Source organism: Paludibaculum fermentans, from assembly GCF_015277775.1.
Lineage (GTDB): Bacteria > Acidobacteriota > Terriglobia > Bryobacterales > Bryobacteraceae > Paludibaculum > Paludibaculum fermentans.
Map to the genome: position 1 here is coordinate 2766600 of NZ_CP063849.1, position 57671 is coordinate 2824270.

General features: G+C 62.4%; 48 protein-coding genes and 2 tRNA genes (1 of these 50 only partly in view). 23 read left to right on the top strand and 27 right to left on the bottom strand.

Features of this window, described 5'->3' with window-relative positions:
• The 3 genes from IRI77_RS10785 to IRI77_RS10795 all read left to right on the top strand — a co-directional run.
• A protein-coding gene (locus IRI77_RS10785; RefSeq protein ID WP_194452077.1) for a phosphatase PAP2 family protein crosses the window boundary here: on the top strand, positions 1–198 show its end. Its footprint begins 354 nt before the window's first position; 198 of the gene's 552 nt are visible here — the last part of the coding sequence; its start codon lies off the left edge, out of view; it ends in the stop codon at positions 196–198.
• A 397-nt stretch (positions 199–595) separates the two neighbouring features.
• On the top strand, positions 596–2137 hold the full coding sequence (locus IRI77_RS10790) for a transglycosylase SLT domain-containing protein (RefSeq protein ID WP_194452078.1): 1542 nt from the start codon (positions 596–598) through the stop codon (positions 2135–2137).
• Between the two features lie 110 nt (positions 2138–2247).
• Positions 2248–2985 (top strand): hypothetical protein, encoded by a 738-nt coding sequence (locus tag IRI77_RS10795; RefSeq protein ID WP_194452079.1) that lies wholly within the window; start codon positions 2248–2250, stop codon positions 2983–2985.
• A 137-nt stretch (positions 2986–3122) separates the two neighbouring features.
• Here IRI77_RS10795 and IRI77_RS10800 read toward each other — a convergent pair whose 3' ends face one another.
• Positions 3123–3341: a hypothetical protein gene (locus IRI77_RS10800; RefSeq protein WP_194452080.1), complete on the bottom strand. Its 219-nt coding sequence runs from the start codon at positions 3339–3341 to the stop codon at positions 3123–3125.
• Positions 3342–3426: 85 nt separating this feature from the next.
• Here IRI77_RS10800 and IRI77_RS10805 point away from each other — a divergent pair, with 85 nt between their 5' ends.
• From IRI77_RS10805 to IRI77_RS10820, 4 genes are all read left to right on the top strand, one after another.
• Complete coding sequence (locus tag IRI77_RS10805; protein ID WP_194452081.1) at positions 3427–4260, top strand: HipA family kinase; 834 nt, start codon at positions 3427–3429, stop codon at positions 4258–4260.
• 35 nt (positions 4261–4295) lie between these two features.
• On the top strand, positions 4296–5171 hold the full coding sequence (locus IRI77_RS10810) for an aminotransferase class IV (RefSeq protein ID WP_194452082.1): 876 nt from the start codon (positions 4296–4298) through the stop codon (positions 5169–5171).
• 136 nt (positions 5172–5307) lie between these two features.
• Positions 5308–5670, top strand: a complete 363-nt coding sequence (locus IRI77_RS10815) for a hypothetical protein (RefSeq protein ID WP_194452083.1) — start codon at positions 5308–5310, stop codon at positions 5668–5670.
• Between the two features lie 962 nt (positions 5671–6632).
• Positions 6633–6845 carry a DUF2905 domain-containing protein gene (locus IRI77_RS10820; RefSeq protein ID WP_228486679.1) on the top strand — a complete coding sequence of 71 codons (213 nt, stop codon included), beginning with the start codon at positions 6633–6635 and terminating at the stop codon, positions 6843–6845.
• A 14-nt stretch (positions 6846–6859) separates the two neighbouring features.
• Here the strand turns inward: IRI77_RS10820 and IRI77_RS10825 are convergent, their stop codons facing one another.
• The 4 genes from IRI77_RS10825 to IRI77_RS10840 all read right to left on the bottom strand — a co-directional run bounded on the left by IRI77_RS10825 (position 6860) and on the right by IRI77_RS10840 (position 11116).
• A complete protein-coding gene (locus IRI77_RS10825; RefSeq protein WP_194452084.1) occupies positions 6860–7090 on the bottom strand; it encodes a hypothetical protein in 231 nt (76 codons plus the stop codon).
• 125 nt (positions 7091–7215) lie between these two features.
• A complete protein-coding gene (locus tag IRI77_RS10830) occupies positions 7216–8589 on the bottom strand; it encodes a sensor histidine kinase (protein WP_194452085.1) in 1374 nt (457 codons plus the stop codon).
• A 40-nt stretch (positions 8590–8629) separates the two neighbouring features.
• The gene (lepB, locus tag IRI77_RS10835; RefSeq protein ID WP_194452086.1) at positions 8630–9148 is read right to left on the bottom strand and encodes a signal peptidase I; all 519 of its coding nucleotides are present in this window, start codon (positions 9146–9148) and stop codon (positions 8630–8632) included.
• Between the two features lie 171 nt (positions 9149–9319).
• Complete coding sequence (locus tag IRI77_RS10840; protein WP_194452087.1) at positions 9320–11116, bottom strand: DUF885 domain-containing protein; 1797 nt, start codon at positions 11114–11116, stop codon at positions 9320–9322.
• Positions 11117–11169: 53 nt separating this feature from the next.
• Between IRI77_RS10840 and IRI77_RS10845 the strand changes: the two genes are divergently transcribed.
• Positions 11170–13014: a M14 family metallopeptidase gene (locus IRI77_RS10845; protein WP_194452088.1), complete on the top strand. Its 1845-nt coding sequence runs from the start codon at positions 11170–11172 to the stop codon at positions 13012–13014.
• Here IRI77_RS10845 and IRI77_RS10850 read toward each other — a convergent pair.
• Together IRI77_RS10850 and IRI77_RS10855 are read right to left on the bottom strand one after the other, a co-directional pair.
• Positions 13011–13877, bottom strand: a complete 867-nt coding sequence (locus IRI77_RS10850; protein ID WP_194452089.1) for an alpha/beta hydrolase — start codon at positions 13875–13877, stop codon at positions 13011–13013. The two genes, IRI77_RS10845 and IRI77_RS10850, sit on opposite strands and share 4 nt — an antisense overlap.
• A complete protein-coding gene (locus IRI77_RS10855) occupies positions 13874–14758 on the bottom strand; it encodes a LysR family transcriptional regulator (RefSeq protein WP_194452090.1) in 885 nt (294 codons plus the stop codon). Before IRI77_RS10855 ends, IRI77_RS10850 begins: the two co-directional genes overlap by 4 nt.
• Positions 14759–14954: 196 nt before the next feature.
• Between IRI77_RS10855 and IRI77_RS10860 the strand changes: the two genes are divergently transcribed.
• The 10 genes from IRI77_RS10860 to IRI77_RS10905 all read left to right on the top strand — a co-directional run bounded on the left by IRI77_RS10860 (position 14955) and on the right by IRI77_RS10905 (position 28162).
• Positions 14955–16154, top strand: a complete 1200-nt coding sequence (locus tag IRI77_RS10860; protein WP_194452091.1) for a 2-isopropylmalate synthase — start codon at positions 14955–14957, stop codon at positions 16152–16154.
• A gap of 51 nt (positions 16155–16205) precedes the next feature.
• Complete coding sequence (gene leuB, locus IRI77_RS10865) at positions 16206–17288, top strand: 3-isopropylmalate dehydrogenase (RefSeq protein ID WP_194452092.1); 1083 nt, start codon at positions 16206–16208, stop codon at positions 17286–17288.
• A gap of 81 nt (positions 17289–17369) precedes the next feature.
• On the top strand, positions 17370–18773 hold the full coding sequence (gene leuC / locus IRI77_RS10870) for a 3-isopropylmalate dehydratase large subunit (RefSeq protein WP_194452093.1): 1404 nt from the start codon (positions 17370–17372) through the stop codon (positions 18771–18773).
• Between the two features lie 12 nt (positions 18774–18785).
• Complete coding sequence (gene leuD, locus IRI77_RS10875) at positions 18786–19403, top strand: 3-isopropylmalate dehydratase small subunit (RefSeq protein ID WP_194452094.1); 618 nt, start codon at positions 18786–18788, stop codon at positions 19401–19403.
• Between the two features lie 210 nt (positions 19404–19613).
• The gene (locus IRI77_RS10880) at positions 19614–20786 is read left to right on the top strand and encodes a GNAT family N-acetyltransferase (RefSeq protein ID WP_194452095.1); all 1173 of its coding nucleotides are present in this window, start codon (positions 19614–19616) and stop codon (positions 20784–20786) included.
• Between the two features lie 49 nt (positions 20787–20835).
• A complete protein-coding gene (locus IRI77_RS10885) occupies positions 20836–22452 on the top strand; it encodes a PP2C family protein-serine/threonine phosphatase (protein ID WP_194452096.1) in 1617 nt (538 codons plus the stop codon).
• Positions 22453–22457: 5 nt separating this feature from the next.
• Complete coding sequence (locus IRI77_RS10890) at positions 22458–24929, top strand: PP2C family protein-serine/threonine phosphatase (protein ID WP_194452097.1); 2472 nt, start codon at positions 22458–22460, stop codon at positions 24927–24929.
• On the top strand, positions 24926–27334 hold the full coding sequence (locus tag IRI77_RS10895) for a PP2C family protein-serine/threonine phosphatase (RefSeq protein WP_194452098.1): 2409 nt from the start codon (positions 24926–24928) through the stop codon (positions 27332–27334). The genes IRI77_RS10890 and IRI77_RS10895 overlap by 4 nt, the downstream gene beginning before the upstream one ends.
• 21 nt (positions 27335–27355) lie before the next feature.
• The gene (locus tag IRI77_RS10900) at positions 27356–27724 is read left to right on the top strand and encodes an STAS domain-containing protein (protein WP_228486680.1); all 369 of its coding nucleotides are present in this window, start codon (positions 27356–27358) and stop codon (positions 27722–27724) included.
• 3 nt (positions 27725–27727) lie between these two features.
• On the top strand, positions 27728–28162 hold the full coding sequence (locus tag IRI77_RS10905) for an ATP-binding protein (RefSeq protein WP_194452099.1): 435 nt from the start codon (positions 27728–27730) through the stop codon (positions 28160–28162).
• Positions 28163–28529: 367 nt separating this feature from the next.
• Here IRI77_RS10905 and IRI77_RS10910 read toward each other — a convergent pair whose 3' ends face one another.
• The 6 genes from IRI77_RS10910 to IRI77_RS10935 form a co-directional block, all read right to left on the bottom strand.
• Positions 28530–29843: a 3-keto-disaccharide hydrolase gene (locus IRI77_RS10910; protein ID WP_194452100.1), complete on the bottom strand. Its 1314-nt coding sequence runs from the start codon at positions 29841–29843 to the stop codon at positions 28530–28532.
• Between the two features lie 29 nt (positions 29844–29872).
• Positions 29873–31111, bottom strand: coding sequence for a glycosyltransferase family 9 protein (locus tag IRI77_RS10915; RefSeq protein WP_194452101.1), 1239 nt, complete (start codon positions 31109–31111; stop codon positions 29873–29875).
• Between the two features lie 106 nt (positions 31112–31217).
• Complete coding sequence (gene mtnP, locus IRI77_RS10920; RefSeq protein WP_194452102.1) at positions 31218–32096, bottom strand: S-methyl-5'-thioadenosine phosphorylase; 879 nt, start codon at positions 32094–32096, stop codon at positions 31218–31220.
• The gene (gene meaB, locus IRI77_RS10925; protein ID WP_194452103.1) at positions 32081–32965 is read right to left on the bottom strand and encodes a methylmalonyl Co-A mutase-associated GTPase MeaB; all 885 of its coding nucleotides are present in this window, start codon (positions 32963–32965) and stop codon (positions 32081–32083) included. Before meaB ends, mtnP begins: the two co-directional genes overlap by 16 nt.
• A 9-nt stretch (positions 32966–32974) precedes the next feature.
• Positions 32975–34120, bottom strand: coding sequence for an acyl-CoA dehydrogenase family protein (locus IRI77_RS10930; RefSeq protein ID WP_194452104.1), 1146 nt, complete (start codon positions 34118–34120; stop codon positions 32975–32977).
• A gap of 100 nt (positions 34121–34220) precedes the next feature.
• The gene (locus IRI77_RS10935; RefSeq protein WP_194452105.1) at positions 34221–35423 is read right to left on the bottom strand and encodes a Gfo/Idh/MocA family protein; all 1203 of its coding nucleotides are present in this window, start codon (positions 35421–35423) and stop codon (positions 34221–34223) included.
• Positions 35424–35466: 43 nt separating this feature from the next.
• Between IRI77_RS10935 and IRI77_RS10940 the strand changes: the two genes are divergently transcribed.
• Both IRI77_RS10940 and IRI77_RS10945 read left to right on the top strand, forming a co-directional pair.
• Positions 35467–36594, top strand: a complete 1128-nt coding sequence (locus tag IRI77_RS10940; RefSeq protein WP_194453623.1) for an FAD-binding oxidoreductase — start codon at positions 35467–35469, stop codon at positions 36592–36594.
• On the top strand, positions 36581–37912 hold the full coding sequence (locus IRI77_RS10945) for a (Fe-S)-binding protein (RefSeq protein ID WP_194452106.1): 1332 nt from the start codon (positions 36581–36583) through the stop codon (positions 37910–37912). The genes IRI77_RS10940 and IRI77_RS10945 overlap by 14 nt, the downstream gene beginning before the upstream one ends.
• Here the strand turns inward: IRI77_RS10945 and IRI77_RS10950 are convergent.
• Together IRI77_RS10950 and IRI77_RS10955 are read right to left on the bottom strand one after the other, a co-directional pair.
• Positions 37907–38674 (bottom strand): hypothetical protein, encoded by a 768-nt coding sequence (locus IRI77_RS10950; protein WP_194452107.1) that lies wholly within the window; start codon positions 38672–38674, stop codon positions 37907–37909. The two genes, IRI77_RS10945 and IRI77_RS10950, sit on opposite strands and share 6 nt — an antisense overlap.
• Positions 38671–39741, bottom strand: coding sequence for a serine hydrolase domain-containing protein (locus tag IRI77_RS10955; protein ID WP_194452108.1), 1071 nt, complete (start codon positions 39739–39741; stop codon positions 38671–38673). The genes IRI77_RS10950 and IRI77_RS10955 overlap by 4 nt, the downstream gene beginning before the upstream one ends.
• A gap of 93 nt (positions 39742–39834) precedes the next feature.
• On the opposite strand from IRI77_RS10955, the gene IRI77_RS10960 reads away from it, so the two are divergent.
• The 3 genes from IRI77_RS10960 to IRI77_RS10970 all read left to right on the top strand — a co-directional run bounded on the left by IRI77_RS10960 (position 39835) and on the right by IRI77_RS10970 (position 41264).
• Positions 39835–40038 (top strand): hypothetical protein, encoded by a 204-nt coding sequence (locus tag IRI77_RS10960; protein WP_194452109.1) that lies wholly within the window; start codon positions 39835–39837, stop codon positions 40036–40038.
• 175 nt (positions 40039–40213) lie between these two features.
• Positions 40214–40693: an aminoacyl-tRNA deacylase gene (locus IRI77_RS10965; RefSeq protein WP_194452110.1), complete on the top strand. Its 480-nt coding sequence runs from the start codon at positions 40214–40216 to the stop codon at positions 40691–40693.
• A gap of 34 nt (positions 40694–40727) precedes the next feature.
• Positions 40728–41264: a DinB family protein gene (locus IRI77_RS10970; protein ID WP_194452111.1), complete on the top strand. Its 537-nt coding sequence runs from the start codon at positions 40728–40730 to the stop codon at positions 41262–41264.
• 54 nt (positions 41265–41318) lie between these two features.
• Here IRI77_RS10970 and IRI77_RS10975 read toward each other — a convergent pair whose 3' ends face one another.
• The 12 genes from IRI77_RS10975 to IRI77_RS11030 form a co-directional block, all read right to left on the bottom strand.
• Positions 41319–43280: a CocE/NonD family hydrolase gene (locus IRI77_RS10975; protein WP_194452112.1), complete on the bottom strand. Its 1962-nt coding sequence runs from the start codon at positions 43278–43280 to the stop codon at positions 41319–41321.
• A gap of 117 nt (positions 43281–43397) precedes the next feature.
• Positions 43398–47630, bottom strand: a complete 4233-nt coding sequence (gene rpoC, locus IRI77_RS10980; protein WP_194452113.1) for a DNA-directed RNA polymerase subunit beta' — start codon at positions 47628–47630, stop codon at positions 43398–43400.
• A 24-nt stretch (positions 47631–47654) separates the two neighbouring features.
• Positions 47655–51977 (bottom strand): DNA-directed RNA polymerase subunit beta, encoded by a 4323-nt coding sequence (gene rpoB, locus IRI77_RS10985; RefSeq protein WP_194452114.1) that lies wholly within the window; start codon positions 51975–51977, stop codon positions 47655–47657.
• Between the two features lie 475 nt (positions 51978–52452).
• Positions 52453–52833, bottom strand: coding sequence for a 50S ribosomal protein L7/L12 (gene rplL, locus IRI77_RS10990; RefSeq protein WP_194452115.1), 381 nt, complete (start codon positions 52831–52833; stop codon positions 52453–52455).
• A gap of 96 nt (positions 52834–52929) precedes the next feature.
• The gene (gene rplJ / locus IRI77_RS10995) at positions 52930–53457 is read right to left on the bottom strand and encodes a 50S ribosomal protein L10 (RefSeq protein ID WP_194452116.1); all 528 of its coding nucleotides are present in this window, start codon (positions 53455–53457) and stop codon (positions 52930–52932) included.
• A 30-nt stretch (positions 53458–53487) separates the two neighbouring features.
• Positions 53488–54195, bottom strand: a complete 708-nt coding sequence (gene rplA / locus IRI77_RS11000; RefSeq protein WP_194452117.1) for a 50S ribosomal protein L1 — start codon at positions 54193–54195, stop codon at positions 53488–53490.
• Between the two features lie 181 nt (positions 54196–54376).
• Entirely contained in the window at positions 54377–54808 is a 432-nt protein-coding gene (gene rplK, locus IRI77_RS11005) for a 50S ribosomal protein L11 (protein WP_194452118.1), read from the bottom strand.
• A gap of 77 nt (positions 54809–54885) precedes the next feature.
• Complete coding sequence (gene nusG, locus IRI77_RS11010; protein ID WP_194452119.1) at positions 54886–55566, bottom strand: transcription termination/antitermination protein NusG; 681 nt, start codon at positions 55564–55566, stop codon at positions 54886–54888.
• A gap of 29 nt (positions 55567–55595) precedes the next feature.
• The gene (secE, locus tag IRI77_RS11015; protein WP_194452120.1) at positions 55596–55856 is read right to left on the bottom strand and encodes a preprotein translocase subunit SecE; all 261 of its coding nucleotides are present in this window, start codon (positions 55854–55856) and stop codon (positions 55596–55598) included.
• Positions 55857–55980: 124 nt separating this feature from the next.
• Positions 55981–56054: transfer RNA gene (locus IRI77_RS11020), tRNA-Trp, on the bottom strand.
• Between the two features lie 132 nt (positions 56055–56186).
• Complete coding sequence (gene tuf, locus IRI77_RS11025) at positions 56187–57377, bottom strand: elongation factor Tu (RefSeq protein ID WP_194447947.1); 1191 nt, start codon at positions 57375–57377, stop codon at positions 56187–56189.
• A 108-nt stretch (positions 57378–57485) separates the two neighbouring features.
• Positions 57486–57561: transfer RNA gene (locus tag IRI77_RS11030), tRNA-Thr, on the bottom strand.
• Positions 57562–57671: the final 110 nt, after the last annotated feature.

Below are 57671 nucleotides of genomic sequence, written 5' to 3' on the forward strand. Positions count from 1 at the left end.
ACGGCGTTCGCAGTGATCCTGCCCATCATCGGCCACTTCCCGGAGGCTCGCTTCGCGCTGCAGTTCTGCGCTGTGTCGATCGCGGTGTCGCGGATTGTGCTGGGTATGCACTTCCTCAGCGACGTGATCGCCGGGGCGCTGATTGGCACGGCTTTGGGCCTGGGCTTCCACGCGGCCGGACTCGCCCTGGGCGCCTGAAGGTCACTTTTCTTCCACCTGCCCCCATCTTCCGGCCCGGCATCCTGAGTTTCGGACGTCAATCTCAGGTTTGAGCCCGCGCCGTCCACCCCGCCTCTTCCCCCCATCACAAGCTGGATCAAGGAGTTGCCCTCAAACTGGTATACTGGAGGACAAGTGCCGTTTCCAGATTACACACCTGGTGTTTCCAGTTGACCCAAATTGCCCTAATGAGATAGAGTCAATTGTTCGATAGTCATGTAAGCGCAATATTCCAGTTCGTGACCAGGTCGGAATGAAACTAAGCAATCATCTCCTTCGAACCTCGCTGGCCTGCCTGGCCACACTGATCCCCGCCTCTGGGCAAACACCTGCACGATTAGGACCACATACCAACGGCTTGTGGCCCGCCGGCTTCATGGCAGCCGCCAAGGCGGAGGAACCCGCTGAACCTGCGTCCAATCCCTATGTGAATCTCAAGCAGCCGGCGTTACTGCTGCCCAAGGAGATTTCCGCGGATAGCCTGACGCCGTCCCAGAAGGCCGTGCGCGACTCCGACAAGCACTTCCAATACGGTAAGTTCTACATCCAGGAAGGCAAGCTCGACGAAGCCCGCAAGGAATTCAACCTGGCTATCGACACGCTGCTGGATGTGCCCGAGTCCGCGCCGGATCGCTCGGTCGCCGAAAAGAAGTCCGAGGAGCTGATCCGGCTGATCCACCGCTACGACATCGAGTCGCTGGGCAGTGGAGAGTCGCCGGAAAGCCCGGTATTTGTGCAGTCCAACCTGCCGGAGATCCTCGACCGCACCTTCCCCATCGACCCCCGCCTGAAAGACCGCACTCTCGCCCAGGTCGCCGCCGCCTCTTCCGAACTCCCCCTTACGGTAAATGACGCCGTCCTCAGCTACATCAACTACTTCACAAGCGAGCGTGGGCGCCGGGTGATGATCTACGGCTGGAAGCACGCGGGCCGGTACAAGCCGATGATCTCGCGGATCCTGGACGAAGAAGGCGTGCCGCAGGAATTGATCAGCCTGGCGCAAGCGGAATCCGGGTTTGTGCCGCGCGCGGTCAGCCGCGCCGCCGCCGCCGGGATGTGGCAGTTTGTGCGCAGCCGGGGCATGGAATACGGCCTGAATGCCTCCGCGCTTCACGACGACCGCCTGGATCCTGAAAAAGCGACGCGCGCCGCCGCCAAGCATCTGCGTGACCTGTACTCCCAGTTGGGGGATTGGTATCTGGCGATGGCCGCCTACAACTGCGGTCCCTTCTGTGTGGAGCGCGCGGTGCAGCGCACCGGGTTTGCCGATTTCTGGGAACTGCGTTCACGCAGCGCCCTGCCCCGCGAGACGATGAATTACGTGCCGGCCATTCTGGCCATGGCCATCATCAGCAAGAATCCCGAGGCGTACGGCATCACGCCCGAGACACCTGAGCGTGCGATGGAATACGACACGGTGCAGACCACCTGCCCGACCAGCCTGGCGCTCGTCGCCGATGCGGCTGACTTGCCCGTGGCCGAGATCCGCGATCTCAACCCTTCCCTGCTCCGCAACCTCGCCCCAGCCAACTACGAAGTGCGCGTGCCCAAGGCCAAAGGCAGCGTGGTTCTGGCTGCTCTCGAGTCGGTTCCGGAACCGAAAAGAGACTCGTGGCGGCTGCACCGCGTGGCAGAAGGCGAGACGCTGACCGCGATTGCCCGCCGTTATTCGACTGCCGCGGGTTCGATCATTGCGGCGAATGCGCGGCTGGATTCTTCTTTCTTTGATGCCCCGGAAAGCGGCGAAATGCTGCTGATCCCGGCCTCCGTGCAAGTGCAGCCCGTGAAGCGCGCCGTGCCCTCAAAGGCCCGTGCGACAGCCCATCGGGGCTATGCGACCACCGCGACACGCATTCATCCGGCGTCCACAAAACGCGTCGCTGTCGTGTCGAAGACGCACAAGCCCATTAGCCGCTAAGCCTTGCGGCGGGACACCTGATCCGGCTCTTCAGACACCCCCCCTGTTGCGAAAGCTAAAAAACAAGTTATCCTAATTATGATTCGGCCAAGCAGGAGGCTTGATCGACCATGCCGCAAAGGGATACTCGTCTCTTCGACTCGTTCGACGAGGATGACACAGATTTCGACACCGCATTCCACGACGATGCGGTAGGCGAAGTGCGCAGCAATACCGCTTTCGACGATAACGATTTAGAAGAGGAAAAGCCTGCACTGAGGCGTGCGCCTGCTGCACCAGTCCGGCCGGCCGCGATCGTGCCGGCAGTGCCAGTTGCGCCGCCCGCTCCGCGCCCCGTTGATCCGGTTCCGGTTCCGCAGCCCACGGTGCGCCGCAAGCCAGCGCCCCCCGCCAAGCCGGCGGCCGTTGAAGCTCCCGCGAAGCCGGTGGAACCGGCAGCCCCGGCCCCCAAGGTGACCGTGCCGGCAGCCAAACCTGCCGCGGCGACGGCCGAAGCCAAACGGCCCGCGCTGAAGAAGGCATCCTCTGTAGAAGTTCCCGTCCAAAAGGTTGGGAACGCGTCCGGAAAGCCGGCCGCGAAAACAACGGCGCAACCCGCCGTCCGAAAGGTGACTAAGAAAACAGTGAAAACAGCAACGAAGAAAGCCGCGCCCGCCAAGAAGGCTGCCGCGCCCGTGAAGAAGGTCGCTGCGCCCGCCAAGAAGGCTGCCGCACCGGCGAAGAAGGCTGCCGCGCCCGCCAAGAAGGCTGCCGCGCCCGTGAAGAAGGTCGCTGCTCCTGCCAAGAAGGCTGCCGCGCCCGCCAAGAAGGCCGCTGCCCCCAAGAAGGCTGCTGCCAAGAAGAAGTAGGCTCCGGATGCCGTCAAAGAACGGCACGAGAGAACCTGGATCGCCTTCTGGGCGATCTGACCGAAACCAATTCAGCCCGTGCTGATGTTCAATGGGGCGCCGCCGGATGGGGCGCCCTGATCTCTTTTAGGGACCTGTTAGCTCTCCTTCTTGACCACCGTCCGGCACCGCTCAAACAGCTCCAGCAGCGCTTCGGCATGCTCTTCCGGCGTGCGGGCGCCTTTGCCGGTGAATCCCACTGCCTGAGATCCCTTGCCATAGCCTGTTGCGGTGGCAATGAACTTCATCAGATCCAGCGCGATTTCATCGCCCCCTTTGCCGCTTTGGGTCTCGGGCGTTTTGGACTTCTCTTCCATGGTCTCGGTTGCTCCTGATAAAAATCGGCTGCCCGCGCCTTGAGCGGGTGCCGGAAACTCACTAAACGATTATCCTAGATTGCAGATGCCGGTGAACGCTACGCGGCTGGAACGCCGCATGCGTGGCGGCGCACAGGCCCAACTGCTTGCCTGTGACGATGGCCGTCACTATGTCACCAAATTCCTGGAGAATCCCCAGCACCGCCGGATCCTGGTGAATGAATGGGTCGCGGCCGTATTTCTCCGCCACCTGCAGATTGCGGCGCCCGAGGTGCGTGTGGTCAACCTGCCGCAGCCGCTGCTGTCCGCCGAACCGGACATCTGCCTTCAAATGGGCAACAGCCGCCGGCCCGTCTCCGCCGGGTGGCACTTCGGCTCGCAGTTTCCCGGCAATCCGGCCAGCGACGCCGTCTATGACTACCTGCCCGATTCCCTGCTGACCAGCGTGTTCAACCTGCGCCAGTTCCTGGGCGCGCTGGTGTTCGACAAATGGACCTCCAACTCCGACTCGCGGCAGGCCATCTTCTTCCGCCGCCGCATTCGAGACTGGCTGGATGAGCCCAGCGCGCCAGCCCTGCAGAAGGGGTTTATCGCCCAGATGGTGGACCACGGCTACATTTTCGACGGCCCGCAATGGGAATTCCACGATTCGCCGATTCAAGGCCTGTATTTCCGGCCCATCGTCTACGCCTCCGTGCGGAGCCTGGACGACTTCCAGCCCTGGCTCGACCGGGCTCGATTCTGTCCCGAGAACCTGTGCGACGAGGTGCTGCGGCAGATGCCTCAATCGTGGCTGGAGGGCGATTCCGAGTTGCTGGAAGTGCTGCTGGACCGGCTGATGAAACGCCGCGGCCGCATCGAGGATCTGCTGGTCGCCACCACGCGGGCGAAAGCTCACTATTTCCCCCTCTGGCGATAGTCCAGCCAGCCTCGCCCTTCGAGTAAACTGGTGAGGTGATCCGCCCCCAACTCCTCCACAACGGTCAGATCCGCCCTTCCGACGAACTCATTCTCAATCCAGGCCAGGTGGGCCTGCTTTCGGGCTGGGGCATTTTTTCTACGGTCAAAGTAGTGGAAGGAGTGCTCTTTGAGTTCCAACGACACTGGGCCCGGTTGAACCGGGATGCCGACCTTTTGCGGGTGCCTTTCCCGTGGTCCGCGGCTGAACTCGAAGAGATGCTGCTGCGGTTGGTGGAGGCGAATCAGGACTTCAACGCCACTATGCGGATCGCGGTGGTGCGGAATACCGGCACCATGTGGTCCGGCTCCATCACCGAGCCCGAGTTCGATCTCATCGCCTTCACGGCCGCTCGCAGCAACTGGGGCGGCACCTGCAAGCTCGGCATTGTCCCCAATGCGCGTCACGCGGCGTGCGTCTTCACCGGAACGAAGACCACCTCGTGGGCGAACAACCTGGTCTGGTATGAAGAGGCGCACCGGCGGGGCCAGGATGAAGTAGTCCTTCTCAACGAGCGAGGCGAGGTTTGCGAATGCACTTCCGCCAACATCTTCGTCTGTTTTGGCGACACCGCCGTGACCCCGCCGCTGTCATCCGGCTGCCTGCCAGGCATCACGCGCCAGATTCTTGTGGAAAAAATCCAGATTCCTGGTATTCAGATCATCGAGAAGGAAATATCTTTGGATGACTTGGAGCGAGGTGATGGTATATTCATAACGTCCAGTACCCGAGATCTTCTGCCGGTATCCGAAGTAGAAGGCCTCTCAGTTCAGACCAGCGACCGAGTTCGGCAGGCACTGGCTGCGGAATTTGCTAGGTACGAAAGAGACTATGTCGCACAGGCTGTTCGTAGGGCCACCGTTCGAGCGTAGGCCATTGAGAGTACTAAAGATAGCCACAATCGGCAGATCTGGGATATACTGCTATTGACCCTTACGGAGGAGGGTTGAATTGCCCAAGAGGAAGTTCGTCAATTGTCCGGAATGTGACTCCCCGCACGCGAGGAGCATGCCCGCGCACGGGTTCCGGCAGAATCTCCTGCTGCTTTTCGGGTTCTACCCATTTAGATGTTCCGACTGCTACCACCGGTTTCTGGCAAATCCCCTGGGCGTTGCCAATGCCGGCTATGCGAAGTGCCCTCGCTGCCTGCGCATGGATCTCTCCACCTGGGACCCCAAGTACTACAAGCAAAGCGCCTGGATGGACTTGAAGGCGTGGTTTGGGGCTCACCGCTGGCGCTGCGACCCGTGCCGCACTAACTTCATGAGCTGGCGTCCACGCAAACAGCGCTATATCCGGCCCGCGGATCAGCAGACGCCCCAACCTAGCGTTCCACCCGCCGCCGATTACCACGAACTCTACGGCGGTTAGGCACACTCCGGCCTTGCAAAGTACGTTCTGAGAGCCGGGCAGCTCATCCACTGGATGGGTGTGTTCTGGGGGGATTGGTGCGCGAACCGCGCCGCCAAAATGAAAATGGTTCCAAGTGACCCTCGGATTCAGCTCGTCCCCCAACCTGCATGCCAGGCTTGGACCTGTCACTTGCGGCAACTTGAGCGCTAGATTGATCGGCTCCACGCCTGCGGGATTTGCCCGCCTGCGCTTCAACGCCTTTCACTGCGCCGGCTGTAATTGCCGAAGCGAAGCTGGAACCTCGAAGCGGGTTTTTGCTCGCCCTCAAAGACTCTCCCGTTGCCGGGTCACCTTGGAGGGGTTAAAGCTCCTACCCTACCTCTTCAGCTCCGTAATGCGGACTTCATGAACCCGGTCCACCTCGGTCTCCCTCCTCGGCCAGTCTCGAGAACCACCGGGGAGCTCTACAACCAAGATCCGTTGAACACTCTATCCACACTACTCTCGACGGCGCTTCCGGTTCGTCGCTCCCCTTCAGGGCTCGCACCCCTCCAGATCAAAGCACCCGATCCGGCCTGCCGCCTAAGAAACTTACCGTTGGCAATGCCCGATTTCCCTTCGCTCCCCACTGGTGGAATCGTAAAATATCAACACCAGCGGATCATCGTTCCAGGCCCGCTACATTCCCTTCGGCTCGCTGTTCCGTGAACCTCTTGGAACCAACACCAATATGCACCCGATCCGTTTTTGAGTCAAAGGAATATTGCGATTTCGTGACGGGAATCCTCAGACTTTATCTCCTTTTGAATCATAGCAATACGGGCCACTGGCTGTGCAAAGCCTGTGTATAAAACGTGCACGGGTGTTTCTGTTCCGGCGACTCCGCCGCCCCGCTCCGGTATCATAGCGAAGAAGCCTCAACCGCGGCCCTCATCCGCCATGCCGACAACAAACCGCCAACCCGGCCCAGGAACCCCATCATGATGGCGCGCACGTTGATGATCATCGGAGCCCTGGTTTTCGCGGCAGGCCTGCTCGTCTATGTCGCCGGGAAGCTACACATTCCACTGGGCCGCCTCCCCGGCGACATCACTATCCGCGGCAGGAACACCACTTTCTACTTCCCGATCGTGACCTGCCTGCTGCTGAGCCTGCTCTATTCCCTCGCCGTCTGGATTCTGCGGCGGAAATAGGGCGGCGGCGGGCGTCAAACGTGCCGGATCGCCTTCACCATCCGGCCCGTGCCATGCGCCGTCGCCTTCGCTGCGTGTTCACTTCCACCGGCCACCGCTTTGGCCGTCTTCGCCACGCCTTTGGCGGCGGCGGCCGGATAGTGCAGCAGAACGTCCGCGCGGGCGGCGCCCGCGGAGAGCACCAAAGAGCAGGCGGCGGCACACGTAAGTAAGGTGCGCCGCCACGTGTTGTTTCCCAGTTTCATGATCGAGCCTCTTTCCGGGCCGGGCTGGTCTCACGACCACCGTGTCCAATCCAATGAACGCGGCCCGACACCGGACGGTGACTCCCGTTGGGAGGGTATTTTGATGTCCGGAGAGGCCGGGTGCCTTAGCTCACCTGGGAGTGCACTTCCACCGGCAGCGGCAGTTCCACCCGGATGAGTGTACCCTGCCCGGGCGCGGAGGTGATGCGGAAGGTTCCGTCCAGATGGTCTACCCGCTCCTTCATCCCCAGCAGGCCCACGCCCTTGGTGGCATTGGTATCAAAGCCGTGGCCGTCGTCCTTCACCTCGACGACCACCGCGCTGTCCACGCATTGGACAGTCACTATGGCCATCGCCGCGCCCGAGTGACGGGTCACGTTGCGCAGCGCTTCCTGGACGATCCGGTAGACGGCGGTCCGGTGGCTGTCCGGCAGTTCCAGATCGTCGTTATCGGCCTTCACCTGGACCCGCACGCTGGAAGTTCGCGTCGTCTCCCGCGCCTGCCAATGCAAGGCCGGCATCAGCCCGAGGTCGTCCAGCATGGACGGCCGCAGCAACAGCATGATGTTGCGGATATTGGAAATCGTCATCTCGGCCAGATTCTTCACCGACTCCAGCGCCGCGTGCAGCGGCTTGATCTGCGGCGGCGCATAGTGCTGGGCCTCGCCAAGATCGACCAGCAAGGCGGAGAGCGACTGCCCCACTTCGTCGTGCAGTTCACGCGCCAGATTGCGCCGCTCCTCCTCCTGGACATCCACCAGCCGGGCGGAGAGTTGGCCCAGGGCAGCCTTCCCCTCCTGCGCTTCCTGGTAGCGCCGGGCCGCCAGGCGCTCCAGCCGCATCAGGTAGAAAACCGTCAAGAAGGCCAGGACCGCCGCCAGCACGGTGGCCAGAAGAATGGTGATCGACACCCGTTGGCGCAGGGTGAGGATCAATTGCGAGGCAGTCCGATCGGCCGAGCGGAGATTGGCTTCCATGCCGCGGCGCAGGTCGTCCAAGGGGCGCATGAAGTCTTCCCTACCCGGAGCGAGCTGTTCGGCGAAGACGTTGTAGCTGGTGGTCCTGGCCTCGGATGTGGCGTTCACGACGGCCGTTGAAGCGGACTCCCAATAGGAAGTAAAGCGGCGGTCGAACTCATCCAACTGCTTCATCTCGGAGGCGTTGGCGAGTTTGCGCAGTTGATCCAGGGCGACCAGGGTGTCGGCGGCGGCGGCCCGGGCGGCTTCGCCCTCGCGCTGGCGGTCGGCGCTCTTGGGATCGAGGACGGCGTCGCGGACGCGAGACGCGGTCAGGCCGGCGTTCGACCTCAGCAGGTTCAGGCCATCGCTTTTGGCCAGGAACTCGTTGGTGCCGCCGTCGTCGATCTCGTCGACTTCCTGGAGCACTCTCACCGAGTAGGCGTTCACCAGGACCATCAGCGCCAGCAGCCCGCCAAAACCCATTCCGAGCAGCCAGCGGATCCGCCTGAGATTTGACCCGTGATCTTCCGGCTCAACCATGATTCAGAGTAGCCGTTCGTCCAGACCGGATGCGATTGGTTTATGGGACGGCGCCGAGCTTGGCCAGCGGCCAGTATGCGAAGACGGCCTTGCCATAGATAGCGTCGCGGGGGACGGGCCCCCAACTACGACTGTCGTTGGAAGAGCTGCGGTGATCGCCCAGCACGTAGTACTGGCCATCGGGCACCTTCATCGGCGCAACGGACTGCCGGTCCCGGTACTCTTCCGGAACGTAGGGCTCCTCCAGCGCCTTCTGGTTCACCACCACCGTGCCGGCACGCACCTCGACGATGTCACCGGGCAGCCCGATCACGCGCTTGATGTACGACTTGGAGGGATCGCCCGGGAACCAGAACACAACAGTATCGCCGCGTGAGACTTCTCCGAAGCCCAAACGGTAGACGAACTTGTTGATGAAGACGCGCTCCTGGTCCTGCAGCGCCGGCATCATGCTCGTCCCTTCCACCTTTACGGGTTGATAGAGGAAAAGAATGACAACCAGAGCAATCAAGACGGATAGAGTCAGATCTCTAATCCAGAATCCAGCCTGTTTCCACATGGGCGGTCAGCTCCCGAACTTGGGATGCACTGATTGAAGCATGCTCCGTAAGACCTTAGCAAGGCTCGAATGTACTGGTCCCGCGGAATCGCAGAGCCAAGCCGGGCCGGTGCGATCCCAGCTCCTCACTTGATTCGACGTGCCAACCGCCGCGAAGTTACTCGCCACTACTTACTGCTTCGCAGGCGTTGCCGCGGGCGCCTGGGTGGAATAGCCGAGCAGCCGGCCCAGCGACGGCAGCGGGAGTGCTCCGGCCGCCAGGGCTTTCCGGTGGAACTCGCCGGGCACGAACTTGGCGCCGTCCGCCTTCTCGGCCGCGGCCCGCAACTGCTTCCAGGCGCGATAGCCGGCAAAGTAAGTGGGCAGCTGGCACGAACTCAGCTTGGCGCGCTGCAGCTTGGCCGTCGCTTCTTCCTTTTCCTGGAAGGTCTTCTCCAGCATCAGCTTCATCGCTTCGTCGTCCGTCATGCCCATGGTCTGCATTTTGATGTCGAGAATGGTGTTCGAGATCGCGCGCAGCTGCTGCTTACCCCAGGTCAGGGCCATCTCCGGGTTCTTGTCCATGTAGCCCTCGTTGATCATGACGTCGGTGGCATAGACCGCCCAGCCCTCGACATACGGACCGCTGCCGAAGACTGACCTCAGCACGCGGCGCGATTTCGGCTGGACGGCGTTGGCGTATTCCAACTGGACGTAGTGGCCCGGAATGGCTTCATGGATCGTGAGAATTCTTAACCCGTAGTCGTTGTATTCACGCAGCTTAGACTCCACGCGATCCTTCGGCCAGCTCTTCGGGATCGGGGTCAGCCAGTAGAAGGCGCCCAGTTCCGGCTGCAGCGCCGGAGCCGGATTGAAGCCGCCCACGCCATAGATCCCGCGCATGAATTCCGGCGTCTCGATGAGCTTCAGGTTGTCCTGGCCCGGCATCTTGACGATCTTGTCTTCGTGCGATTTGAGGTAGGCGCGGGTCTCGGCCAGGGTCTTCTCGGCTTCCTTGAAGTAATCGTCCGCCTTCACATGCTTCTGCGCGATCTTGGCCAGGGTCTCCCCGACGATCAGGTTGAGGTCGACCGGATCCTTGTGCGTGGGGTAGTACTTCACGTGCAGCGGCAGGGAGAGCATGAACATCTTCTTGCGGACGGCCAGGAGTTCGGCCTCGGCGTCGGCCAGAAGCTGTTCCGGGGTCGTGTCGCTGCCCACGGCGAGCTTGAACTTGGCGTCGTAGTTCGCCTTGCCCAGCCGCCAGCCGTCGGCGCCGGTGTCCTTCAGCGACTTCAAGTAGTCGTTGAAAGAATGCATCGCATCTACGGCAGACTTTGCCGCCTGATCATACTCTGTTTTCTTGTCTGCCGGTACCTTGGCGGGGAAAACCTTCTCGACCAGAGCCAGGTTGCCCTCGTTCTCCTCGATCGCCACACGGGTCCAAACCCCGTTCGAATCCATCAGGGTCTTGCGGGCGGCAGCCAGGAAGCCGGGCACCGCCTTCAGCCTGTCGATGATGTGCTGGTACCGCTGCGGTTCTGGAGCGTACTCCACGCTGTAGGGCGTGAAGATCGCGTTCCCGATCAACTCCACATACATGGTCGGGTTGTGCTGGTACGACTTGAGGGTGTCGAGGTCGAGCAGGGCGTAGTCGACCTGGCCCTGCATGATCTCGAGGTCGGCCTTCGACTCGGCATCCAAAGATGACTGATCGATAGCCGCGAGGCGGGCCTTCCAGTCGTTGAAATGCTTGCGCTGCTTCTCCAGTCCTTCGGCGGAATAGTCGTCCAGGGCGGAATCGAGCACAACCCCGTTGTGCTGGTGGTAGCCGGAGGAGGTGGCCGCGACGGGCGACAGGGCGAGGGTCGAGTAGACGAAATCTCCCGTAAGCTTCTCAAAATCGACGGCTTGCGTCTTCTGTTTCGCGCCACCGCAGCCGCTCAGGGCGAGCGCCAGGATCAATCCGGCCGGCCAATACTTCCGCATACCGACAAGTCTACCAGCGGGGCGGAGCTTCGAATTCGGCTAGTCTGAAAAAGATGTCACTGTGCTTTTTGCTCGCCCTCCAAATGGCTGCCGTTCCGCCCATGCCGCCGCAATCGCAAGCCGAAACCGCCACCATGAAGGCCGCGCAATCGCTCGCCGAGAGCACGACCGCCGCCCCCAAAGACCTGCGCACTCACGCGGAGCAGTCGAACTACCAGGAGACCGGCAGCTACGATGAGGCCGTCTCCTTCTACCGGAAGCTGGAGAAACTCTCACCCTTGGCCAAACTCGTGCCCTTGGGCCAGACCGGGGAAGGCCGCACGTTATATGCCCTAATCGTCTCCAAGGAAAAGGCTTTTACACCGGAGGCGGCTCGCCGCACGGGCAAGCCGGTGGTCCTGCTGCAGAATGGGATCCACGCCGGCGAGAACGGCGGCAAGGACGCGGCCATGATGCTGCTGCGCGACGTGCTGGTCACGAAACGCCACGCCGCCTGGCTCGACCACTCGATTCTGGTCTCGATCGTCGTGTTTAATGCGGACGGGCACGAGCATGTCTCCGGCTACAACCGGATCAATGAGAACGGTCCGGCCAAGATGGGTTTCCGCGTGAATGCCAGCCGGCTGAACCTGAATCGCGACTATCTCAAAGCCCAGACGCCGGAGATGCGGGCGTGGCTGAAGCTCTACACCGCCTGGCTACCTGACTTTCTGGTCGACAATCACGTCACCGACGGCAGCGACAACCAGTATGACGTCACCATCGCGACTCATACGGAGCAGGACATCGCGCCTGAGGTAGGCGAATGGGTAGAGAAGAAGTACTTGACCAAGCTGATCCCCGAGATGGAGAAACTGGGGCACGTGGTGGGCTGGTACATCGAGGGCCGCGGCCGGAACGGCGATTCCCTGGCCGTGATGACCGCTTCGCCGCGCTATTCCACAGGCTATGCCGCGGCACAAAACCGGGCCGGGCTGCTGGTGGAGACGCACTCCCTGAAGTCGTTCAAAACGAGAGTCTGGTCTCATTACGACATCATGGCCGTTTCGCTGGACGCAATTTGCACCGAAGCCAAGGCGCTGCGCTCGGCGTCGCTGGCGGCGGATCAGCGCTACGAAGCGTTGAAGCCGGGCGCGAAGGTCTTTCTGGAAGGCACGCCGGGCGACAAGCAGGAACCGTATGTCCAACGGCTACTGGCCTTTGAACGGCCAGTCAGCACGGTTTCCGGAGGTCCGGTGGTGCGGTACTCGGCCAAGCCGGTGGATCAACAGGCGCAGTTGGTGCGGAGCCTGACAGAGAAGGTAGCCCCTGTGGCGCCGGATGGTTATATCGTCCCCAGACAGTGGAATGAAGTCATCGAACTCCTTCATATTCATGGTATTAAAACACAAACAATAAACAAAAAGTTGAATCAAACTCTCGATGTAACAAAAGTGGAAAACGTGCGCTGGGCTACGGCTCCGTTCGAGGGGCGATTCCAGGTGCAGTCCTTCACCAGCCGGACTGCGAACCAGGCGGTCGAGATTCCCGCAGGCAGCGTCTACGTGCCGGCGGCGCAGCGAGCGGGGAAAGTGGCCATGCATATCCTGGAACCGGCGGCTCCGGATTCGGCTGTGCGGTGGGGCTTCTTCCAGTCGGTATTCGAGCAGAAAGAGTACTTTAGCGACTATGTCTTCGAGCCGTACGCGGTGGAGATGCTGAAGCAGAATCCGGCGCTCAAGGCTGAGTTCGACGCCAAGGTGCAAAGCGATGCCACATTTGCCAAGAATCCCCGGGCGCGGCTGCTGTGGCTCTTCCAGCGGTCTCCGTATTTCGAACCAGACAAAGACACTTACCCTGTGCTTCGCGTCACTCCGGCCGAAATGCCGGCGGTGAAGTCCGCGCTGGGCACGAACTAGTTCGCGTGCAGGAATCCGATTACGCGCTTTTCAAACTCGACAGGTGCCCGCGCGATGGCGTCCACGTGATCGCCTCCGGGCACCTCCCAGACCTGGATCCGGCCGGGGTTGGCCGACGCCAGGAACCGGGTGTGTTCGATGGGGATGTTCTCGTCTTTCGTGCCGTGGATGAGGAGAATCGGAACTCCTGGCTTACTCACCTGTTTTAAGGGAGATGCTTCTCTAAAGTTCAAGCCATACCTTAATCGGGCGTAGACGAATGCACCGGCGACAAAAGGCGTCGCCGCGTAGCCGACCAACTGGCCTACGCGGTGGTTGGCTACCATCCAAAAGGTGGCGAAGGGACTCTCCGCCACGACCGCCCGGAAGCGCGTGCCGGGGCCGGCAGCCTGGAGGAGAATCCCGGAGCCCATCGATTCGCCCAAACCGTATAACCTGCTGCCGGGGCTCGACTTCTCGACCCAATCGCACCAGCGGTTGAGGTCGCCGACCTCCTTGAGGCCGAAGGTGAACTGGTCGCCGCCGCTGAGGCCGTGGCCGCGGCTGTCGGGCGCCAGGGCTCCAAAGCCGTTGCGCTGGAACATCGCCACGATGCCGCCGAAGCTGCGTCGGGAGTCCCCCACGCCATGGAGGAGGATGACGACCGGTGCGCCAGGGTCTTTTGGAGGAAACCAGGAGGCCTTGAGAGGGATGCCATCGGCGGCCTGGATCTCGACGGGCGCGCCAAAGCCGGCGGGCGGCGAGGGCCGGTGATTGGCCGGCAGACGCAGGGCGTTCTCGCACAGAACAACGCCGCCGAGACAGGAGACCGCGAGGACGATCACCAGAGCCTCGATCAGCAGGATCCGGATGCGGCGTTTCATTCCGATTTGGGCCCCTGCACTACCTCCAGGAAGGCATTCGCGGCGTGGCTCAGTGCTCGTCTCGCTGGATAAACCAAGCGAATCTTACGATCTACGCGTAATTCTTCAACTTCTACTTCAGCCAGCAAACCCTGCTCCAACTCCTGCTCCACGCACATCTTGGGCAGGAAGGCGACGCCCTCGTTCTTCTGGACCATCTTGCGGATGGTCTCGACCGTCGGCATCTCGACGTCCATGTTGAGCTGGACCTTGGCGCGCTGGAACGCCTTGATGACGACCTCGCGGTAGGGGCTCAGGACGTTGTGGGCGATGAAGGTCTCCATCCCCAGCTCTTTGATGGAGATGGATTTCCTACCGGCAAAGCGGTGCTGCGGCGAGAGGACAAACGAGAGGTGGTCGATGTAGATGATCCGGCTCTCCAGGCGGTCGTCCTCGGGGTCGTAACTGACGACGCCCAGCTCCAGGTCGCCATCGATGAGCTGGGCCGGAATCTTGCTCGACAGAGTGCGGCGCACCTGCACTTTCACCTTCGGGTAGAGCCTTCGATAACTCTCGATATGTTTCAGCAAATAAAGGCAGGTAGACTCATTGGCTCCGATGGAGAGGCGGCCGGCGGCCATGTCCCGCAACTCGGCCAGTGCGTTGTCCATTTCGCGCTCGAGGTTCTCGAAGCGGCGGCAGTATTCGAGGACAATCTTGCCGGCATCGGTCAGGACGAGTTCGCGGCCAGTCCGGTCGAGTAGTTTCTCGGAGAGTTCCGATTCCAACCGCTGTACGGCCAGGGAGATGGCGGGTTGGGTCCGTAGCAGTTTCTCCCCTGCGCGCGAGAAACTCTTTTCGGTTGCTACAGTTAGGAAAACTTTGAGTGGATATAGTTCCATACGTCTAGCCTAGGGGCGCCCCTAGCGCCCATTTATAGAACTTATTATATTCGTCTGAGTTATTCTGGACAAGCACATTATAAATTTGTCAAATTGGACTTCGAACCCCACAATGAAGATAGTTGGCCCCTCCCTCGCCAGTGTCACCCACACGATAGGTGAGCCGGGCCATCAACTTAAGGAGCGCGAACGCAGAATGGTAGATACGCAAAACAGAGAGCGCGTTTACATCTTCGACACGACTCTCCGGGATGGTGAACAGTCGCCCGGGTGTTCGATGACGGTGCCAGAGAAGCTTCGGATGGCCCACAAGCTGGCGGAGCTAGGAGTGGACATCCTGGAAGCAGGGTTCCCGATTGCCTCGGAAGGCGACTACCACGCGGTGCGGCTAGTGGCATCGGAGCTGCCCTGGGTTCAGGTGGCGGCGCTGAGCCGGGCCTGCAAGATGGATGTGGAGCGAGCCGCCAGCGCGCTTGAGCCGGCGAAGCGTTCGCGAATCCATACGTTTATCGCCACGAGCGATATCCATCTGAAGTATAAGCTCAAGAAGACAAGACAGCAGGTGCTGGACGAGGCCTGTGCCGCGGTCGCCCTGGCCCGCCAGTATGTGGAAGACGTCGAGTTTTCGGCCGAAGACGCGACGCGCACCGATCCGGATTATCTGGAGCAGGTGACGCGCGCCGTGGTGGCCGCCGGCGCCCGGACGGTGAATCTACCGGATACGACCGGCTATTCCGTGCCGGACGAGCATGCGGAACTGATCGGCCGGATGGTGCGCGCGGTGGGCGATTCCGCCATCATCAGCGTGCACTGCCACGACGACCTGGGCTTGGCGATGGCGAACTCGCTGGCGGCCATCGGGGCCGGCGCCCGCCAGGTGGAATGCACCATCAACGGCATCGGCGAGCGGGCCGGCAATGCGTCGCTGGAAGAGATCGTCATGGCGATCAAGGTCCGGCAGGACCGGTTGCCGTTCTACACCGGTATCGTCACGGAACAGATCTACCCGGCGAGCCAGATGCTCACCGGAATCATCAGCTTCGGGCCCCAGCCGAACAAGGCGCTCGTCGGCGCCAATGCCTTCGCGCATGAAGCGGGCATCCACCAGGATGGCTACCTCAAGGAGAAGTCGACCTACGAGGTCATCGACCCGCAGTCGGTCGGGATTCCGGAGGGACGTCTGGTGCTGGGCAAGCACTCGGGGCGGCACGCGCTGCGGTCGAAGTGCGAGCACCTGGGCTACCACCTGGGCAAGGACGAACTGGACGTGGTCTATCACGGATTCATCGAGATCGCCGATCGGAAGAAGGGCGTATCAGACCAGGAGATCCTGGCGCTGATCCACACGCTGAAGGCCGGCGAAGGCGTGCATTCCGAGTCTGCCGCTGCGGACTAAATACCCCTGATTGCTATTAGTTGACAGTAGACAGTTAAACAATTACGCAACATGAACCTGAACATCCTAGTTCTGCCCGGAGACGGCATCGGCACGGAGGTCACGCGCGAGGCTGTGCGTGTTCTGCAACGGGTGTCCGAGAAGTACAACCACACGCTGCGGCTCACTGACGGGTTGCTGGGCGGCATTGCCATCCACAAGACCGGCACGCCCTTTCCGGACGAAACCGCCAAACTGGCGGCCGACGCCGACGCGACCCTGCTGGGCGCAGTGGGCCTGCCCGAGTTCGACAACGCGCCTCCGGCCCAACGGCCGGAGCGCGGGTTGCTGGGCATCCGCAAGGTGCTGGGCGTCTACGCCAACCTGCGGCCGGTGCGCACCTACAAGGCTCTCATTGACTCATCTCCCCTGAAGAATGAGCGGATTGAGGGCACCGACATGATCATCGTCCGCGAGCTGACGGGCGGGATCTACTACGGGACGCCGCGCGGCGTGGAAGGCAGCGGCGACACGGAACGCGGCACGAACACCATGACCTACACGCGCGCCGAAATCGCGCGCATCGGGCGCATGGCGTTCCACCTGGCCCGCAAGCGCCGCAAGAAGGTTTCGTCGGTCGATAAGTCCAATGTCCTTGAGACTTCACAGCTGTGGCGCAAAGTAATGGTTGAGGTCTCAGCCGAGTTTCCGGACGTCGAACTGGAGCACGTCCTGGTGGATAACTGCGCCATGCAGCTGGTGCTGAATCCGACCCGTTTCGACGTGGTGGTGACCGAGAACATGTTCGGCGACATCCTGTCGGACGAAGGCGCGGTGCTGGCCGGCTCCATCGGCATGCTGCCGTCGGCCTCGATCGGCGAGCAGAAGCCGTCGGGCGCCTGGGTGGGTTTGTATGAGCCGGTCCACGGCTCGGCTCCGGACATTGCCGGCCAGAACAAAGCCAATCCGCTGGGCGCGATTGGCAGCGTGGCGGCCATGCTCGAGTACTCCTTCGGCCTGATGGAAGAAGCCACGGCCGTGAACAATGCAATCGAATCAGTCCTGAACGCCGGTCAGGTGACGGCCGATCTGAAACCGAAGGGCACCCCGCTCACGACGGAACAGGTTGGCGCGGCGATCTGCGCAGCGATCTAACTTTGCTCTGCCGCTGGCGCCCCGGGCTATCCCGCAAGCCTGGCGCTCCAGCGACGGAGTGATCCCGAAAGAAATCAGTCCATGCCCCGCACAATCATCCAAAAACTCTGGGATTCCCACGTCGTCAGCGAACCAGCCGGTGCTCCGGCGCTGCTGTACATCGATCTGCACCTGGTCCACGAAGTGACCTCGCCTCAGGCGTTTCAGGGTCTGCGCGACCGGGGGCTGAAGGTTCGCCGCCCGGACAAGACGTTTGGCACGTGCGACCACTCGACCCCGACGGCCCCGCGTGACCTGCCTATCATCGATCCTATCGCCAAGGCGCAGGTGGAGCAGTTCGAGAAGAACTGCCGGGAGTTCGGCATCCCCCACTTTGGCTACCTCAGCAACCGTCAGGGCATCGTCCATGTGATTGGACCGGAATACGGTCTGACGCAGCCGGGCCAGACGGTGGTCTGCGGCGATTCGCATACGGCGACGCACGGCGCGTTCGGCGCGCTGGCGTTCGGCATCGGCACGTCGCAGGTGGAGCATGTCCTGGCGACGCAGACGCTGCTGCAGCGGAAGTCGAAGAGCTTCGCTGTGCACGTGAACGGCACACTGAGGCCGGGCGTTGCTGCGAAGGACATTATTCTTGCCCTGATCGCCAAGATTGGCGTGGGCGGCGGGACGGAATGCGTACTCGAATATACGGGTTCGACGATCCGCGCGCTGACCATGGAAGAGCGCATGACCGTCTGCAACATGTCGATTGAAGGCGGCGCGCGCGCCGGCCTGATCGCTCCGGACGATGTGACGTATCAGTTCCTGAACGGGCGTCCCTTTGCTCCGCAGGGTGCGGCGTGGGATGCGGCGGTGGCGAAGTGGCGCGAACTGCCGACCGACGAGGGCGCGACCTACGACCACGAGGTGAGCATCGACGCCGACGCGCTGGAGCCGATGATCACGTTCGGCACGAATCCGGGCATGGGCATCTCGATCAACGGCGCGGTGCCGGATCCGGCCTCGATCAGCGACGCAGTGGAACGCGAGACGTTGAAGAAGGCGCTTGTTTACATGGGCCTGGAGCCGGGCAAGCCACTGGCCGGGCGGCCGGTGGATGTGGTGTTCATTGGGTCCTGCACGAACTCGCGGATGAGCGACCTGCGGGCGGCGGCGGGGGTCCTGAAGGGGCGCAAGGTGAACCCGAAGGTACGGGTGATGGTGGTGCCGGGTTCGCAGCAGATCAAGCGGGAAGCCGAAGCCGAGGGTCTGGACAAGGTCTTCCGGGATGCCGGCGCTGAGTGGCGCGAGGCGGGCTGTTCGATGTGTATTGCCATGAACGGAGACCAGTTAACTCCGGGGCAGTATTCGGTGTCGACCTCCAATCGCAACTTCGAGGGACGCCAGGGCAAGGGCGGGCGGACGTTTCTGGCCAGCCCGTTGACGGCCGCCGCGTCGGCCATCAGCGGAACGGTGACAGATCCGCGCACGCTGGTTGGGTAAGGAGAACCGGACATGGAAAAGTTCACGGCATTTGAATCCTCGGTGGCGCTGCTGCCGACCGATAACATTGATACCGACCAGATCATCCCGGCCCGGTTCCTGAAGACGATTTCGAAGGCCGGCCTGGGCGACCAGTTGTTCTTCGACTGGCGCTACAACGCCGACGGGTCGCCGAAGGCGGACTTCCCGTTGAACCAGGAGCCGGCGAAGTCGGCCCAGGTGCTGCTGGCGGGGGATAACTTCGGCTGCGGGTCGTCGCGCGAGCATGCTCCGTGGGCGCTGACGCAGTTCGGCTTCCGGGCGGTGATCTCGACCTCGTTCGCGGACATCTTCAAGGGCAACTCCCTGAAGAACTCGCTGCTGCCGATCGCGGTGCCGCGGGACGTGCATGCGAAGCTGTTCAGCACGCTGGAATCGAACCCGCTGGCCAAGGTGAGCGTGGATCTGGCCAGCCAGACGCTCACACTGCCGGATGGCAGCACGTGTACGTTCCCGGTGGATGAGTTCTCGAAGACCTGCATGCTGGAAGGCGTCGACGAGCTCGGGTTCCTGTTGAAGCACGAGGCGGAGATCGCGGCGTATGAGCAGGCCAACCCGGCCGGGCTGAATACGCTGTCGGTCGCGCTGTAGAAAAAGGGTGGCGGCGCTGTCCGTCCGGCAGTGCCGCCACCGCCCATACGAATAGCCGGATGAGGCCCTTCGTTTCCTCCGTAAGGGCATGTACGAGACCGACCCGCCGCTGGATTGAATCCCCACCGATTTTTCCTCATTTCCCTGCCCTAAATGGCTATCGAACATCCGGTATTGCCTTCAGTTGGACCTGCCGATGAACAACATGTAATGACGGAAGTTGTAGGTCCCGTGGTGGAGATTGTCCGGTCGTGGCAGGAGATGGCCCCCTACCGCCCCTTTCTGGCGGAGCAGGGTTGGTTTCCGGAGGCGGACGCAGCGTGCCTGGAATTCGAGAGCGGGTTGATCTTCCTGGTCTGCCGGCAGGGTGAGGCGATTCGCGGGGTCCTGGCGGCCAGGGTGGACGAGACCGAGATGGAATGGCGCCTCGCGACGAAGGTGGCCGGGCGCAGCCGGGTCAGGCAGTTGGACGTTGACTATGGACGCACGTGGGGTGAATTCGACGACGAGGCGGCCGGGGCGCTGATCACCGCGATTCGGAAAATGCTGAGCGAGGGTGCGGCGGATGTGGCGCGATTCGGTTATATTCCCGAAGGCGGTGCCCTGGACCGCCAGTTGCGCGCGTCGTCGTTCCTGTTCCGCGACCATTTCCCACTGAAGAACCGGCGCTGGCGGCGGACGCTGCCGCCCAAGTACGAAGACCTGTTGCGCGAACACTCGAAGAATACACGGCGAAAGGTGAAGTTCATCCAGAACCGGCTGCAACGGGCGGGCGCGGTGGAGTATCGCTGCTACACCAAACCGGAGGACCTGGAACTGGCGCTGACGGACGTGCGGCAGATCGACCAGGCGAGCTACCAGAGCAAGATCGGCGCGGGCTTCGATCCGGGCGAACTGGCGATGAAGAAGATGCGCTGGCTGTGCGGCCACGGCATGTCGCGGATCTACCTGCTCTATCTGGATGGCCGTCCGGTGGCGTTCTACCAGGGTTTTCTGTACAAGGACACCTATTGGGGCTCGCACACTGGCTTCGACGATGAGTTCCGCCACCTGAGCGCGGGTACGGCGGTGTTCCACCATGTCCTGGAGGATCTGTGCCGCCAGGGCGGGGTGAAGATGATCGAGTTTGGCCTGGGCGACAGCGGATACAAAGAGGTCTACGCGTCGGAGCATGCGATGCACGTGGAGGCGCTGTTGTTCCGGCGGTCGTGGCGGGGCGTGCAGTTGATGGTGCTGAGATTGCTGACTGGCGCGGTGCGGACGATCGCGTACGCGCTGCTGGAGCGGACGGGTCTGCTGAAGTGGCTGAAGACCCGCTGGCGGCGCCGGGTGATGACTGAGGAGAGTGGCGCCGGGGAAGACGCGGCGGCCACCACACACTAGTCACAAGTATTAGGACAACCGAGGCGGCAGCGCGCTATCCTCTCTTCTAATGGACGCGCGCCTGACGGACACTCGACTCGACGCAACGAGGCTGGAGAGCCTGCTCGAATCCGCCAAACTGCTGAGTTCTTCACTAAAACTGGAAGATCAACTGCGGCATTTGCTGCGGACCGTCATGGGCCGGCTGCTGATCATGCGGGCGGCGGTGGCGCTGAAGGAAGGCGATGAGTTGAAGATCGCGCTTTCGCGCGGTGTGTCCGGGTTGCCAGCCGGTGCGGTATTTGATGCCACACAAGCGTTGACGCTGGGGCTCGACTCGATCCATACCATCGGCGACGAGGCCGGACCGCTGGGCATACTGGCGCTAGGGAAGCCGGCTCGCGGCGCGCTGGAACCGGGCGAAGTGGACTTCCTGGAGGCGCTGCTTTCGCTGGCGGCGGCTTCGATCGCGAATGCGCGGGCGCACTCCGATGTGATCAAGAGCAACCGTGCGCTGGACCAGAAGATTCAGGAGCTGCGCGCGCTGCTAGACCTGGTGCGCGGCCTGGCGGCAACCATCGACGCCGACGAAGTGGCGCAGATGCTGATGCTGACGCTGAGCGGCCGATGGGCCGTCCGCAAGCATGGCATGCTGACGTGGAAAGAGAACCAGCCGCCGATCGCCCGGGCCAAGGGGATCGAAGTACAGGAACTGGAGACCTGGCGCGGATTGCTGGACGAGTCCGGCAATACGGTGGAGGCGAACGGTTTCCTGCTGTTCCCGCTGCGCTCGGGCGAGACCATCTGCGGGATGGTGGCGCTGGGGCCGAGGCCCGCGAACCTGGCGTATAGCCCCTCGGACCTGGATTTTTGCACGGGTTTGATTGCACAGGCGTCCGTGGCGCTGGACAATGCCTGGCACTTCAGGGACACCCTATACCGGCAGCAACTGGAGAAGGAGTTGACGCTGGCCGCGTCGATTCAGCAGGATCTGTTCCCCAAGAGCCTGCCGGACCTGCGCCAATCGGACATCTGGGCGCGGAACCGCCAGGCGCGCCAGGTGGGCGGCGACTACTACGACGTGCTGCCGATTGGGCCCAGCGGCCGGGACAATCCGCATCTGCTGTGCGTGGCCGACATCTCGGGCAAGGGAATTTCGGCTTCGCTGCTGATGGCGAACATCCAGGCGACTTTGCGCGCGCTGTTGTCGTCGCATCCGGCCTTGATCGACCTGGCGGCGCGGACCAACGACCTGCTCTACGCGTCGACTCCAGGCAATAAGTACAGCACGGCGATCTTCGTGCGGTACGACCCGGTGAGCGGCAAGTGCGAGTACGTCAACGGCGGCCACTCCGATGGAATCCTGCTGCGGGCCAGTGGGGAGGTGGAGATGCTGACCACCACGGGGCTGCCGATCGGGCTGTTCCCCAAGCGGGAATACGAAGTCGTCGAATTCGATATACACCCGGGTGACGTGCTGATGCTGTACTCCGACGGTGTCACCGATGCGTGCACGGTGGACGACCTCGAGTTTGGAGTGGAGCGGGCGGTGGAGTGTGTACGGCGGACCGTACACCTGCCGGCGAGCGAGATTCTGGATCATGTCTTCCAGTCGATTGACGAGTTCGCGGCCGGCGCTCCGCAGTTTGACGATATTACGGTAATGGTGTTGAAGAGGACCGACTGAACTCGATGCCAATTTCCGATGCTCTGCTGAAGCCGTTTGTGGAGCCAGGGAGTTCAGCGGCCCGGCGCCGCTGGACGCTGTTCTTCGTGCTGGCCGCGCCGTTGGCGCTGGCCGGAGGATTCTGGATCCAAAAGGCGGTGCGGCGCGGCAGCGACCTCAAAATCACGATTGACCGGCAGAAGGCGCTGGAAGTGACGCGCACGATTGCGCGGGACTCCGGCATCGACGTGCGGGGTTGGCGGGAGTATGTCAATTTCAACAAACGGCCGTACGCGGAGACGTACTTCGAACGGCTGAAGACCCCGGACAGTTCCCGGACGCGCATGTTCGTGCCCGTGGCCACGGTGTCCACCCTGCTAATGCGGCCCGACGAAAAGGGCTGGGTGCAGGCGGAGATGGGTCCCAGCGGCTTCGTGACGGCGTTCCGGCTGGGCGGGGCCGTGTTCCCGGCCGGCGCCGGCGACACGTCGGATGCGGAAGCCAAAGCCGTGGCGGAGCAAGCGCTGAGGGACTGGCTGGGGGACATGGCCCTGGCGCGGTTTGGCGAGCCTGAGGCTTCGACTGCGGAAAGCGCGGGGGCGGGCAGCGCGCGGCGGTTCATCTGGCGCATCCAACCGAGGCGGACTCCGGAGATCGAACTGGCCTTCACGTTCGATGTGGTGGGCAAGCGGATCAGCCTGCGCGAAGTGCGGCCGAATTTCGCGGATTCGTTTATCGACCGGGAGATCACGCCCGGCGCCGCGACGGAGCAGTTGGGTGGCACGTTGCGGGTGGTGCTGCTGGTATTCCTGACGCTGTATGCGGGCTACCGTTATACGCGGCGGACGATGGAGAAAGAGGCTCCGCACCTGCGCATGTTGATGCTGGCGTCCACGATGCTGGCGTTCGGGCTGGTGATCCTGGTGGTGGATCCCTTCTTCAGCGTGCCGGATTTGCGGCCGGACCAATTGCGCGGACCCGCGTACTTCATCCAGTTGTTCGCCATCGGGCTGGTTTTCGCGTTGCAGGGCCTGCTGTTGGGAATTGCGTATGGATCGGGCGAAGGCGAGGTGCGGGAGTCGTGGCCGGGGAAGCTGACCTCCCTGGACACGCTGCTGTGCGGCAAGCTGTTCTCTGCCAACGTCGGAGCGTCGGTGCTGTCGGGTGCGATCGCGGCGGCATGGCTCTTCCTGATCCTGGAAACGGGTTATGCGCTGTTTGGGATGCGGGCGCCGCGCACCCCGTTTGGTCCGATCGCCTTCACCTTTGGCCGGATGCCGCTGCTGATCCTGCTGGTGAATCTCCCGTTCGTGGCGCTGTTCAATTCCGTGGCCAACCTGCTGGTGCCGCTGACGTTCCTGCGGAGGCACGTGAAATCGCGGCGGTTGCAGTATGTCCTGCTGGGGGCAACCGCGCTGGCGCTGGGCAATCTCGGCGATTCGGTGGTGATGACTTCGCCGATCTATTGGTTTGGCACGGCCGTGCTGGCGGTGGCGGTGCTGGTGCCGTTTTTCGCGATGGACTATCTGGCCTCAGTGGCTTCGCTGACGGCCTATATGTTCCTGATCTCGATTGTGGAGCTGGCCCGGATCCTGCCTTACTGGCGGGGCGGCCTGCTGTTGACGGGCGCGGTGGCGGCGGGGACGCTGCTGCCGTTTGCGATCGCGGCGTGGCGCGGGCGGCGGTATGAGGAAGAGGAAGTCCAGCCGAAGCATGCGCGCAACCTGGCGGAACGGCTCTCGTTGCGAGCGGAGTTGAATGCCGCCCGCGAAGCTCAGTTGCGGCTGCTGCCGGAGCATCCTCCGCAGATCCCGGGCTTGACGATTGCGGCGTCGTGTACGCCAGCCCACGAGGTGGGCGGGGATTTCTACGACTTCTTCCCCATCTCCGGCGGGCGGCTGGGCGTGGTGGTGGCCGAAGGCGGAAATGACGGGCTGGCGTCGGCGCTGACGATTGCGCTGGCGAAGGGCTTTCTGATGTATGAGAGCTCGGCCGGCGCCACGGTGGAGGAGACCCTGGCTCGGCTGGAGCAGGCGTTGGGCAGTTACCTCGAGAGGCCTTCGGGCCGGACCTGCCTGGCCCTGTTCATGCTGAATCCAGCGGACGGCACTGTCAAGATGGCTCGTGTGGGGCCGTATCCGCGCATGTTGATCCTGTCGCAGGACGGCGCGGTGGCGGAACTGGCGCCCAAGCCGCACCAGGCGGGGCAGGCGGTGGAGTCAGCGCATCTGGAAGTGATGCCGGGCGACGCGCTGTTCATCTACACGGACGGGCTGTCGCGGCTGCTCGAGGCGCGGCACGCGGGCTCCCCGCAGGAGCTGCTGCGCAAGGCGGCGTCGTTCCGCCATATCGAGACGGCCGGGCAGTTGCATGACGCCGTGCTGGAGGCGGTGATGCAGGGCAGCGAGCATCCCAGGGAAGAATTGACCGATGACCTCACGGCGGTGGTGCTGCGCTACGACTCCGTGGCCGAGGGCGAGATGGAGGAAGTGGCGTGAAGCCGGGTACGATTGCCATTCCGGTGCTGGGTGCGATGGGCATAGCCGTGCTGGCCGGCCTGTTTCCGGCTCACGACAGCTCGACACGCAGGTGGCAGCCGAAGCTGACGCGCGCGCAGGCGATTAGCGCGGCGCAGAAACTGGCCCAGGAGTACGGCACTAACACTTCCGGCTGGTCGACCTATGTGTCGACGCGGATCGACCGGCAGAATGCGCAGGTGCGCGAGGCATTTGACGGGAAGGCGATCACAGAGGCGTTCAATCCGTTGCAGATCCGGGTGCTGGCGACCTCGCCGAAGGACTCGGAAGCGGTGCTGGTGACCTTGGCTCCGGATGGGCGGCCGATGGGCTACCTGGACCGGCATCCTAAAGCGCAGACCGCGAAGCAGGATCACGTTCCCGGCCTGGCTGAGCGCGAGTTGCAGCGGTACGCGGGCGGCTTTGCCGGCCGGTTTGAACGGACCGCGAGCGGGGTGCGCAGCCAGGAGGGGTGGCGATCGGCATTCGAGTGGGCTGACGCGGATTCGGCGGGCATGGTGGCTCATATCGAGGTCGTGACAAGCGGTCCGCGGGTGGTGCGGGTGGATTACCGGCTGGATGTCTCAGCCCGGCTGCTGGCCCCGATCCGGGAGACCAATTCGCGGATGCAAGGCATCAAGGGCGGAGTGCGGATCGTCCTGCTCTCGGCGCTGACGCTGCTGGCCACATATCTCGTGTTCGCACGTCTCACGAAGCGAAAGGACCACACCGCCTTCGGCTACCGCGCCATTGGGATTGCGGCCGTGCCGATTGTGCTGGCGGTGGTGGGCGGGGCCGCGAGCTCCGACGGCGCGTTCCGGTCGTTCGACAACGGCGGCCTGGGCGACGCGAGCGTCGTGTTGTCGCTGGCCATCAACGCGTTTCTGGCCTTGACGGTGTTTGTCCTGGTGGCCGCCGGGTATTCCATTCTGCCCGCGCGGGAGAGGCCGCAGTGGATCGGTCTGCGGCTGGTGACGCTGGGCCGATTGGGCGACCGGCAGTTTGGACGGGAAGTGGCGTTAGGGTTGTGGGCCGGCGCGGGCCTGGCTTGCCTGCCCTACCTGATCGCCGCGCTGCCTTTCTGGAGTAAAGCGGTGGTGGAGATCTTCGACCCGGGCTTTCTCTATTCGCCGGCCCCGGGGTTTGAGCCGTTCGAGGGCCTAATCCTGTCGTGGGAGACGTACGGTTTCTTTGTCCTCGCCCTGCCCTGGGCTATCTTCAAGATCCGCCGGCCGGGATTGCGGTGGGCCCTGATGGGCACGGTGGGCGTGGTGTTTGTGGCTGTGTACCGGGATCCATTTCCAGCGCTGTTCTGGCCGAATGTCGTCTATGGCGCGGCGCTGCTGGGCGGGTTGGCGTTGCTGTACCGGGCGACGGGCATGCTGGCGGTGTGGGTGGCGCCCGTGGGGCTCTGGGGCGCGACCTTTGCGGCGACGTTCCTGGCGTTTGGGCAGGGGGCGGGTTGGCGCGTGGTTGCGGTGCAGGGCTTGGCTCTGGGGGCCGCGGTCTGCGTCTGGATCTTCGGCCGGGCGACGGACGAGGAAGCGGTGCAGACGCTGATGGAGCCCGGTGAGTTGGGACTCTCGCGTTCAGACCGCGACCGGCTGCAAGCGGAGTTCAGCGTGGCGCGCCGTGCGCAGCAGGGCATGCTGCCGTCGAGCGCACCGGAGATCCCCGGATACAGCATTCAAGGCGTCTGCGAACCGGCGCGCGAAGTGGGCGGCGACCTGTTCGACTACCTGCCGTTCCCGAACGGGCAATGGGGCTTCTGCGTGGCGGATGTGTCGGGCAAGGGCGTGCCGGCGGCGCTCTACATGACGTTGACGAAGGGCATGCTGGCCTCGGCCCAGACCCGGTTTCCGGATCTGCCGGTGATTGCGTCGCGGCTGAACCGCTTTGTGGTGGAGACGGGCAAGAAGAAGACGTTCATCACCATGTCGCTGGGCGTGCTGGATGCGGAGCAGCGAGTGTTCCGGCATGTGCGGGCGGGCCACAATCCGCCGGTGCTGTACCGGTCGGCGACGAAGAGCTGTGAGTTCCTGCAGCCGAAGGGCGTGGGCCTGGGCATCACCGGGAGCCTGATCTTTGAGCGAAACCTGGAAGTGCAGGATGTGTCACTGGAGCCGGGCGATACGATTGTGCTGTATTCCGACGGACTGACGGAATGCATGAATTCGAAGCAGGAGCAGTTTGGCGAAGAGCGGCTGGTTGCCGTGGTGCAGCAGTCGGCGCATTTGAATGCGCTGGGGATTGAGGCGGCCATCATCGAGGCGGCGCGGGTGTTTCGCGGAGAGGCCGACCCGCACGACGATTTGACCGTTGTGGTGCTGCGCGCTGAAAATGGACCAGTTACCCGACGGAGCCAGACGCAGGATCCATTACGATAGGCGGAGGGAGATAAGGAATTCGTGGCCACCAACTTTCAGATTGAACGCGGCAACCAGGGCGCGGTGCGTGTGTTGGCGCTGGATGGGTACCTGGATGCGCATACGGCACCGCATTTCGAGAATGCAATTCAGGAAGAGATGCAGGGGGGCAACCTGAACATGGTTGCCGATTGCGGGCGCCTGACGTATATCTCCTCAGCGGGGCTGGGCGTCTTCATGAGTTTCATCGAGGAGATTCGAGACGCAGGCGGAGACATCAAGCTGGCCGCGATTTCGCCGAAGGTGTATCAGGTTTTCGAGGTGCTGGGGTTCCCTGCCCTGTTCGACATTCTGGATACCGTGGAGGCTGCCGCGGCAAAATTCGCCGAGGGTGGCCGGAAGGAGTTCTGACCCATGCCGTCGTTCGAAAAGACCTTCTCCCTGAAAGTGCCTTCGTCCACGGAAAACCTGGCGATGATCCGGGACTTCGTGTCCAATATCGGAGTGCAGGTGGGCTTTAACGAAGGGGAGGTGGCGCGTCTGGCGCTCGCCGTCGACGAGGCCTGCGCGAATGTCATTGAGCACGCTTACGGGCTGGAGGCGACGCACGACGTGACGATCCGCGCGGTGGTGGACGACGACACACTGCGATTCGAGATCATCGACACGGGTCGCGGGTTCGATCCCGGGCAGATGCAGCCGCAGGAGGTGGAGGAGCTGATCCGGCAGAGGAAGTCGGGCGGGCTCGGCCTGCGGCTGATTCGGACGATCATGGACGACGTGCAGTACCGGATTGTGCCTGGGGAAAAGAACGAGCTGCGGATGGTGAAGAAGCTCAAGAAGCACTAAGCGGGCAGCGCCTGAGGGTCTAGAATTGATTCGGGGCGGCCCGAAGGACCGCCCCCGACGCCTAGTAACTGCGGAGGAGAGTCAGACACCGGGCGCCAACTCGCAAGAAGCGATAGGTGGGATCCACGCGCGGACCTGTTGCGCGGAAGCTCCTCCTCCAGAGCTTGGGAAAATGCTACTCCAAAATCCGACGATTATCAAGGGTTTTGCGAAGTGTATTTCGAGCCGGGAGCAGCGGATTGCCCGCGGTATTGGCGTAGACGAAGCAGGCAGGGCGATTCGCCCTCGAGCGTAACCGACTGTTCAGCAGAAAGATAGGGCGTGATGTCCTTCGGCCGGAGAGTTGGCCGAAGGACATACAAAAGAGTCATTTTCCACTGAGCCGGGGCATGGGCGCGATACATAGGCTGCGGAAATCGAGATTTGTGGTGGGGTCGTGCGCCTGCAGGGAGATGCTGCCGCGCAGCAGGCGCGCCTGGCCCTCACGGACATTCAAGCCCTCGGGGCCGGGATCACGATAACTGGTGACCGGCATTCCGTCGATCCAGACAGAGAGGCGCCGGCCGGAGGCGCTGATGGTCATCGTGAACCACTGATTGTCCTTGGCAACGATGCGGCGCGCGGGCTGGCGGTGGTAGAGGCCGCCGGTGCCGAAGTCCACCGGTTTGGAAGGATCTCCGCCGGAGAACTCATTGCGGAGCTGGACCTCGTAGCCGGACCAGAAGATGTCGCGATCGCCGCGGAAAAAGATGCCGCTATTGGGGTGGCGGGCCGGGTCTGTGCTGTTGGCGCGGATGTCGGCCTGGAAGATGAAATCGTCGAAGGCGTACTGCGACTCGAGCTGGCCGGGTCCTTTTTCGACATGGATCATGCCATCGCGGACGCTCCATTCGGCGGGCTGCGGCGGGACCGGAGAGCGCTCGACGCGCCGCCAGCCATCCAGGCTCTTGCCGTTGAACATACAGGCCATATCGAGCGGGCGGAGTTGGATGGCCCGGTATTCGATGGCGCCTCCGGAGAGGGCCAGGGCGCCGGCCAGGGGGCTGAAGCGGCGGGTGCGCAGCAATTGCCGGCCGTCGAGCAGGACTACGTATTCGCTGCCGCGGGCCAGGATGTCGTAGGCGTGCCACTCGCCGGGTTTCGCGTTGGACTTTGCCGGATCGACCAGGAAACCAGACTCGGTGGGATCGCCGTCGGGCTTCGCGCGTAGGGCCACGACAGCGGAAGCGGCGCCCGTGGTGCGGAACTGTAGCCGCAGGCGGAAATCGGTAAAAGGCTGGTGGGTCAATAGCCAACCGGAGGGCGCGGCGGCAATGGCGCCATCGCGGACGGTCCAGGCGGACCCAGGAGCGGAACTCCAACCGAAGAGGGACGTGCCATCGAAGAGGTTGATCCAACCGTCTGTGACCTGTTGGGGTGTCAGTTCGATGGCGGACAGGACGAAGGGCTTCGCAGGAGCCGCTTTGGGCCCAGGCGGCTTGACGGCAGCGGATTTGGCGGCTGGTTTGGCTGCGGGTGCGCCGTTCGTGGCTGGCCCCTTGGCGGCGGCTTTGGCGGCTGGCTGGGCGGGTGTTTCCTTAGAGGGAGCCCCCACCTTTTTGGCGGGCGGCGGCACCTGGGGTGGTGAGCAACTGGCCGCAGCCAGGCAGGCGATGAGGAGGACAAGGCAAGTCTGGCGCATGGCTTAGCCGGGGCTCCGGCTTACCAAGTTTACAGCGGGAGAGCGGCACGGACGGCAGCCAAAAGGTCCTGGGGGTTCTGGTACGCGGCCTGGATGACGGTGCTGGGACCGGGGCTGTCCGGCCGCCAGCGGGCGAACATGCGTTCGCTGGCGTAGCCGGCAAAGACGGTGATGAGCGGGATGCCGAGGGCGGCGGCGACGTGCTGCCCGGCGGAGTCGTAACCGGCGTAGAGTTCACTGGCGGCGATCATGGCGGCGAAGGAGGCGAAGGAGCCTTCGTGCAGGCCGATGCGGTCGGCCGAGAGTCCGGTGCTCTCGATGGCGCGGCGGACGCGCTCCTCTTCTTCACTGCCGGGCGCTCCGGCGTCGACCATGACCAGGCCGGGCCGGGATGCCAGGAGCGTGAGGAGTTCCGACTCGAAGGGGTCCTCGACGCGCTTGGCCGGGTTCTCACCGACCCCCAGGCTGACGGTGGTGACGGACTGGGCTCCGAAGTCGTACTGAAACTTGGGATGGAGCCAGGGTTGGGCGTCCTCCACCCCCAGTGTTTCGCGGACCCATTGACGGGTGAGCTGCGGAAGTGAGGCGAGGGAGTCGGCCCCGTAGGAGCGGCTTTCGAAGAGGTGGTGCCGTTCGGGCGGGCAGACCGGGAGCAGGCCGAGTTGAGTGAGACGGGAGTCGGGATCGAGGATCAGGCTGTTGGGCTGGTCGAGCGCCTTCCTGAGGTCGTGGAAGACGGCCAGGCGGTCGGACAGCAGGCCGCGGCGGCCGTAGGCGACGGGCAGGTGGTGGAGGTAAGGCGAACTCTCGAAGAGTTCCCACGCCTTTTTGGGTCCCGCGAACCAGATGCGGGCCTTGGGAAAGCGCTGGCGAGCGGCATCGAGCAGGATACTGGTGACGGCAATGTCGGCGCCCAGGGTGACACGGGAGAGGACGAAGACGTTCTCGGGGTCGAACGTCACGGGCCTGACGGTGCGGACCTGGCGGTAGCGGGCCTGGAGGCCGGAGGCGCGGAGCTCCGGCAGGGCGCGCTCGATCACGGTGGAGAAGAGAGCGGCGTAGACGTCGCAGAGGGCGGGCTCGAAGAGATCGGCCAGGCGTTCCACGAGGATCGAGAACAGGGCCCGCGTGGCCGGTGCGGCCAGGCGTTCGTCCTCGTCGAGCGCATCGTCTGTGAGCGCCTGCAGGACGTCCTGCGGCCACTGGGAGCCGCGCAGACAGTGGTTCAGGAGTTCAACGGCCAGTTCGGCAGGAGCAATGCTTTCCAAATTCAGTCCACCGTCTTTGTAGCGCCGGACGCGTGCCGGCAATCCATCGTGTACGAAGCAGCAGCGGCGGGGCGGGCCACACCGGATTCCGCCCCGCCAGAGGGCATCAAGCCTGGAAGTACTTGCCGACGAGCAGCTCGAGCTTCTGGCAGGTCGCCGGCGGGACGGTCGATTTGTCGGTGAGGATGGCGTACTCCAGCGCGCGGCCGCAGCCGCAGATCCGCGGACCGCCGGAGAGAAGCCCGACGGCGGCCTTCACCACTTTGGCGGCGTTCTCCGCGTTGTGGGTGAGGTTGCGGATGATGTCGGCCACGGTGACGGCATCGTGATCGGGATGCCAGCAGTCGTAGTCGGTGACCATGGCGATGGTGGAGTAGCAGAGCTCGGCTTCACGGGCGAGCTTGGCTTCCTGGAGGTTCGTCATGCCGATGACGTCCATGCCCCAGCTGCGGTAGAGATTGGACTCAGCCTTGGTCGAGAACGCGGGTCCTTCCATGCAGATGTAGGTGCCGCCGAGCTTGGCCGCGACTCCGGCATGCTGGCAGGCCTGATTCAGCGTGGCTGCCAGATGGTGGCAGACGGGATCGGCGAAGCTGACGTGGGCGACCAGGCCTTCACCGAAGAAGGTGGAGATGCGGCCGCGGGTGCGATCGACGAACTGGTCGGGGATGACGAAGTCGAGCGGCTTGTGCTCTTCCTTCAGGCTGCCGACGGCGCTGAGCGAGATGATGGTCTCGATGCCCAGCTTCTTGAATCCGTAGATGTTGGCTCGGAAGTTCAGCTCGGACGGGCTGATGCGGTGGCCGCGGCCGTGGCGGGCCAGGAAGGCGACCGGTTTGCCTTCGAGCTCACCGACGACATAAGGGTCGGACGGGTCGCCAAACGGGGTATCTACCTTCACCTCGCGCTGGTTGGTGAAGCCGGGCATGTGGTAGAGGCCGCTGCCTCCGATGATGCCGATCTTGGGATTCAGACTTTCAGCCATTCTTCGATGATCGTATATGGATCGCACTCTCTGCCAGCCACCCGGCGGACGGCCTGTGCTACGAGTTCGGGATCGAGGCGGGCGACAACACGTTCGGCGAACATCTGGCGCAGGCGGTAGTCCCAATGGGCCTGGGCGCGGAGGGGCGGCAGAGTGGCGCGGATCGACTCCAGCGCCTGGCAGAGTTCCGGCAGTCCTTCGCCAGAGGTGGCTACGGTCTTCACCAGCGGGCGCGGCCATTCGTGCATGTCCTGCTCCAGGCGGGCGGCGCCGGGCTGGTCGGCTTTGTTCAGCACGAAGACATCGGCGATCTCGAGGATGCCGGCCTTGATGGCCTGGACGTCGTCACCCATGCCGGGCGCCAGAACGACGGCTGTGGCTTGGGCAAGACGAGCGACGTCGACCTCATCTTGCCCGACGCCTACGGTTTCGATGAGGATCCAATCGAAGCCGGCAGCATCGAGGAGAAGGGCGAGGTCGTGGGTGGTAGGTGCGAGGCCGCCCAGGGCTCCGCGGGTCGCCATGGAGCGAATGAAGACGCCGGGGTCCTCGTGATGGGCCGCCATGCGGATGCGGTCGCCGAGGATGGCGCCGCCGGAGAAGGGGCTGGAGGGGTCGACAGCGATCACCGCGACGCGTTGCCGGCGGCTGCGCAGCTCCGCAATCAGGGCTGAGGTGAGAGTGCTCTTCCCTGCTCCGGGTGAGCCGGTGATTCCTAAAGTGAACGCGCGGCCGCTATGCGGGAAGACCCCCTTGAGGATGGCGGCAGACTCGGGCACACGGTTCTCGACGAGGGTGCAGGCACGGGCCAGGGCCCGGATGTCGCCTTTCAGGATGCGTTCAGAGAGAGGGGTCTGCGGACCGGCCACCAGTCCAGTCTACTGGTTCTGGAGTAGCTGCCTGGCGATGACCAGACGCTGGATTTCGCTGGTGCCTTCACCGATGGTGCAGAGCTTCACGTCGCGATAGAACTTCTCGACGGGGTAGTCCTTGATGAAGCCGTAGCCGCCGTGGATCTGCACCGCTTCGTTGCAGGCTCGGACCGCCATTTCTGAAGCGAAGAGCTTGGCCATGGCGGATTCGCGTGTGACGCGGCGGCCCTGGTCCTTCAAAGCCGCGGCGCGCAGGGTGAGCAGGCGTGCGGCCTCGATCTCTGTGGCCATGTCCACCAGCTTGTACTGGATGGCCTGGAATTCACTGATGAAGCGGCCGAACTGTTTGCGCTGCTTGCTGTACTTGAGGGCGGCGTCATAGGCGCCCTGGGCGCAGCCGATGCTGAGGGCGGCGATGGAGATGCGGCCGCCGTCGAGGATGCGCAGGCTGTCGACGAAGCCCTCGCCGGGCTGGCCCAGCAGTTGCGACTCCGGCAGGCGGCAGTTGGAGAAGATCACCTCCCCCGTTTCGGACGCGCGCATGCCGAGCTTATTTTCCTTCTTGCCCGTGCGGAAGCCGGGGGTGCCTTTCTCGACGATGAAGGCTGAGATGCCGTGGTGGGCGGCCAGCCTGTCGGTAACGGCCATGGCGACGCACACCTGGGCATGATGGGCGTTCGTGCAGAAGGTCTTGGAGCCTTCAACGATCCAGTCGTCGCCGCTGGGGATGGCACGAGTGCGCGTACCGCCCGCGTCGGAGCCGGCCTCGGGTTCGGTGAGAGACCAGCAGCCCAACCACTCGCCGGAGGCGAGCCGAGGCAGGTAGCGCTGTTTCTGTTCCTCGCTGCCCGCCAGGTAGATGTGATTCGCGCAGAGCGAAGTGTGGGCTGCGACGATGAGGGCGACGGAGGGGTCGACGCGCGCCAGCTCTTCCACGATGATCGAGTAGTCGATGTAGGAGAGCCCGGCTCCGCCGTACTCCTCGGGAAAGATGGACCCCAGGCAACCCATCGCCCCCAGTTTGCTGACCACTTCAGCGGGAAAAGTCTGTGTTTCGTCCCACTCCAGGACGTGCGGAGCCATCTCGGCTTCCGCGAACGCACGAATGGTGCGGCGCAGGTGCAGTTGATCCGGCGTGAACTCGAAGTCCAAGCGGCGCCTCCTCGTACGAGTAGCGGCTGGCGATCCCAGTCTTACGCCATTGGATACGGTGAGGAGCTGAATGGTTGCAGAGGAAGGCGAGGCCCAGCGGCTAGACGATCTCTTCCCTGGCGGCGTCCCACTTCACCATGCGCTGCTGGCGGTAGCTTTCCACGGCCATGCGGCAGGCGATGGAGGTGCGGAAACCGAGTTCAAAGGGGCAGTTCGGCTCGCCGCCGTTGCGGATGCAGTCGAAGAAGTTCTGCATGTGCGCCTGGGGCGCGGTGATGGTGCTGCCGATCTTCTCGGCCTTATCCTTCACGTTGACACGCTGGGGCGTGTAGCGGATCTGGTTGCCCTTCTGGATGGTGCCGTCGTCGCCCAGGACGTCCTCGGTCACGCCGAGCTTGTCGTTGCCGAAGCCGGAGTTCCAGGTGATGATCATTTCCTCAGGCTGCTCCATGGAGACGCACATGGAATCGGGCACTTCGCGGCCGTCCTTCCAGAGGTAGAGGCCGCCCGTCATGCTGACGGACTTGGGGATCTGGAGCTTCATGGCCTTGTACCAGAACGACACCTGGTGGCACATGTTCTCGTAGACGTTGCCGCCCGAGTAGTCCCAGAAGAAGCGCCAGTTGATGTAGCGGTTGGCATCGAAGGGGCGTTCCGGGTTGTCGCCCTGGAACTGCTTCCACAGGATGTTCTCGCTGTTCATGTCCGGATACACGGGGCGCGACCATTGCGGCTTGCCGTGCGGCGTATTCCGGTACTGGCACATGTGGATGAAGGTGATCTTGCCCATCGGCTCTTCGGCCAGCATGCGTACGGCGTCGGTGGCCTGGCCGGAGGAGCAGGACTGGTGGCCGATCTGGACGACGCGGCCCTTGGCGTTCCTGTAGGCCTCGCGCATCTTCTTGGCGTGGGCCACCGTGAACGCCATCGTCTTTTCCTGGTAGATGTGCTTGCCGGCGGCCAGCGCGGCTGTGAAGTGCTCGCAGTGCAGGTGCTGCGGCGTGGCGATGAGGACGGCGTCGATGGATTTGTCGTCGAGCAGGTAGCGGTGATCGAGATAGGTTTTGATGTTCGGGGCGATCGCTTTGGCCTGTTCGAGGCGGCGGGTGTAGATGTCGGCGGCGGCAACGAAGTCGATGTTCGGGCAAGCGATGGCCCAGTGCATGATCTCCTGGCCGCGGGCTCCAGGACCGATGATGCCGACACGCAAACGGTCATTGGCGCCGAGTACGGTGCCCGGAGCGGCCAGCGTGGTGGCGAGTCCGGACGCGACTGTACTCAGAAAATTACGACGGGAGCCCATGCGCTGATGATACCGGATTTGTCAGAATGATTCTGCGATCCCGATGAGCGAACTATCTCCGACAACCGCCGCGGACCTTGCCGAAGCGCTGCGCGAGGCGGCCGGAAACGGCCAGAGAATCTCCCTGGGCGGCGCCGGAACCAAGCACCGCATGGCGGGGCCGGCGGGCGGCGCAGCCACTCGGATCTCCACCACCCGGCTGAACCGGATCCTGCAATACGAACCCAAGGATTTGACCATCAGCGTCGAGGCGGGCTTGCCGTACGGAGAATTGACCCGGACGCTGGCCGCCAATCAACAGATGCTGCCGCTGGATCCGCCTTGCGCGGGGGGCGCCACGATCGGCGGCGTGATTGCCTGCGGATCGGGCGGAGCGCGGCGGCGGGTCTACGGCGCGGCGCGCGACATGGTCATTGGGCTGAGCTACGCCACGCTGGAGGGCCAGGTCGTCCAGTCCGGCGGCATGGTGGTGAAGAATGTGGCGGGCCTGGATGTGCAGAAGACACTGATCGGGAGCTTTGGCACCCTCGCTGCGATTGTCAGCCTGAACTTCAAGCTGAGCCCGATTCCAGAGGGTACGCGGACCTTCGCCTTGAGTTTCCCCACGGCGGCGCAGGCGGTGCAGGCGCGGGACAAGGTGCTGCACGGGGTGTTGCAGCCCACGTCCCTGGATGTGGTGAATCCGACGGCGGCGGAGAAAGTCTCGTTGAGTGGCCATTGCCTGCTGGTGCGGGCCGGGGGCAGTGAAAAACTGCTGGGCCGCTATGGGGAAGAATTGGCTGGGGCGGAGCAGATCTCGGGTGCCAGGGAAGACGCCCTGTGGGACGCGATCGCCGAATTCCAGGCTACGCCACGCTTCGTCGTCCGGGTTGGGCATCCGCTGATGGACCTGCAGGCTGTGCTGGAGAGCTCCGGCGGGCCTTGCCTGGCCCGCGCAGGCAACGGCGTGACCTACCTGGGCTTCGACGACGCGGACGCGGTGCGGCGCTGGATGGCCGCCCAGGAAGCGAAGGCCTGGTCGCGGATCGTGGAATGGGCTCCGGAAGAAGAGAAAGCGCAGATCGAGCAGTGGCCGGCACCGGGTCCTGACCTGGCGCTGATGCAACGCATGAAGGCGCTGTTCGATCCGAATCAACTGCTGAATCGAGGGAGACTGTATGGCCGCCTCTGAGACGACGACCTCGGCCTTTCCCCCGGTGCTGCCGAACCGGCATCCGGAAGCTCCGCGCGCGGCGGACCTGGACAAGTGCGTGCACTGCGGATTGTGCCTGAATGCATGTCCTACTTATCGCGAGCTAGGGCTCGAAATGGACTCTCCGCGCGGCCGCATCTACCAAATGGTGCAGGTGGCGACCGGCCAAGCCGAGCCTGGTGCGTCGTATGAAGAGCATCTGGACCTGTGCCTGGCCTGCCGGGGCTGCGAAAGCGCCTGCCCGTCCGGAGTGCCGTACGGGCGCCTGATCGAGGCGGCGCGCACCGAGATCGAGGCGAAGAAGCAGAGGCCGTGGCATGAACGGGCGTTCCGCAGCTTCATTTTCGAACGCCTGCTGGTGACTCCCTGGATGATCAAGACCGCCGGGGCCTTCCTGTATCTGTATGAAGCCACGGGGCTGCGGGCCATCGTGCGGGGCAGCGGGCTGTTGAAGCTGATGGGCAAGATGGGCCGGATCGAACACCTCGCCCCGACCGCGGAGGTGCCTTTCTTCTTCGATAAAGTGGGCAAGACGTTTCCCGCCAAAGGCCAGCGGCGGTATCGGGTGGGCTTCCTGGCCGGGTGCCTGGCCAATGTTACGTCCGCAAGGCTCAATGAAGCGACAGTCCGCGTGCTGCAGGCCAACGGGTGCGATGTGGTGCTGCCAGCGGAGCAGACCTGCTGCGGAGCGCTGCACGTCCATTCCGGCCTGAAGGACCAGGCGCGGGCGTTGGCCCGCAAGAATATCGACGCGTTTCTGGCCGGCAATTTCGACGCTTTCATCACGAATGCGGCAGGATGTGGTTCGACCCTGAAGGAATATCACGAACTGCTGGAGCACGATGAAGCCTATGCGGAAAAGGCGAAGCTCTTCGTGGCGAAGATGAAGGATGTCACGGAGTTTCTGGGTTCGATCGAGTTGAATCCGAAGATGGGGCCGCTGAGTGTCACGGCGACCTACCAGGACTCCTGCCACCTGGCGCACGGCCAGAAGGTGCGTTCGGCTCCGCGGCAGATCTTGAATGCAATTCCGGGCGTGAAGTTCAAGGAACTGCCGTTATCCGATCTGTGCTGCGGCAGCGCGGGCATCTACAACATCGTGCACGACGACATTGCGGATTCCCTGCTCCAGAAGAAGATGGTGATGGTGAATGGCACCGGGGCCGAGGTGGTGACCACCGCAAACGTCGGCTGCGCCATCCAGTTGAAGGCGGGTGTGACGAAGTATGGCAAACGCCAGCGTGTCCTGCACGTGGTGGAACTGCTGGACGAAGCTTACCGCAAAGCGGGTTTATAGATCTTTCTTGACGCGTGCTTCTACGGCGGCGCGCGTGCCTTCCAGCGTGACCAGCAGCGACTCGCGCGGCAGGCTGGTCACCATGGGCTTGACAGCCCACGCAACGCCCAACGGGATGTCGCGAGTGAGGGAAATAGCCCGGCATTCCATGTACACGCCGCCGTCGCGCTCTTCGATCAGCCAGTAGGAGTTCAGGCGCCAGAGGAAGCCGTAACCGGTATCCGGCGGCTTGCTGTGCTCCTGCTCGTGGCCTGCGTGTTCGACCTCAGCGATGCGGGTGCTGCGCGACCAGACCTCGTAACGCCCGTTGCCCTTATTGCGATACTCCACGTCGTATTCCGTATCCAGGACGACGGTGATTACCTTCTTCTTCAGGACGCGCATGAAGGCGAAGATGTGGTCGCCATCGCGTTTGACGACCCTGGAGTCGATTACGTCCGGCGAGTAAATCTCCTTGTAGCGATTCACATCCTGCAGGACGGCGACGGCGTCGGCCGCCTTCGCATTGGGCACGAAAATCGCGCCAACCCAGTCGTGGACGAGCCCCGCAGTCAGGCCCCGGGGGCCCTTCGTGTCATACGGCATGATCTGGGGGCCCGAAGTGGCGGTGACGGGCAGGTGCGAGTTTTTAGTGTGGGGGCGATTCTGGACAGAACGGTCCGCCACTTCCATATATGCCCGGAACTCGGCCAGTGTCTTAGGTGACAGCTCCACCGCAAACATCGAGGCGGGCAGGAGGAGGAAAGCCAACAAGGATTTCACTTTGAGGATCCAACCATCTCGTCGAACAGGTCCAGGGCGATGTCTCGGACAGGAGCGCTTTCCAGGTTCGCCAGGACTACAATCGAGATCTTCCTTTCGGGGCACAAAATAAGGAAAGTGCTCGTCCCCTGCTGGCCGCCGCTGTGCGTGGCCAGGCGTAGGCCTTGCCTGCGCTCATTGTTCCAACCGAGCCCATAACTATTGGACGAACCATCCTTCAGTTTATTAGAGCTCCACATCAGGTCCAGAGTTTCTGGCCTTAACAGTTTTTCATCCATCAGCGCCCTGGCGAACTGGGTAATATCCGTGGCTGTTGCCACCCATCCACCGCCCGGCAGTTTATAGCTGGTATCGGCCAGACCGCAGTTTTGGATCTGCCCGTCGGGACGCAGGTAGTAGCCGCGCGCGCGGTTTGGAATGATATCGAATACGCTGTCGGGGCGCATGGTGAGTGTCGCGGAAGGCTTTAAAACTTGCTGTTCGACGAACGTTGCGAACGGAACTCCGGCCACCGCCTGGACCACGGCGCCGGCCACATTGAATCCATACGTCGAGTAATGATATTTCGTGCCGGGTTCATAGAGCAGCGGGTCTTTGGCGAAGATCTCCAACCCCTCCATCAGGTCGCTGTAGTGTTTTGTGATATTGATCTCATCGCCTTCGTATGCGCGGATGCCGGACAGGTGGGAGAGCAACTGCCGGGTGGTGATGGGCCACTGCTTCCTGGGGAAGGACGGCAGATAGCGTTGAATCTCAGCGTCGAGATCCAGTTTGCCGGCTTCGACCAGTTTTAGGGCGGCAACGGCCGTGAATGGCTTGGAAAGCGAGGCCAGGCGGAAGACGGTTTTGGGCGTGGCGGGCACGAAGTTTTCCAGATCGCTGTAGCCCCAGGCGGCGGCATAATCCGGCGGGCCGCCCGACTGCACGGAGATGGAGAGCGCGGGGATGTGCGCCCGCTCCTTCCATGCGTCGGCAACTCGTTGCAGGCCAGGGGCTTTCGACGGTGGGACCTGTCCGCTCACGGCAGCTGCAACCAGGGCGAAGATAAAGCCAATCCGGAAGGCCATTCCTTCTGTGTACCACGATCCGCGCATTCTCCCCTTCCATTCCGTCCCATTTGGAGTTAGGGTAGGGCCGGATCCTCGAAGTAGGAGGTGGATATGGTGCAGTTGCAAGACAAGCCACCCGCCCTGACCTCTGACGACTGGGCGCTGATCTGCCAATTGCTGGAAGCCAAGCAACGCGAGTTGCTTTCAGAAATCCGGCATACCGACAAGAGAACCTTCCGGGAAGCCCTGCACGAGCGATTGCAGCAGGTGGACAGGCTGATTCAGCGAGTCTCCACCCCCGGCTCACCGGAGTAAACCCAGAGTTGATTCTCCCAGGAGGGACTATGGATCGCCCTAGCCATCCGCACGTCGTTCGCACGTGGGCCGTGGACCGTATTCGCGTCCAGGCCCCGGCACCAGCTCATGTCCGGCCCACGGCGGAGAAGAACAAAGCCCGCCGCCAGAACCCGGACCCCACAAGGAAGAAGCCATGAAAACGCTCGATCGCCTGACAGCACTCCTAGAAATGCGTGAGATTTTCTATCGTCACGACCGTCATCCACTTACCTATACGGCTCGAGAAACGGCCCGCGCCGATCACCTGCCGCCGCGCACCTTCGCCAAGGTGGTTGTCGTCCACTCGGAGGACGGCTACGCCATGTCGGTGCTGCCGGCGGACCGGGTGGTCGATCTGGAGGAGCTTCGCAACGCCTTCGGCAGCCAGCATCTGCGCCTGGCGACCGAAAAGGAACTGCAGGAGCTGTTCCATGATTGCGAACTGGGCGCCATGCCGCCGTTCGGCAACGGAATCCTGTATGAGATGCCGGTCTGGGTGGATGGGCTGCTGATGTCTGAAGAGACCATCTGCTTCAATGCCGGAACGCACCGGGACGTGATTCAGATGAATACGGAGGACTGGGAGGATCTGGTCCGGCCATCGGTGCTGGCGTTTGCGCACGCTGCCGGTTAGGCCGGACGCGCTCCGCGCTTGGCATACTATTGGGATGAACGAGATCTGGACTATCAGGCCCGGGGCGGATGAGTATGCCCCGTACTTCGGCCGTTATATCGACCTGGTCCCGGATGGAGACCTTCTGCAGACGCTACGCGAGCAGTTTGTCCCCACCATTCAACTGCTCGCGCCGCTGCGCGAGGAACAAGCCAACTACCGCTACGCCGAGGGCAAGTGGAGCGTCAAGGAAGTTCTCGGCCACATGATCGACACGGAGAGGATCTTTGCCTACCGTGTGCTCCGCATCGCCCGCAATGACGCCACGCCCCTGCCCGGCTTTGAGCAGGACGACTATGTGAAGTACGGTCCGCACGCGCGGCAGCCGTGGTCCGATCTGATCGAAGAGTTGCAGGTGGTGCGCAGCGCGACATTGTGCCTGCTGCGCGGCCTGGATGGTGAGGCTCTGGCCCGGCGCGGGACGTCCAGCAACAGTCCGGCGAGCGCCCGGGCCCTCGCCTGGGTGATCGCGGGCCACGAGCGGGCGCACATGACTGTGTTCCATGAACGCTACTCGGCCGTTCTGAGTTAGCGGCAAACAGAACAGGAGCGCCGGCGGCCGAGCACCGCCGGCGTTCCCATTTGGTTAAGGGACCAGCGGGAGCCAGACCGCGCTCGAGGCTTCCGCAGAGCGGAAGATCGACTGTGTCGCCTTCACGTAGTCGGCGGGCTGAGCCATGAAGATATTCGACACATACGTCTGCGGATTCCTGTCGTAGAGAGGGAACCAGCTCGACTGGATCTGCACCATGACGCGGTGGCCCGGCAGGAAGACGTGGTTCGCTGTGGGCAGGACGAAGCGATAGCGCTGCGTCTTGCCGGCCGGAATGGGTGACGGCCTTTCGAAGCTATCGCGGTAGCGGCCGCGGAAGATGTCCATGGAAACGGCGAGTTGGTAGCCGCCCATCTCGGGGTAGCTGGGGACTTCGTCCGGATACACGTCGATCAGTTTCACCACCCAGTCGGCGTCGGTGCCGGTGGTTGCGGCGTAGAGGTCGGCGATGGGCGCGCCGCTGATGCGCATCGGGGCGGTGAGTTTCTCGGTTTCGTAGACCAACACGTCGGGGCGGTCAACGACGAAGCGCTGATCCCAGATGAGCCACTGGCGCCAGCGTTCCCCATCAGCGAATCGCACGGGGCGCGGCAGATACGGGATGGGCTTGGCCGGGTCAGAGACATACGAGTCGGACGCGGCTGCCTGGCTGGGTTTGTCGAATGCGAGTGCCGAGCCGGCCTGGAGATAGATCGGCTTCATGGGCGCCGCGCAGCCCGATTCGCAGGCCAGCGGCCAGTTCTTCAACCGGTCCCAATGGTTCTCGCCGGTGTTGTAGATGAAGATGGGCGGAGTGTCGGCCTGCGGGGCACCGGCCTTCAGGTACTGATTGAAGAACGGCAGCAGCACGTCCCGGCGGAACTCAGTGGCGGTGTCGCCCTGCCACTTCAGCGGACCCAAGTTGTAGGCATCGTAGTTGACCTGGCTGTGACGCCACGGTCCCATCACCAGGTAGTTATGACCGGCCTGGCCTTTCGCTTTCAGCGAGAGATAGCAATGAATGGCGCCCCACATGTCTTCCTGGTCCCAGAGGCCCTGGATCCACATGGTGGGTATGCTCGACGGCCGCTCGGCGACCAACTTGTCCAGCGCCTGCCCCTGCCAGAACTCGTCGTAGGCCGGATGCTCCGTCATCTTCTGGACCCACGGCAACTGGTCGAGGCCGTACTTGCGGGCGTAGGCGCCGGAGGAACCGGCACGGAGGAAGCTCTCGAAGTCGTCGTAGTAGCCGCGGTCGATCCCATCACCACCACCGCGACTCGAAGTCTGGCCGGCGGTGTAGTCGTAGTTGGTCTGGCGGAAGGCGCCGTAGTGGAACCAGTCGTCGCCCATCCAGCCGTCGACCATCGGGCTCTCGGGTGCGGCCACCTTCAAAGCCGGGTGCGGTCCAAGAAGAGCCATCACCACGGTGAAGCCTTCGTAGGACGAGCCCAGCATGCCGACGCGGCCATTGGATTCGGGCACGTTCTTCACCAGCCAGTCGATGGTGTCGTAGGCGTCGGTGACATGATCCGTCGATGCCGGGTTGAGGGGGCCGCGTACCGGCCGGGTCATCACATAGTCGCCTTCGGACTTGTGTTTGCCACGCACGTCCTGGAAGACGCGGATATAGCCGGCCTGAACGAAGACCTCGTCACCCTGCGGCAGCGTGGAGAGCATGAGGGGGCTATGATTGCGGCGTGTGCGGCCAAAGGCGTTGTAGGGTGTACGCGTGAGCAGGATCGGAGCGTCGTGGGCTCCCTTGGGGATGACGATGGAGGTGAAAAGCTTGACTCCGTCGCGCATCGGAATCATGACTTCGCGGCGGATGTGATCGTAGCCGTCGGTGGGGACGTGGAATTCCTTTGGAACATCGTTTCCGCCCGGCGACGCTTGCTGCGCCGCGGCCGGGATCCAAGTAAAACACGCGCCCAGCAACACAGCCGCGAGGAAGGGAGCGCGGCATCGGATGGCAAGACCTACTTTCAGACTGCCCTGACAGTGGAGAAAACCCATCTATAGAGTGTAGCCATGGCACACCCGGGGGCGCAGGCCCGCCCCTCGTGATCCCGCCAAAAGATAACGGCCGGAGCGTGAGCCCCGGCCGTTGATCGTTTCGGATTGAGCGGTTGCTTATTCGGCGTCGCCCAGCGGTTCGTCGATGTTGAGATCGATCGGCTCGCTGCCGCCGATATAGCTGCCCTTGGTCTCGTCGTCATAGACGGCGAAGGAGTCGGCCATGAGGGCGTCGGCTTCCTGCACCGGTTCGTCCACCACATCCTCTCCGGCGATCTTCACGCGGCGATAGTAATCCATGCCGGTGCCGGCCGGGATGAGGCGGCCCATGATGACGTTTTCCTTCAGGCCGCGCAGGTAGTCCACCTTGCCGTTGATGGCGGCTTCAGTGAGTACGCGCGTGGTCTCCTGGAACGATGCCGCCGAGATGAAGCTGTCGGTGGACAGCGACGCCTTGGTGATGCCGAGCAGTACGGGCGAGCCCTGAGCCTGGCGGCCGCCTGCTTCGCGCACACGATCGTTCTCTTCCTTGAACTTGAACTTGTCGACGATCTCCTCAGGCAGGAATTCCGTATCGCCGATGTCCTCGATCTTCACCCAGCGCATCATCTGGCGGACGATGACTTCCAGGTGCTTATCGTTGATGTTCACGCCCTGCAGCCGGTAGACTTCCTGAATTTCGTTGACCAGGTACTTTTGCAGTTCCTTTTCACCGAGGACCTTCAGAATGTCGTGCGGATTGCGCGGACCGTCCATCAGCGGATCGCCGGCCTTCACACGTTCTCCGTCCTGCACGTTGATGTGAACACCGCGCGGGATGGAGTATTCCTTTTCCGTCTTGTCGTCGCCGACAATGGCAACCTTGCGGAAGCCCTTGACGACATCGCCGATGCGGACCACGCCGTTGATTTCGCTCATGACGGCGGTTTCCCGCGGCTTGCGCGCTTCGAACAGTTCGACGACGCGCGGCAGACCGCCGGTGATGTCCTTGGTCTTCGTCGTGGCGCGCGGGATCTTGGCCAGCACGTCGCCGGCGTGGACCCGGTCGCCCGCACGGACACTCAAGTGCGCGTGGGTGGGCATGAGGTAGCGGCGCTCGTCATGCTTGCCGCCGCCATCCGGATGGATGATGACGGTGGGCAGGCGCTTTTCGTCGGGCGAGTCGATGACGACCCACTGCGACAGGCCGGTTACTTCGTCCACCTGCTCGTGGTAAGTGACGTTCTCGGTGATGTCCTTGAAGACCACCGTACCCGAGATTTCCGTCAGGATGGAGAAGGCGTAGGGATCCCATTCGAGCAGGGTCTGGTTGGCCTTGATGGGCGCACCCTCCTCGACCAGAATCTTGGCGCCGTACACCACCTGGTAGCGTTCGCGCTCGCGGCCTTTTTCGTCATAGGTGGCGACGAGGCCGGTGCGGTTCATGGCGATGATTTCGCCCTGGGCGTTCTTAACGGTCTTGACGCCGATGTACTTGGCGAAGCCGTCGTAACGCGCTTCCTGCTTGTTCTGCGCCACACCCGACGACGCCGCGCCACCGATGTGGAACGTACGCATCGTGAGCTGCGTGCCGGGCTCGCCGATCGACTGGGCGGAGATGATACCCACCGCCTCGCCGCGCTCGACGATACGGCCCGTGGCCAGGTTGCGGGCATAGCAGAGTTCGCAAACGCCGCGCTTCGATTCGCAGGTCAGCACCGAGCGGATCTTCACACGGTCGATACCGGCATCCTGGATGGCCTGCGCGATCTCTTCCGTGATGTCTTCGTTCGCCTTGACGATGATCTTGCCTTCGTAGTCGAGCTGATCTTCCAGCGCCACGCGGCCGACGATGCGGTCGCGCAACGGCTCGATGATTTCGCCCGATTCCACGATGGGCTCGACGAAGATGCCGTCCATCGTGCCGCAATCGCGTTCCGTCACGATGACGTCCTGGGCCACGTCGCAGAGGCGGCGCGTCAGGTAACCCGAGTCGGCCGTCTTCAACGCCGTGTCGGCCAGACCCTTGCGGGCGCCGTGCGTCGAGATGAAGTACTGCAGCACGTTCAGGCCTTCACGGAAGTTGGCCGTGATGGGGGTCTCGATGATTTCGCCGTTCGGCTTGGCCATCAAACCGCGCATACCGGACAACTGGCGGATCTGCTGTTTCGAACCGCGCGCGCCGGAGTCGGCCATGATGTAGATCGGGTTCAGATAGCGGCCCGTCTTATCATCGTTCTCCATGGTCTTGAACATCTCTTCCGAAACGCGGTCGGTCACCTTGTTCCAGATTTCGATGATCTTGTTGTAGCGCTCACCGTGGGTGATGGCGCCTTCCTGATACTGGCTCTGCACTTCGACCACGGCGCGTTCGGCTTCGCTCACCAGGGTGGGCTTGGAAGCCGGCACGACCATGTCGTCGATGCCGATGGAGATGCCGGCGCGCGTGGCAGACAGGAAGCCCAGGTCCTTCACGTCGTCCAGCATGCGTACCGTGATCCGGAGACCGAATTTCAGGTAGCAGTAGTGCACCATCTGCGTGAGACCCTTCTTCTTCAACAGGCCGTTGATGAAGGGCATCTCGTCGGGCAGAACATCGTTGAGCACCACACGGCCGACAGTGGTTTCCATGTCGGTCTTGGCATACTCAACCGGCTCAGTGTGCATCACGTCCTGGCTGTCGTAGGCGGTCGCCAGATCGATGACCTTGCCCGTGTAGCGCAGCGTGATGGGGGTCTGCGTCTCCACTTCGCCCATTTCGTAGGCGATGAGGACGTCTTCCACAGACGCAAACTTCTTGCCTTCACCACGCGAGCCCTTGCGGACCTTGGTGAGGTAGTAAAGCCCCAGCACCATGTCCTGCGTCGGCACCGCGATGGGCGCGCCGTGCGCCGGAGACAGAATGTTGTTCGCACTCAACATGAGCGTCGAAGCTTCAATCTGCGCTTCGGGCGACAGCGGGATGTGGACGGCCATCTGGTCGCCGTCGAAGTCGGCGTTGAAAGCGGTACACACCAGCGGGTGAATTTTGAGCGCCTTGCCGTCGACGAGCACGGGCTCGAAGGCCTGGATGCCCAGGCGGTGCAGCGTGGGGGCGCGGTTGAGGAGGATCGGATGCTCCTTGATCACTTCCTCGAGGATGTCCCACACCACCGGATCCTGCTGTTCCACCAATTCCTTGGCTTGCTTGATCGTGGTGCAGTGGCCGCGCAGTTCCAGCCGGTGATAGATGAACGGCTTGAAGAGTTCCAGCGCCATCTTCTTGGGCAGGCCGGCCTGGTGGAGCTTGAGTTCGGGACCGACGACGATCACCGAACGGCCGGAGTAGTCGACGCGCTTACCCAGCAGGTTCTGGCGGAAGCGGCCCTGCTTGCCCTTGAGGGCATCGGAGAGCGACTTCAGCGGGCGGTTGTTGGCGCCGCGCAGGACACGGCCGCGGCGGCCGTTGTCGAACAGGGCGTCCACCGCTTCCTGCAGCATGCGCTTTTCATTGCGCACGATCACGTCGGGCGCGTGCAGCTCGATCAGCTTCTTCAACCGGTTGTTGCGGTTGATGACGCGGCGGTAGAGGTCGTTGAGATCGGAGGTCGCAAAGCGGCCGCCGTCCAGCGGAACCAGCGGGCGCAGTTCCGGAGGAATCACCGGGATGACATCGAGAATCATCCACTCCGGCTTGTTGCCGGACTTGCGGAAGCTCTCCGTCACACGCAGGCGCTTGGCGTATTTGAGCTTCTTCTGCTGGGAAGCTTCCGTCTTCATCCGCTCGCGGATTTCAACGGAGAGGCTCTCGACGTCGACCTTCTTCAGCAGCTCCTTGATGCCCTCGGCGCCCATCATGGCGACGAACTTGCCGGGGTGCTCGGCTTCGAGCTGCCGCTTCCGCTCGTCGGTGAGGACCTCGGCCTTGCCGAGTCCGGGCACTTCGCCCGGATCCACCACGACGAACGCTTCAAAGTAGAGGACGCGCTCCAGGTCGCGCAGGGTGATGTCGAGCAGGTAACCAATGCGCGACGGCAGGCCCTTGAAGAACCAGACGTGCGAGCACGGGCTGGCCAGCTCGATGTGGCCCAGGCGTTCACGGCGGACCCGCGACAGCGTGACTTCAACGCCGCACTTGTCGCAAATAACGCCGCGGTGCTTCATGCGCTTGTACTTGCCGCACAAGCACTCCCAGTCGGCGATAGGTCCAAAGATGCGGGCGCAAAACAGGCCGTCGCGTTCCGGCTTGAACGTCCTGTAGTTGATGGTCTCCGGCTTCGTTACTTCGCCATGGGACCAGCTCCGGATTTTTTCCGGCGAGGCCAGGCTGATGCGGATGGAATCAAAATCCGCGATCAGGTTCGCTCGATCGTACGGGGATGATCTGTACATATTTCGCCTCCTGTCCTACTCCGGTTAGTCCGCCGCCAATGCCGTGTCCGGCATTTCCTTCGGCTTCTTCATCAGTTCCACATCCAGACAAAGCGACTGCAGCTCGCGGATGAGCACGTTGAACGATTCCGGCACGCCCGGTTCGGCGGCCGCCTCGCCCTTCACAATCGCCTCGTAGATCTTCGCACGGCCATAGACGTCGTCCGACTTGGCCGTCAACAGCTCCTGCAGAACGTAAGCGGCGCCGTAAGCTTCAAGCGCCCAGACTTCCATTTCGCCGAAGCGCTGTCCGCCGAACTGCGCCTTGCCGCCCAGCGGCTGCTGGGTGATCAGTGAGTACGGTCCGATGGAGCGCGCGTGGATCTTGTCGTCCACCAGGTGGCTCAGCTTCAGCATGTAGATGATGCCCACCGTGACAGGCTGTTCGAAGCCCTGTCCCGTCATGCCGTCGTAGAGCGTGACCTTGCCGCTGGTCGGCAGTTCCGCTTCCGTCAGCTGGCCCTTGATGTCAGCTTCCGTGGCGCCGTCGAACACCGGAGTGGCATACTTCTTGCCCAGTTCCCGGCCGGCCCAACCCAGGTGTGTTTCCAGGATCTGGCCGACGTTCATACGGCTGGGAACGCCCAGCGGATTGAGGATGATCTCGACCGGCGTACCGTTCTCCAGGTACGGCATGTCTTCTTCCGGCACGATGCGCGAAATGACACCCTTGTTACCATGGCGGCCGGCCATCTTGTCGCCCACCGACAGCTTGCGCTTCATCGCGATGTAGATTTTCACCATCTTGATGACGCCGGGGGGGAGCTCATCGCCCTTCTTCAGCTTGGCGATCTTCTCTTCGCTGATCTTCTCCAGCACCATGATCTGGCGCGAAGTCAGCTCTTCGATCTCGTCGATCGCCTCGTTCAGGCGAGGATCGCGATTCGTCAGCTTCATGCGCTTCAGATCACGCGCCTTCATCTTCTCGATGACGTCGCGGGTCAGCGGCTGGCCCTTGCTCAGCAGCTTCTTGTTGGTCTTTTCGTCGTGCAGGTCGGCCAGCAGTTCCTTGCCGTCCAGCAGGGCGGCCAGGCGCTTGGCGCGCTCGTCACCCAGGATGCGCTTTTCGTCATCCAGGTTGCGGTGCAGCTTTTCGATCGCCGATTCCAGAATCGACTTGCTGCGCTCGTCCAGGTCGGCGCCCTTGCGGGAGAAGACCTTCGCGTCCACCACCACGCCTTCGATACCAGGCGGGCAGTAGAGTGACGCGTCCTTCACGTCGCCGGCCTTTTCACCGAAGATGGCGCGCAGGAGCTTTTCTTCCGGCGTCAGCTGGGTTTCGCCCTTCGGCGTCACCTTGCCCACCAGAATGTCGCCCGGCTTCACCTTCGAGCCGATCATGATGATGCCGCTCTCGTCGAGGCTCCGCAGGAAGCTCTCCGAGATGTTCGGAATGTCGCGCGTGATCTCTTCCGGACCCAGCTTCGTATCGCGCGCTTCGATTTCGAACTCCTCGATGTGGATCGAGGTGTAGTAGTCTTCCTTCACCAGCTTCTCGGACACGATGATCGCGTCCTCAAAGTTGCAGCCGCGCCAGGGCATGAACGCCACCAGCACGTTGCGGCCAAGAGCGAGCTCGCCCTGGTCGGTACAAGGACCGTCGGCCAGAACATGGCCCTTCTTCACCTTCTGCCCCTGGTACACAATGGGCTTCTGGTTGATACAGGTGTTCTGGTTCGAACGCTTGAACTTGGTCAGCGGATAGATATCGGCGCCGACTTCGCGCGACATCTGGCCTTCGTGGATGTTGCCTTCCACGCGGACAATGATGCGTTCGCTATCGACCGAATCCACCACGCCCGCGCGCTTGCAGAGCACCACGGCGCCCGAGTCGCGAGCCGTCACCTTTTCCATGCCCGTACCCACGATGGGTGAATCGGCGCGCAGCAGCGGAACTGCCTGGCGTTGCATGTTCGATCCCATCAACGCGCGGTTCGCGTCGTCGTTCTCGAGGAACGGGATCAGCGAGGCGGCCACCGACACAAGCTGTTTCGGGCTGACGTCCATGTACTGGATCTCTTCGCGAGCCAGCAGCGAGAAGTTGCCAGCCTTGCGGGTGTTCACCAGTTCGTTGACGATGCGGCCTTCACCGTCCAGCGCCATGTTCGCCTGGGCGATGACGTACTTGTCTTCGTCCCAAGCCGAGAGGTAGTCGCAATACGCTTCGAACTCGGGCGGGAGCTTCTTCGTCTCGGGAAGCGCCATGATGCGGTCCATTTCCTTCAGCGTGAGCACCTGGCCCACTTTCAGGTTGGTACCGCCCGGATTCAGGATCTTCACATCGTCCTGGACCTGCGAGCCCACCACGCGGCGGTACGGGCTCTCGATGAAGCCGTACTCGTTGATTCGCGCAAAACAGCTCAACGACGAGATCAGGCCGATGTTCGGACCTTCCGGCGTTTCAATCGGGCAGATACGGCCGTAGTGCGTCGGGTGCACGTCGCGGACTTCGAAGCCGGCGCGTTCGCGGCTTAGACCGCCTGGTCCAAGGGCGGAGAGGCGGCGCTTGTGCGTAATCTCCGACAGAGGATTGGTCTGATCCATGAACTGTGACAGCTGGCTCGATCCGAAGAATTCGCGGATCGCGGCCATGACAGGCTTGGCGTTCACCAGGTCGTGCGGCATCGCCGTCGACATTTCCTGGTAGACGGCCATCTTTTCCTTGATCGCCCGCTCCATGCGGACCAGGCCGATGCGGAACTGGTTCTCGAGCAATTCGCCCACCGCGCGAACGCGGCGGTTTCCGAGGTGATCGATGTCGTCGACCGCGCCGATGCCCTTGCGGAGCTTCAACAGGTACTTGATCGTATCGATGAAGTCGGTCTCATCCAGCGTACGGCGGTCCAGCGGGTTGCCGGCCGTCCCCTCGGGTGCGTACTCGGCGTTGTCGTACAGCTTGATGTTGAACTTCATCCGGCCCACGCGCGAGAAATCGTACTTGCGCGGGTCGAAGAACATGCCGTGGAACAACTGCGTGGCCGTATCCAGCGTCGGCGGGTCGCCCGGGCGCAGCTTGCGGTAGATTTCCAGCAGCGCTTCGTTCTGCGACTTCACCGGGTCTTTCTTCAAAGTGACCGAGATGACGTTGCCGACTTCGTCGCGCTCGGCAAAGAACACGTCCATCGACTTGATGCCGGCGTCCATGATCTTGGCCAGGCTGGTAGCGGTGAGTTCCTGGTTCGCTTCGGCCAGGACTTCGCCCGTATCCATGTCGATGACGTCGGAGGCTACCCAGGAACCTTCGATTTCAGCGATCGTGACTTCGACCGCCTCCACCTTGGCCTTGCGCAGCGCTTCGATCGTAGCTTCACGGATCTTGCGGTTCGGCGGGTGAATCGTCTCGCCGGACTTGGAAACCAGGGCGTTGCCCAGCTTCACGCCGATCAGCGACTCGTCCACCTTCCAGTAGACTTTCTTGTCCTTCAGCTGCAGTTCGCTGTGTTTGTAGAACGACTTGATGATCTCGGAGTCGCTCTTAATACCCAGCGCGCGCAGGAACACCGAACCGTAGAACTTGCGCTTACGGTCGATGCGGACATAGAGAAGGTTCTTGGAATCGAACTCGAACTCAACCCAGGAGCCGCGGTACGGGATGATCTTGCCCAGGAAGTAGCTCTGAGCCTGGATCTTCTCGAAGAAGACGCCGGGCGAGCGGTGCAACTGGCTGACGATCACACGCTCAGTGCCGTTGATGATAAAGGTGCCGTTCGGCGTCATCAGCGGAATTTCGCCGAAGAACACCTCCTGCTCCTTGAACTCGCGGACAGTCTTTCGGCCCGATTCGTCCTTATCGAACATCTTCAGGCGGATAGTGACTTTGAGCGGCGCGGCATAGGTCATGCCCCGCTCTTCGCACTCCGCCTGGTCGTACTTCAATTGCAGGCCGACGGGGTCGCCGCAGCGGTTGCAAAAGGTGACGATGTTCTTATTGAAGGTGCCGCACTTGTCGCAAAGTACGTCGCCGGGATGGAAAGGATCGGTCTTGATGGTGGCGCCGCAGGTGGGGTTCCGGCAGACCGTGCGCAGGTGGTTCAAGCCCTTGAGGCTGCCGCACTTGCACTCCCAGTTGCCAATCGAGTAGTCGACGAACTCCAGCTCCGACAAACCACGGAAATCCGTGATCGGAAAAACGCTCTTGAAGACACTCTGCAGACCGATGTCGTCACGCTCATCGGGGAGCAGGTCCATTTGCAGGAAGCGTTCATAGCTGCGCTTCTGGACTTCGATGAGGTTTGGAATCGGGACGGAGGTCCTGATCTTGGAAAAGTCGACGCGCTCGCGAGGCGTGCCGTTGGACGCAGTAGCCATTCTCCACTCCTTAAGGCGCCGATCTCATCCGGCGGCGGGGCCGCCAGGAAGAGTCTGGCATCCCTAACTACCCGAACATCGGGCGATAGGGGTGAATCTCGGGATCGTATGTCGGGAGATGCCCGGCGCAGGGATGTCTGTCACCAAGGGCAGGAAATTGGACCAGTTCAGACAGGACAAGCCGGGAAGAATTTGGGGTACACACCGGCTGCGCAGTAGGAACGAAGTGTTGAGGTCACCCGGACGCCGCCATGGTACGGAACCCGGGTCGAATATCTTTAGCACTGGCGCAGCGATTCCTGATCCGGCTGCAGAATCTGATGCCCCCAGTCTAACAGAATGAAAAACAAACCGTCAAACGGGTGTTACTTGGGCACGCAGAAGCGGCCGGTTACAGAGCATCCCATCCGGGAACCCCGCAACCCGCCGCATCTCTGTTTTGTCGATAGGATTGCGCCCACACAGGACGCATTCACTACTTGATCTCGACGGTGGCGCCGGCGTCGACGAACTTCTTCTTGATCGTCTCGGCTTCGTCCTTGTTAACGCCTTCCTTGATCGCCTTCGGAGCCGCTTCCACGAGGTCCTTGGCTTCCTTCAGGCCGAGGCTGGTCACTTCACGCACAACCTTGATCACGTTGATCTTGTTGGCGCCGGCAGCCGTCAGAATGACGTTGAACTCGGTCTTTTCTTCCACAACCGCTGCGGCAGCGCCGCCGGCCGCAGGAGCGGCAACGGCAACAGCGGCGGCGGCGGCGGAAACACCCAGCTTTTCCTCAAGCAGCTTCACCAGCTGGGAGGCTTCCAGAAGCGTCAGGCCCTGGATATTTTCGGCAATCGCGTTGATGTCAGCCATTTTAGTTTCGAAACTCCCTATCGTTATAAAATCGTTCCACTCAAGTCCTCACCCGCGCGATCCGCAATCCGAACCCCGCCTGGAGGCCTGCCCTCACTAGGAGGAAAACTTGTTTTCCTGGACGCCCTGATCGATGACCACGGCGAGATCGCGGCCCACGCCATTCAAGACAGTGACCAGTTGCTGTGCCGGAGCATTGATCACCCACAACAGCTTGGCGTAGATCACTTCCTTCGCCGGCATGCTGGACAGTTCCTGGATCGCACTCAGGTCGATCGCACGGCCTTCCACCAAGCCAGACTTGAAAGTAAATGTCGGATTTGCCTTCGCGTAAGCCGTCAGGGCCTTCGCCAGAGCTACCGGATCCCCAGTGGTGTAAGCCACCGCGGACACACCCTTCAGCCCTGCCAAAACCTGTGCGGATTCCAGTCCGGCGGACGCCTTCTCCGCGATCGTGTTCTTGATCACGTGATACATCCCGCCAGCCCCGCGAACGGTCTTGCGCAATTCGAAATCCTGCGCCACGGTCAGCTTCGTGAAGCCCGTCACAAACACGTTCGGGGATTTCTGAAGCTCACCACGCAGTTTCTCGAGATCTGCTTGTTTCTTTTTTCTTTCCTTCATGACCGGGTCCTTTCGCGAGCGCGCTCGATGCTACAGTTGACGGAGGTTGTAGACAGTTACGTCCAGAGCGACGCCCGGCCCCATGGTGGAGCAGACCGTTGCACTCTTCACGTACTTGCCCTTGGCCACCGAAGGCTTCGCCTTAATGACGGCCTGAATCAGTGTGCTCGCGTTTTCCAGCAACTTGTCGGTCGCAAAACCAACCTTGCCCACCGGCGCGTGAATCACGCCAGTCTTGTCTACGCGGAACTCCACCTTGCCGGCCTTCACTTCGTTGACAGCCTTGGTGACGTCCGTCGTCACCGTTCCGGTTTTCGGGTTCGGCATCAGGCCACGAGGACCCAGTATCTTACCCAACCGCGCCATCGACCGCATCATGTCGGGGGTCGCAATGACAGCATCGAAGTCCATCCAGTTTTCTTTCTGGATCTTCTCCACCAACTCATCGCCGCCGAAAAATTCGGCGCCCGCCGCTTCTGCCTCACGAATCTTGTCGCCAGAGGCGATCACCAGCACCCGCTTGCTCTTGCCGAGCCCGTTCGGCAGAACGACGGTGCCGCGAACCATCTGGTCCGCGTGCTTCGGATCGACTCCCAACCGCATGTGCACTTCGACCGTCTCGTCGAACTTCGAGAACTTGATCTTTTGTACCAGCGGGATGGCGTCTTCGAGCGTGTAGGGCCGCTTCTCGATTTGCCCCGCGGCCGCAGTATACTTTTTGCCTGGTTTTCTTGCCATAGTGTGACTGGTCCAAACGGCCTTTCCACCGGTTACCCGGTCATAAGACCTCCCAATGTGGTCGGATTGCCCACCGTGCCCTGAATTGCGACCCGGTAAACGTTCCGTTAGATTGGAAAAGAACGAAACTACTACTTTAGCATGGGCGCGACTGGCGCGTCCACACCGGAACACGCTGAGACTAGTTAATTACTTCCACGCCCATCGAAACGCACGCACCCTTTACCTGGGCAATCGCTGAATCGATATCAAACGAATTCAGGTCGGGCATCTTCAGCTTCGCGATTTCCTCAACCTGCTTCATCGTAATCTTGCCGACTTTGTTCTTATTCGGCTCCGCACTGCCCTTCGCCAGGTTGCAGGCACGCTTCACCAGAATCGCCACCGGCGGCGTCTTGGTGATGAAGGTGAACGAACGGTCCGAGTAGATCGTGATGACTACCGGGATGATCAGCCCTTCCTGGTCCTTGGCGGAGGTCTTGGCGTTGAACGCCTTGCAGAACTCCATAATGTTGACGCCCTGCGGACCGAGCGCCGTGCCGACTGGAGGCGCCGGAGTCGCCTTCCCCGCCGGAATTTGCAGCTTCACTTGAGCCGTTACTTTCTTCGCCATTTCAAAACCCTTCTCAAACTCTTCTCAAGCGCACGCCCGGCACTTGCCTGCAGGCGCCAGCCTGGCCAAACAGCCTGCTAGCTGATCTTCTCCACCTGGAGAAATTCGAGCTCCACCGGAGTCGCGCGGCCAAAAATCGTCACGAGCACGCGCAGCGTGTTCCGGTCCGAGTTCACCTCGTCCACCTTGCCTTGGAAGTTGGTGAACGGACCATCCACGATCCGTACGGTCTCGCTCTTCTCGAAACTCATCTTCGGACGCGGCCGCTCAGCAGCCGACGCCTGACGGTAAAGAATCGCGTTTACTTCGTCCGCCGTCAACGGCACCGGCGTGTTGCCGCCGCCCACGAACCCGGTTACCCGGGGCGTGTTCTTTACGTGATGCCAAAGCTCGTCGTCCATGGCCATCTGCACCATGACGTAGCCCGGATAAAGCAGACGCTTGCTGGTGACCTTCTTGCCATTCCTCAACTCAACCACTTCTTCAGTGGGAATCAGGATCTGACCCAACCGGTCTGCAAACGCATACGCCGAGGCCCGGGCCCTCAGCGATTCCGCAACCTTGTTTTCGAATCCGGAGTAGGTGTGGATGATGAACCAATCCATGCCAGGGAGAGCATTCGGATCGGCCGCCGCGGCAATCTCCTCCGCGGTTACCTCCTCGGGAGACTCCGACTGGGCACCGTTTACCGGCGCGTCTTCAGACGGATCGGGGATGCCGCCTGCCTCGTTATTTTGATCGAAGTCTTGCTCGGACATGGACTAAACCCTTGTCTAGCTTGCGCTTACTACTTCCGTGCCAGCGTCTGGAAAATCTGATTGATCGCCCGGCCCAGCAGCATGTCAACCACCGCGAAGTAGGCCGCGAACAGAAATACTGCTGCGATCACAACCCCTGTTGTTGCTTGCACTTGTGCCTTGTTGGGCCAGCTCACCCGGCGCATCTCGGCTTTCAGATCCGAGACGTATTCCTTGACCTGTTCGATCCAGCCCGCGACGCCGGTCTGTGGCTGGTTGTCGCCGCTCGCTGCCGTAGTTACTGCCGCCATGGATGGCACCTTTTCCGAAGCCTTTCCGAGAGGCGTGCCTTAGGCACACCCGCTACCGACGAACGCCCCTTACACAGGCGTCTTGATTGAAATCCACCCAGATCTGGTCCGGATGCCAGGAAGATGGCAGGGGATGAGGGAATCGAACCCCCACATGCGGTTTTGGAGACCGCTGGTCTACCGTTAACCTAATCCCCTTCCCGGTAAACACTCAGTATTATAGCTCAACTTCCGGACAGCCTCGGGAACCAGCCGCCCGTACTTTCCACCCAAACCCTTGCGAACAAACGCGGCGGCCTTCTTTTAAAGCCGCCGCGCGTCCTTCAATCACTAGTCGAGAACCACTTCCGACACCGTGCCGGCGCCAACCGTGCGGCCACCTTCACGAATCGCGAAGCGCAAGCCCTTGTCCATCGCCACCGGGGTGATCAGTTCCACACCCACCGTGACGTTGTCGCCAGGCATCACCATCTCGGTGCCTTCCGGCAACTCCATCACACCCGTCACGTCCGTCGTCCGGAAGTAGAACTGCGGACGATAGCCCTTGAAGAACGGGGTATGGCGGCCGCCTTCTTCCTTCGACAGGACGTACACTTCGCCCCGGAACTTCGCGTGCGGCTTGATCGAGCCCGGCTTCGCCAGCACCTGACCACGCTCCACGTCGTCCTTGTCGATGCCGCGCAGCAACAGGCCGACATTGTCGCCCGCCATGCCACTGTCCAGCAGCTTCTTGAACATTTCCACGCCCGTGACTACCGTCTTGCGCGTGTCGCGGAAGCCCACAATCTCGACTTCCTCGCCCACCTTGACCTGGCCCTTTTCAATACGGCCCGTCACCACCGTCCCGCGGCCCTGGATCGAGAAGATGTCTTCGATCGGCATCAGGAACGGCTTGTCCACATCGCGCGGAGGAATCGGAATGTAGCGATCCACCGCTTCCATCAGGTCGTCCACCGACTTTTCCCACTCCGGCTCGCCGTTCAACGCGCCCAGCGCGCTCACGCGGCAGATCGGCAGGTCGTCGCCGGGGAACCCGTAGCTCGAAAGCAGCTCGCGCAGCTCCATCTCCACCAGTTCCAGCAGTTCGGCGTCGTCCATCATGTCGACCTTGTTCAGGGCAACCACGATGTACGGCACACCCACCTGGCGGGCCAGCAGTACGTGCTCACGAGTCTGGGGCATCGGTCCGTCAGGAGCCGCCACCACCAGGATCGCGCCGTCCATCTGCGCCGCACCGGTGATCATGTTCTTGATGTAATCCGCGTGGCCCGGGCAGTCCACGTGCGCGTAGTGACGATTCGCCGTCTCGTACTCCACGTGCGCCGCCGCGATCGTGATACCTCGTGCCTTTTCTTCGGGCGCGTTGTCGATCGAATCGAAGCTGCGGAACTGCACCTTCGGGTTATGCTTGGCCAGCGTCTTCGTGATTGCTGCCGTGAGCGTGGTCTTGCCGTGGTCGATGTGGCCAATCGTGCCAACATTCACGTGCGGTTTGCTGCGATCAAATTTCTCTTTCGCCATGCGTGCGACTCCCTGCTGCCTCCCGCCTAATCCAGCTTTTTGTGGGGACCGGCCGCCCGCCTCGGGCTCACCGGAACCTGGAAGGGTCCAGCTCGTCTTGAAAAATTCTGGAGCCGATGACCAGGATTGAACTGGTGACCTCGTCCTTACCAAGGACGCGCTCTACCAACTGAGCTACATCGGCCCTGCAACTTACTTTAGCGCAACCCTACCCGCCTATGGCAACCCCGGCACACTGCTCTCCGCGATTTCCATCACAGACCCAGGTTGGATCGCTTTCGCCCGGTACTTCTC

What these genes read in the sequence shown, in the direction of transcription:
- IRI77_RS10820 (WP_228486679.1), top strand. Translation starts at nt 6,633, where the DNA reads ATGATGGCGCGCACGTTGATGATCATCGGAGCCCTGGTTTTCGCGGCA.
- rplA (WP_194452117.1), bottom strand. Translation starts at nt 54,195, where the DNA reads ATGGCAAGAAAACCAGGCAAAAAGTATACTGCGGCCGCGGGGCAAATC.
- IRI77_RS10940 (WP_194453623.1), top strand. Translation starts at nt 35,467, where the DNA reads ATGAGCGAACTATCTCCGACAACCGCCGCGGACCTTGCCGAAGCGCTG.
- rpoC (WP_194452113.1), bottom strand. Translation starts at nt 47,630, where the DNA reads ATGTACAGATCATCCCCGTACGATCGAGCGAACCTGATCGCGGATTTT.
- IRI77_RS10910 (WP_194452100.1), bottom strand. Translation starts at nt 29,843, where the DNA reads ATGCGCCAGACTTGCCTTGTCCTCCTCATCGCCTGCCTGGCTGCGGCC.
- nusG (WP_194452119.1), bottom strand. Translation starts at nt 55,566, where the DNA reads ATGTCCGAGCAAGACTTCGATCAAAATAACGAGGCAGGCGGCATCCCC.
- IRI77_RS10880 (WP_194452095.1), top strand. Translation starts at nt 19,614, where the DNA reads ATGACGGAAGTTGTAGGTCCCGTGGTGGAGATTGTCCGGTCGTGGCAG.
- IRI77_RS10965 (WP_194452110.1), top strand. Translation starts at nt 40,214, where the DNA reads ATGAAAACGCTCGATCGCCTGACAGCACTCCTAGAAATGCGTGAGATT.
- mtnP (WP_194452102.1), bottom strand. Translation starts at nt 32,096, where the DNA reads ATGGCTGAAAGTCTGAATCCCAAGATCGGCATCATCGGAGGCAGCGGC.
- IRI77_RS10935 (WP_194452105.1), bottom strand. Translation starts at nt 35,423, where the DNA reads ATGGGCTCCCGTCGTAATTTTCTGAGTACAGTCGCGTCCGGACTCGCC.
- IRI77_RS10975 (WP_194452112.1), bottom strand. Translation starts at nt 43,280, where the DNA reads ATGGGTTTTCTCCACTGTCAGGGCAGTCTGAAAGTAGGTCTTGCCATC.
- IRI77_RS10825 (WP_194452084.1), bottom strand. Translation starts at nt 7,090, where the DNA reads ATGAAACTGGGAAACAACACGTGGCGGCGCACCTTACTTACGTGTGCC.
- IRI77_RS10860 (WP_194452091.1), top strand. Translation starts at nt 14,955, where the DNA reads ATGGTAGATACGCAAAACAGAGAGCGCGTTTACATCTTCGACACGACT.
- rplK (WP_194452118.1), bottom strand. Translation starts at nt 54,808, where the DNA reads ATGGCGAAGAAAGTAACGGCTCAAGTGAAGCTGCAAATTCCGGCGGGG.
- IRI77_RS10955 (WP_194452108.1), bottom strand. Translation starts at nt 39,741, where the DNA reads ATGGCCTTCCGGATTGGCTTTATCTTCGCCCTGGTTGCAGCTGCCGTG.
- IRI77_RS10815 (WP_194452083.1), top strand. Translation starts at nt 5,308, where the DNA reads ATGCCCGCGCACGGGTTCCGGCAGAATCTCCTGCTGCTTTTCGGGTTC.
- leuB (WP_194452092.1), top strand. Translation starts at nt 16,206, where the DNA reads ATGAACCTGAACATCCTAGTTCTGCCCGGAGACGGCATCGGCACGGAG.
- IRI77_RS10885 (WP_194452096.1), top strand. Translation starts at nt 20,836, where the DNA reads ATGGACGCGCGCCTGACGGACACTCGACTCGACGCAACGAGGCTGGAG.
- IRI77_RS10960 (WP_194452109.1), top strand. Translation starts at nt 39,835, where the DNA reads ATGGTGCAGTTGCAAGACAAGCCACCCGCCCTGACCTCTGACGACTGG.
- lepB (WP_194452086.1), bottom strand. Translation starts at nt 9,148, where the DNA reads ATGTGGAAACAGGCTGGATTCTGGATTAGAGATCTGACTCTATCCGTC.
- leuC (WP_194452093.1), top strand. Translation starts at nt 17,370, where the DNA reads ATGCCCCGCACAATCATCCAAAAACTCTGGGATTCCCACGTCGTCAGC.
- IRI77_RS10805 (WP_194452081.1), top strand. Translation starts at nt 3,427, where the DNA reads ATGCCGGTGAACGCTACGCGGCTGGAACGCCGCATGCGTGGCGGCGCA.
- rpoB (WP_194452114.1), bottom strand. Translation starts at nt 51,977, where the DNA reads ATGGCTACTGCGTCCAACGGCACGCCTCGCGAGCGCGTCGACTTTTCC.
- IRI77_RS10970 (WP_194452111.1), top strand. Translation starts at nt 40,728, where the DNA reads ATGAACGAGATCTGGACTATCAGGCCCGGGGCGGATGAGTATGCCCCG.
- rplL (WP_194452115.1), bottom strand. Translation starts at nt 52,833, where the DNA reads ATGGCTGACATCAACGCGATTGCCGAAAATATCCAGGGCCTGACGCTT.
- IRI77_RS10830 (WP_194452085.1), bottom strand. Translation starts at nt 8,589, where the DNA reads ATGGTTGAGCCGGAAGATCACGGGTCAAATCTCAGGCGGATCCGCTGG.
- IRI77_RS10945 (WP_194452106.1), top strand. Translation starts at nt 36,581, where the DNA reads ATGGCCGCCTCTGAGACGACGACCTCGGCCTTTCCCCCGGTGCTGCCG.
- IRI77_RS10795 (WP_194452079.1), top strand. Translation starts at nt 2,248, where the DNA reads ATGCCGCAAAGGGATACTCGTCTCTTCGACTCGTTCGACGAGGATGAC.
- leuD (WP_194452094.1), top strand. Translation starts at nt 18,786, where the DNA reads ATGGAAAAGTTCACGGCATTTGAATCCTCGGTGGCGCTGCTGCCGACC.
- tuf (WP_194447947.1), bottom strand. Translation starts at nt 57,377, where the DNA reads ATGGCGAAAGAGAAATTTGATCGCAGCAAACCGCACGTGAATGTTGGC.
- secE (WP_194452120.1), bottom strand. Translation starts at nt 55,856, where the DNA reads ATGGCGGCAGTAACTACGGCAGCGAGCGGCGACAACCAGCCACAGACC.
- IRI77_RS10845 (WP_194452088.1), top strand. Translation starts at nt 11,170, where the DNA reads ATGTCACTGTGCTTTTTGCTCGCCCTCCAAATGGCTGCCGTTCCGCCC.
- IRI77_RS10840 (WP_194452087.1), bottom strand. Translation starts at nt 11,116, where the DNA reads ATGCGGAAGTATTGGCCGGCCGGATTGATCCTGGCGCTCGCCCTGAGC.
- IRI77_RS10855 (WP_194452090.1), bottom strand. Translation starts at nt 14,758, where the DNA reads ATGGAACTATATCCACTCAAAGTTTTCCTAACTGTAGCAACCGAAAAG.
- IRI77_RS10800 (WP_194452080.1), bottom strand. Translation starts at nt 3,341, where the DNA reads ATGGAAGAGAAGTCCAAAACGCCCGAGACCCAAAGCGGCAAAGGGGGC.
- IRI77_RS10905 (WP_194452099.1), top strand. Translation starts at nt 27,728, where the DNA reads ATGCCGTCGTTCGAAAAGACCTTCTCCCTGAAAGTGCCTTCGTCCACG.
- IRI77_RS10850 (WP_194452089.1), bottom strand. Translation starts at nt 13,877, where the DNA reads ATGAAACGCCGCATCCGGATCCTGCTGATCGAGGCTCTGGTGATCGTC.
- IRI77_RS10890 (WP_194452097.1), top strand. Translation starts at nt 22,458, where the DNA reads ATGCCAATTTCCGATGCTCTGCTGAAGCCGTTTGTGGAGCCAGGGAGT.
- IRI77_RS10790 (WP_194452078.1), top strand. Translation starts at nt 596, where the DNA reads ATGGCAGCCGCCAAGGCGGAGGAACCCGCTGAACCTGCGTCCAATCCC.
- rplJ (WP_194452116.1), bottom strand. Translation starts at nt 53,457, where the DNA reads ATGAAGGAAAGAAAAAAGAAACAAGCAGATCTCGAGAAACTGCGTGGT.